Source organism: Microbispora sp. NPDC088329 (assembly GCF_040685655.1).
GTDB lineage: Bacteria > Actinomycetota > Actinomycetes > Streptosporangiales > Streptosporangiaceae > Microbispora.
The window spans coordinates 55,757-109,781 of record NZ_JBFBIP010000019.1 but is presented as its reverse complement, the minus strand read 5'-3'; the positions used below and the strand labels follow the sequence as shown (position 1 = coordinate 109,781).

Sequence of the window (54,025 nt, the reverse complement as noted above, 5' to 3'; positions counted from 1 at the left end):
GCGGGAGCACGGATACCGGCGGCGCGACAGCGAGCCCGCGGCGATCATCGAGCTCGTCTTCCACGCCCTGGAGAGCCTGTGGGCCCTGGAGATCATCCAGGGCGTCGAGCAGGTCGCGCGGGAGAGCGGGCTGGCCGTGGTGCTGACCGAGATGCAGGGCCGTCTCACGCCGGGCAGGGCCTGGACCGAGCAGGTGCTCGCCCGCCGTCCCACCGGTGTCGTGGCGGTCTTCTCCGAACTCACCGTGCAGCAGCAGTCGCAGCTCGCCACCCGCTCGATCCCCCTGGTCGTGCTCGACCCGACCGGCGAGCCGCTGCACGAGACCCCGTCGGTCGGCGCCACCAACTGGAGCGGCGGGATGGCCGCGACCCGCCACCTGCTCGATCTCGGTCATCGCCGCATCGCGATGCTGAGCGGGCCGACGCAGTGGCCGTGCTGCCGGGCACGGCTCGACGGCTACCGCGCGGCGATGGACGCGGCGGGCGTGCCCGTGGACCCCGAGCTCGTGCGCGTCAGCACCCTGTACGTGGAGGGCGGCCTGCGCGACGGGACCGAACTGCTGCGTCTGCCCGATCCCCCGACCGCCGTCTTCACCGCCAACGACCTGCAGGCACTCGGCGTGTACGAGGCCGCCAGGCGGGCCGGGGTGCGCATCCCCGAGGACCTGAGCGTCGTCGGGTTCGACGATCTTTCGTTCACCCGGTGGGCCGGGCCGCCCATGACGACCGTACGGCAGCCGCTCGTGCAGATGGGCGCCGCCGCCGCGCGGATGGTTCTGGCGTTGGCGGACGGCGAGCGGCTCGAACAGCACCGGGTCGAGCTCGCGACCACCCTCGTCGTACGGGAGAGCACCGCGCCGCCGCGTCAAGTCTCCTGAGGGCGCCGGGCCCAGGTGGCCCACCGCCACAGCCACTCCAGAGGGCCGTACCGGTGCCGCCGCAGCCAGAGCGCGGACCACAGCCACTGGACGGCGAGGATGGCGGCCGAGGTCAGGGCCACTCGCCCCGAGGACCAGGTCTCCGCCGAGCCACCGGACGCGCGGGCGACCAGCAGGACGAGGACCGTCGCGGTCAGGTAGTTGGTCAGCGCCATCCGCCCCAGCGGCGCGAACAGGGCCGCGAGCACCGGCCGCAACGGCGTCCCGAGGAGCACCGGCAGGGCGCAGACGTACGCCCCGGCGACCAGCAGCCCGCCCAGCGCCAGTGCGCGGCCGAAGCCGGGGTCGTCGGCGTCCAGCCCGGCCTGCCACCACAGGACGGGTGCGGCGAGCGCGGCGAAGGTCAGGCAGAGGGCGGCCGGGGCGCGGACGGACCTCTCGATCCGGGCGGTCACGCCGTACCGGGTCAGCGCGGAACCCAGCAGGAACAGCCCGGCGACCAGCAGGAACCTCTCGCCGTCGAGGATCAGCGACGCCATGACGAACGCGGGGGCGAGCGCGGCGACGGCCAGGCGTGGCAGCCAGGTCGAGGGCAGCAGCACCAGCAGCCCCACGACGGCGTACGTGCTGAGGATGTCGCCGGGCCACAGCAGGAGGAAGTGCGCCAGCCCGGCCGCGAGCAGCACGAGCAGCCGGCGTGCCAGGATCAGCCGCGGCCGGGCGGCCTGGGCCGCGGCCGATTCCACCAGCAGCGAGAACCCGGCCCCGAACAGCAGGGAGAAGATCGGGAAGATGCGCTGCTCGACGAACAGCCCCATCCAGGCGTCGTCCGGGGTCACGGGCCGGCCCGGCGCCGTGAGGTCGCCGACATGGGCGATCGGTTTGACGTTGGCCAGCAGGATCCCGCACAGCGCGACCCCGCGGATCACGTCGAGCGCGGTGATCCGTTCACGTTTCATGAGGCCCAATGCTGTGCGGGGCCGCGTGGCCCCGGCATCGGCCGGAAGGGGGGATCGGGCCGCCACGACCATACTTTCGGCCGGTTCTGCGTGAACGGCCGATCTCATAGCCTCGGCATCGTGCGAGTGCGGAGATGGGCGGCCGACATCGGGCTGGGTGTCGTGTTCGCGGTGGTGCTGGCCTTCTGGGCCTCCCGGCTCGCCGACAGCTGGGGCGGCGGCTACTGGCGGTTCGGCTGCGCCGCGGGTGCGGCGGTGTGCGCGATCGCGCTGGCCCGCCGGCTCGATCGGGCGCGGGCGGCCGCCGCGGGCCTGGCCGTGGCGGGGACCGCCGTAATGGCCGCCGGGTTCGCCGGGTTGCCGGGCGAACCCGGCCCCGGGACGGCGCTCGGCCTGGCCGTGCTGGTCGGTTCGGCGGTCCGATCGCTGCCGCTCCGGCCGGCCTGCGCCGTGGCGGCCGGCGGGTTCGCCGTCGCCGCCGGCAGTCTGTTCACCGCGCACAGCCTCGCCGCGGGCGTGCCGGCCGTGACCGTGATGAACATGCTGGCGTGGCTGGCCGCCGTCGTGGCCGGGCTGTGCCCGCGACTGCTCGACGCCCGCAGGCGGGCCGTCGCCGAGAGGGTGCGCCGCGCCGAACGGCTGACCCTGGCCAGGGAGCTGCACGACGTCGTCGCCCACCACGTCACCGGCATCGTGGTGCAGGCCCAGGCCGCCCGGCTCGTGGCACGCAGGAGCCCCGAGAAGGCGGGCGACGCCCTGGCCGCGATCGAGGCCGCCGGCTCCGACGCGATGGCCGCGATGCGCCGCGTCGTCGGCCTGCTGCGCGACGGAGACGACGCGGGCGGCCCCGCCGCCACGGAACCCGGCCCGCTCCGCGACCTGGTCGGCCGGTTCGAGGCCGAAGGACGCGAGGGGCCTGAGGGGCGGCAGGAGCGCGAGGGCCGGCAGGTGCGCCTGCGGCTGCCGGACGAGGAGGAGACGGCGGTGTGGCCGCCCGAGGTGACCTCAACGGTCTATCGGGTGGTGCAGGAGTCGCTGACCAACATCACGCGTCACGCCCCGCGCGCCCGCGGCGTCACGGTCAGCGTCGAGCGGGACCGGGATGCCGTCACCGTCGAGGTCGCCGACGACTCGCCGGCCGGCCCGGCCCGGCACGTCCCTCGCGGCGGGTACGGCCTGCTCGGGATGCGCGAGCGGGTCCAGGCCCTCGGCGGCACGCTGCGTGCCGGGCCGCGCCCCGGAGGCGGCTGGTCGGTCCTCGCCACCCTGCCTCTTTCCGGACCTCTTTCCGGGCCTCTCACCGGGCGTGACCGCCGATGACGATCAGCGTCCTGGTGGCCGACGACCAGGCGATGGTCCGCGGCGGCCTGCGGCTGATCCTGGAGGACCAGCCCGACATCCAGGTGGTCGCCGAGGCGTCGGACGGCGCCGAGGCCGTCGAGCTGGCCCGCCGGCTGCGGCCGGACGTGTGCCTGGTGGACGTGCGCATGCCCCGGCTCGACGGCATCGAGGTCACCCGCGCCCTGGCCGGCCCGGCGGTCGCCGACCCGCTCCGGGTGGTCGTGGTCACCACCTTCGATCTGGACGAATACGTGTACGGCGCGCTTCGAGCGGGCGCGGTGGGCTTCGTCCTGAAGGACTGCGGCCCCGCCCTGCTGGTGGAGGCCGTGCGGGCGGCGAACCACGGGGACGCCCTGGTCTCGCCGTCGGTCACCCTGCGGCTGCTCCGCCACCTGACGGCTCATCTGCCCGCCTCCGGCAGGGCGAGCCATCCCCTCTCGAACCGCGAACTCGAGGTCGTCCGTGCCGTGGCCAGGGGCCGCACCAACCAGGAGATCGCCGCCGAGCTGTTCATCTCGCTGAGCACGGTCAAGAGCCACGTGGCGGCCGTACAGGCCAAGCTCGGCCTGCGCAACCGGGTCGAGGTCGCCGCCTGGGCCTGGGAGAACCGCATCGCAGCCAGTGCCTGACTTATCACTTTTGTCATGTTTTGCCCTGTTTCGTCCGGGCAGAAGGCAGGCAGCCGGACACAAGGAGCGTGGCAGCATGGCAGTCAGCGGCATCATCTCCGCCATCATCATCGGACTCATCATCGGCGCTCTCGGCCGTCTGGTCGTTCCCGGACGACAGGCCATTCCGATCTGGCTGACCGTGGTCATCGGCATCATCGCCGCCCTCATCGGCACGGCGATCGCCGGGGCCCTCGGGGTCGCCACGACCCGCGGCATCGACTGGCTGGAACTGATCATCCAGGTGGCACTCGCCGCCCTCGGTGTCATCGCCGCCGTGGCGCTCTTCCGCCGCAAGAGCGTCGGATAGACCCTCGCGGCAATCGATGGCCCCGGCTCGGCCGGGGCCATCGGCGTGTCGCCGTCTGTAGCGGTCTTTACGCAATCACCGACATCTGTTGATTCCTCCCGTCACGGCTCGGCGTACGGTCGTTAACCAGAGGAAAGGGGCTGAACTTGGACGGTGATCTCCACCTCGACCGCTCGGTGTGCGTGAGGGCGGCGGCACGGTGACCGCGCCGTTGGAGGCGGCCCGCCGCGTCGCGGACGCCGTGCTGTACGAGGGCTACCCGCTCCACCCCTATCGCGCGACGGCGGGCGAGAACCGCTCGCGCTGGCAGTTCGGCGTGCTCGTGCCGCCGAGCTGTCCCGGCGAACCGTCGGCCAGTGTGACCGAGTGCCTGCTGGAGGAGTGCGTCGAGGAGGGCCTCAAGGAGGGCGGGGACGTCACGCTCGACCTGCGGCTGCGGTTCCTGCACGTCAGGGGCAGGACGGTCGAGCGTGTCGAGGACGACGGCTACTGGCCCGTGCCGAAGCTGACCATCGGCGGGCACGACTACCTCAGCTCCGAGGAGGCCACAGAACGGGAGGCGCGGGCCGTGCTGTCCCTCGCGCAGGTGATGGGCGGGCAGCGCGTCGTCGATGTCCACGTGCCCTGCGACCGGATCATCGAGCCCATCGCCGGCCCCGGCGACGAGCGGACGGGCCGCATCGTCTGCGAGCATCAGCCGCTCGACGCGGAGATGCGCATCTCCGCCGAACGGCTGCCCGGGCCGTACGGGCTGGTCCGGCTGCGGGTCGAGGTGGAGAACACGGCAGCCTGGGAGGGGGCGGACGCGCCGCGGGAGGAGGCCCTGCGCCGCTCGCTGGTCGCCGCGCACCTGCTGATCGGGGTGAGTGGAGGGGCCTTCGTCTCGCTGCTCGACCCGCCGCTGTGGGCCGAGACGGCGGCGCGACGATGCCACAACGAGAACACCTGGCCGGTGCTGGTGGGCGAGCCCGGCCGCCGCGACGTCGTGCTGTCCTCACCGATCATCCTGTACGACCACCCGGCCGTCGCACTGCCCGCGCTGACGATGACAGAGCAGCCCGCGGAGACCGCCCGGCGTCACCTGCGGGTCAGAAGGACGTGACGCCGATGCACGAGTTCGGGATCGCCGAGGCCGTGGTCGACGCCGTCGAGCGCCGGGCCGACGGCAGGCGGGTGCGCCGGGCCCGGGTTCGGGCGGGCGCCCTGCTGCGCATCACCCCGCAGGCCCTGGACCAGGCATTCTGCCTGGCCGCCACGGGTACGGTCGCCGAGGGCGCGGCGCTCGACCTGGTCATCGAGCCCGTCCGGCTCGTCTGCCGGGGCTGCGGGCACTCCGCGCAGTGCGCCGACCCGCTCGCGATCTGCGGGTTGTGCGGGGGCATCGACATCGACCTTGAGGGCGGCGACAGCCTCGTCCTCGAGTCCATCCAGCTCGAACCGGCGGAGGCGTCCCACCTGCCGGGCCATCCCCCGTCCGGCCCGTTAACCGGGTGAATGGGCACCGGGTGAATGGGCACCGGGCAGCTCGAGTACGTCGTCGAGCGCGACGACCTCGAACAGGTGGCGCAGGTAGGGCGTGAGGGCGACGATCCGGAAGGCGGTCCCGCGCTCCCCCGCCCCCACGTAGGCGTTCATCAGGACGGCCATGCCCGAGGAGTCGATGAATCCCAGCCCGGACAGGTCGAGCTCGAGCAGGCGGGCTTCTTCGGCGAGCGCCTTGTCCACCGCGGCGGACGCCTCACCCGCGGTGTCGAAGTCGAGCTCGCCGGTCATCACCAGACGAACGGCACCCGGCTCGGGATCGAGCGACTCGACGTGGAACGTAGGGGTGTCCTGCATCAGACGCTCGTCTCTGTTTGTAGATCGGCGGTCCGGGTGATCGGCTGGGTTCCGTTGATCGGCTGACAGCACGCCCGTGCCGCGGCGACGCCCTCGGCCAGCAGTTCGCGGGCGCGAGGGCAGTCCGTAAGTACATCACGGAAAACACGCAGCCCGAGCACGACGGACTCCGCCGGCACATTCCGGGCCACCAGCACCCGGCAGGTCCAGGTGACGAAGTCGGTGAACAGCGAGGCGTCGTCGACGTACATCGCGGCGATCAGGAAATCGGCGATGTGCTCGAGGTCTTCCGAGGTGTGCTCCAGTTGCCGCTCGCTGTAACCGCCCATAGGGGCGTGCGCCTCCCTGAGCGTGTCCATGACACGGGACAGAACGACACGGGACAGCAGGTCGGCGCGGTGCCGGGTCAGGTACGCGTACTCCTCGCCGCCGACTCGGGCCCCGCCGTCGCCCGCACCGTCGCCCGCGCCGCCGTCCGGGGCGCCTTCGTGGGTGGCGGGGAAGAACGGCAGCCCTGCGGCGAGCCGGTCGGCCGCCACGTCGGCGGCGGGCGCCCAGGCGTCCGCGCCGAGCAGGCGGGCGTAGCGGCCGTCGGCGCCGAACCCGGCCCCACCGGCCAGCACGGGGATCCCCACGGCCTGGCAGGCGGCGATCGTGGCGTGCGCGCGGGGCAGCCGGGTCGCCAGCGTGCAGCCGAGCGCGACCACGTCGGGACCGGTCTGGTGCAGGTGCGTGATCAGGTGCGGGCCGGGCACGCTGGCGCCCAGGAAGTCGACGTGCCACCCCCGCAGCCGCAGCACCTCCGCCATGATCCGGGTGGGCAGCGCGTGATACTCGCCGTCGGCGCAGGCCACGGCCACCCGGCCGTGGGCGGGCGTGGGCCGGACCCGCCCGCCGACGGCGGCCACCGCCCGCTCGCTGACCGCGGTCGCGGCGTGCTCGCGCGCCACCGACCACTCGTTGGACGCCCACAGCTCGCCCACCCGGCGCTGGCCCGGGGCGATCACCTTCAGCAGCACGTCCTCTGCGGGGACGCCCTCGTCGATCAGCCCCACGGCCAGGTCGACCGCGCCGTACTCGTCGCCCCGGCCGATCAGCTCCAGATAGCGCCCGGTGGCGTCCCCCAGGTCCCGCGTCACGGGGACGTCTCCGTCCGGCCAGTCTGCGTCGGGCCGGTCTCCGTCCGGCCCGTCCCCGCCCGTACGGCGAGCAGGGCGCGGTCGTCCCGCTGCCCGCCGCCGAGGACGCCGCCCAGGCCGTCGCCCAGACCGCCGCACAGCCACTCACTGCTGAGCTGTTCCAGCCGCTCCACCAGGGCGTCGGCCGGCATGCCGGCGCAGCTCGCCAGCGCCTCCTTCAACCGCTCCTCGCCGAACATCTCCCGGCCGCGCGGGCCGCCGAACGCCTCGGTGATGCCGTCGCTGTAGAGCAGGCACACCTCGCCGGGCGCCAGATCGAGCGTGACGGGCCACAGGCTGATCCTCTTCAGCGCGCCGAGAATGGAACCGCGGACGTCGACCTCCTCCACCGTGCCGTCCCGGCGCAGGACCAGCGGCGGCGGATGCCCGGCCACGGCCAGGTCCAGCAGCACGTGGCCCCCGGGAGCGACCCGCAGCGCCGCGAGGACCAGCGTGACATAGGAGTTGGGAGACGGGGACGCGAGCAGCGACCGGTTGAGCAGTTCGAGCAGCCGGTCGGGACGGCTTTCCAGCAGCAGCAGCGTACGCAGGCTGTGCCGGACCTGACCGGCCAGGACCGCGGCGCGGGCGCCCTTGCCGCAGACGTCGCCCAAAATGATCAGCGGCGGCCGTTCCACGATCCCGGTCTCGGGCGCCGCCTCCGGCAGGTAGACGTCGTAGAAGTCCCCGCCGATGGCGCCCGCCTGCTGCGAGGCCCGTAGCCGGCCGGCCAGCCGCATGCCCTCGATCTCCGGCAGCTCGGGCGGCAGCAGGTCGCCGATCAGGATGGCGTTGATCGTGCTCTGCTCCCGGAACAGGGAGGCCGCCGAGATCGCGGCGCCGGCTCGGGTCGCGAGGTCGCGCGCCATCACCTGGTCGTCGTCGTCGAACGGCGGCCGCCCGGCCCGGCGGGCGAGCACGATCGCCCCGGCGGGCACGCCGTTGCCGGGCAGCGGGAGCACCACCAGGTGGCCGACTGGGCCGAACCCCTCCGGCACCAGCCAGTCCGGCGTGCCGCCCGGGTCCTGCCGTCCCCCGGCGCCGTTGTGGAGTCCCGTGAGCGCGTCGGTCAGGCCGGGCACCTCCGCCGCCGCGGCGGCCGGCAGGACGCCCTCGTCCGGGCCGCCTCGGCCGGAGACGGCGCGCACCCACTCCATCCGGCGGCGGGAGGCGGGCGGCAGCAGCACGATCGCCGCGTCGGACAGGAAGGCGACGCCCAGCTCCGTCGCCGCACGCGCGCACCGGTGCGGGTTGAGCGAGGCGGACAGGCGGTGGGCCGCCTCAAGCAGGAACTCGGTGCGCTGTGTCTTCTCGGTGCGCTGTGTCTCGGTGCGCTGTGTCTTCTGCGTTCGCCGGGGCGTTTCCTCGCTCAGGTACCAGGCGGCCCGGCCCTCCCCCATCTCCTCCACACGAACCCGGATCACCCGGCCGTCGTGCGTCACGCTCCGGCCTTCGGCCGTCGATGCGGGTGTGACAGATGCGGGTGTGACAGATCCGGGTGTGGCGGGCGGGACGAGCGGCGTGGGCGCGGGCAGGCCCACCTCGATCTGCGGCACGAGGCGGACCGCCGCCGGATTGGCCATGGTCACGAGGCCGTCCGCGTCGCACAGCACGACGCCCTCGGCGGCACGTTCGAGCAGCGCCGCCATGAGGTCGAGGGACGGCCGCGCCGCCCTGTGCCGCGGGTCCGCGGACCCGGTGGCGCCTTTCACCCGCGCGTTCCCGCCATGGCCGCGTCCCCCGATCGATTCGTTCCTCCACAGTACCTTTGCCCCGGTGATGGAAACATCGCACTGATCACGTCAATTCGGCAGGACGAGGGCGGCGGCGCCGAACAGCCCGGCGTCGCGGCCCAGGGAGGTCGGGTCCACCCGCAGGCGCCGCAGGAAGCCGAGCCCGGCGTTCCTCTCGATCGCCCGCCTCAGCGGGTCGAACAGGATCGGCCCCGCCGCGGCCACGCCGCCTCCGATGACGACGTGGTCGAGGTCGAGCAGGGCGGACGCCGTGAGCACGGCGATGGCCAGCGCGTCGGCCGCGCGCCGGAAGGCGAGTGTGGCGGTGGGGTGCCCGGCCCGGGCGTCGGCGGCCAGCGCCCGCGCGTCCGCGCCGGTCCAGCCGTTCGCGGCGGCCCACCGGACCATGCCGGGCCCGCTCGCGATGGTCTCGACGCAGCCGGCGCCGCCGCAGGGGCACGGCTCGCCGCCCGGGTCGACCGTGATGTGCCCGATATGCCCGGCGTTGCCGGTCGGGCCGACGTACGGCACGCCGTCGAGCACGAAGCCGCCGCCGACGCCGGTGGAGACCACCATGCCGAGCATGGCCCGGCTCCGCGCCGCCGGGTCCTCGCTCAGGCCGCGCCACCACTCCCCGAGCGCCATGCACTGGGCGTCGCCCGCGAGCCGTACGGGCCGGCCGGGCAGCACTTCGCCGAGCGCGTCCACCAGCGGGAAGTCGCGCCAGGAGGGGATGTTCACCGGGCTGACGGTGCCCCTGCGCGGGTCGAGCGGCCCCGCGGAGCCGATCCCGACCCCGACCAGGCGTGCGGGCGCGACGCACTCGGTGATCTTTCCGACGACCTCCGACAGTGCCCGGTCGGCCGAGTCGGCGCCGTGCAGCGGCACCTCCGCACGGGCCAGCATCTCGCCGTCGGGCGCGACGGCCGCGGCGGCGAACTTCGTGCCGCCGATGTCCACCGCGAGGACGGTCATCGCCGCATCCCCGGCCTCTCGACCACGCCGGCACCCGCCTTCTGTCCGTATAACTCGCCACTTAACCGGATAAGGTCCGGCCACGGTATTCCGCGGGCGACCACCACGTCAACGGGTGATCACCGGCGGGACCCTTCCCCGCCCTCCGGCGTCTCCCGACGGGGGACGAAAGCCCAGAAAGGAAGGGAGATCAGCATAGGGCGGCACATCCCACCCGGGATCGAGCGAACCGGTTAAGCCGGAAAGGATCACACCGGCCGTCACCAAAAAAGGGGGGTATCCATAATTCCGATGGGTTAGGTAGGGTTAAGGAGTGGATTTCGACTACACCATGGCGATCGGCTCGTTTCTGGTCGCGGTCGTCGTCGGCCTGACCGGAATGGGCGGCGGCGCCCTGATGACGCCCATGCTCGTGACGTTCTTCGGCGTGCCGCCCCTCGCCGCCGTCTCCAGCGACCTCGTCGCCGCCGCCGTGATGAAGCCGGTGGGCAGTTTCGTGCACCTGCGCCGTGGCACGGTGAACCTGAGGCTCGTCGCCTGGCTGTGCGCGGGCTCGGTCCCCGCGGCGTTCTGCGGCGTGCTCATCGCCCGCGCGCTGGGCACGGGCGAGGGCGTACAACAGGTGATCCAGAAGGGCCTCGGCGTCGCACTGCTGATCGCGGCGGCGGGCCTGGCCGTGCGCGGCTATCTCGCGATGCGCGACCGCGCCGAGGGCCGCACCCCCGAGACCGGCCGCCGTACCGCCGCCCCCGGCGAACCGGCCGCCACCGAGATGCCCTCCGTCACCGTACGGCCGCTGCCGACCGCACTGGTGGGGGCCGTCGGCGGACTGGTGGTCGGCATCACCTCGGTCGGATCCGGCTCACTGATCATCGTGGCTCTGCTCGCGCTCTATCCCGCGTTGAAGGCCAACCAGCTCGTCGGGACCGACCTGGTCCAGGCCGTGCCGCTCGTCATGTCGGCCGCGCTCGGTCACCTGCTGTTCGGCGAGTTCACGCTGTCGGTCACCCTCGCACTGCTGGTGGGCTCCATCCCGGGCGTCTACCTCGGCTCGCGGATCTCCTCGCGCGCCCCGGGCGGACTGATCCGCCGGGCCCTGGCGTTCGTGCTGCTCGCCTCGGCGCTGAAGATGTTCGGTGTCCCCAACACCGGCACCGTCTGGACGCTGCTCGCCGTGCTGCTGCTCGCCCCCGCCTTCTGGATGGTCCTGCGCGTGCGGTGCGGCCTGCCCGCGCTCCCCTGGAGCCGGGAGACTCAGGCCGCCGGGAGGTGACGGCGCAGGAAGTCCATGGCCAGCGCCCACGCCGTACGCCCCGCCTCCGGGTTGTGGAACATCGGCGCGTAGTAGTTGTGGAAGGCGTGGCCGGCCTCCTCCTGCACGTGGACCTCCGCGTTCGGCCGCCGGGCCGCCGCCTCCTCCACGACGGCCACCCGGTCGCGGGGGATGTAGGGGTCCCGTCCGCCGAAGTGGAACTGGATCGGGCAGCGGATGCCGTCCAACAGTTGCGGCGCGTCCGGCACGGCCGAGCCGTAGAAGGACACCACGGCCGACAGGCCGCTCCCGTCGCCGCGGGCCGCCACGGCGTAGGCCAGCGAGCCGCCGAGGCAGAAGCCGAGCGCGCCGACCCCGCCCGTCACCTCGGGCCGCGCGGCGAGCGCGGCCACCGCGGCGGCGCAGTCGTCCGCGGCCTTCTCGGCGTCGAGGTTCGCCGACAGCTCCAGCGAGGCGCGCAGCCCCTCCTCGTCGTGCGCGGCCGCCCAGCCGGGCCGAAGCCGCCAGAAAAGGTCCGGCACGCCCACGACATAGCCGAGCCCGGCGAGGTCGGCGGCGACCGCCCTGATGTAGTCGCTCACGCCCCAGATCTCCGGGATCAGCAGCAGCCCCGGGCCGGTCCCCCGCTGCGGAATCCACAGGCGCAGGTCGAACCCGCCGTCCGTGACCGTCACCGTCTGCGTGCGCTCGGGCATCCGTTCCTCCCAACCCCGATCCCGATCGAGATCTTCTCACGCATCGCTACCGTGTGACCGTGACGCCCTCCCCCGTTCCCCGCATCGAGATCGACGGCCGCCCTCCCACGGTCGAGCAGTTGAGCCACCCCGCCCTCGTCAACTACGGGCACTTCACCGCCATGCAGGTGAGAGGCTTCGCCACCCGCGGTCTCGCCCTCCATCTGGACCGGCTCGACGCCGCCACTCGAGAGCTGTTCGGCACGGGCCTCGACGGCGACCTGGTCCGTCGCCGCATCCGGCACGCGCTGGGCGACGACACCCCCGACGCGTCGGTCCGGGTCGTCGTCCATCGTCCCGACGCCGGCGCCGCCCCGTCCGTCATGGTGGTCGTACGGCCGCCGGTCCCCGCGCCCGAGGGACCGGTCCGCCTGAAGTCCGCGCACTACCAGCGGCCGGTCGCGCACATCAAGCACGTCGGGGCCTTCGGGCAGATCCACCACCGCGAGCTGGCCGCGCGCGAGGGGTTCGACGACGCGCTGCTCACGGGCCCCGGGGGCGCGATCTCCGAGTCCGGCATCGCCAACGTCGCCTTCTTCGACGGGTCTCGGGTGATCTGGCCGGACGCGCCCTGCCTGCATGGCATCACGATGCGGCTGCTGGAGCCCCTGCTGCCCGCCGCGGGGTTCCCCTCCCATCGGGCGCCGGTGCGGCTGGCCGACCTGCCGTCCTTCCGGACGGTGCTGGTGACCAACTCCCACGGGGTGGCGCCCGTCGACAGGGTGGACGGCCTCGCTCTGCCCATCGACGCCGCGTTCGCCACGGCCGTGACGGAGATCTACGAGTCCGTTCCCCGGGACCCGATCTGAACCACGCCTCCGCCCGCACGTCGCGTCCGGGGCGGTGGCCGACTTGAGCAGCAGCCCGAGCAGGCCGCCCCGATCGCCGAGGCCGGTGCGGATCACCCCGGAATGGACGGCGTCCGATTCGGTGTGTGCGACTTCCGGCGTACGCGGCGTGGGCGGCCATACGGACGGCGTAGCGGCGGTCCCGCCGCGTGGACGATCCCCGGGGCCGCCGGAACCGGGATGATCGGGAAATGTGACCAAAGCGATGGCCGCCCTGCTCACCGCGGCCGCCCTCCTCGCCGCCCTGCAGGGCTGCGCCTCCCCGCCCCGCCCGCATCCGGCCTCCGACTGCGGTCCCGGCGCGACCTGCGGCGCCGTACGGGTGCCGCTGGACCGCAGCGACCCGTCGGCGGGCACGGTCGGGATCGGATACACGCTGGTGCGGCACCTCGACGACTCCCGGCCGGCGCAGGGGACGATCGTGCCCGATCCCGGCGGCCCCGGTGCCTCGGTGACCGCCGCGCTCACCATGTACGCCACCGGATACCGGGACCTGCTCCGCACCCACGACCTGCTGCTCGTCGACCCGCGCGGCACCGGCGTGTCCGGGCCGCTGCGCTGCCGCGCGGTGTCCGGCACGACCACGGCGAGCCCCAAGGCCGAGATCGTGAGGGCGATCGGCGCCTGCGGCCGGGAGCTCGGCGACCGTAGCCGTCACCACACCACCGAGGCCGCCGCCGACGACATCGACGCCGTCCGCGCCCACCTGGGCATCGACCGGCTCGACCTGCTCGGCCAGTCGTACGGCACCTATCTCATGACGGTCTACGCGCAGCGGCATCCCGAGCACGTCCGCTCGATCGTGTTGTCCGGGGCGTACCCGCTCCGGCCGGATCCCTGGGGCAGGCCGGGCGTGCAGGCGCTGCGCCGCGCGGTGGAGGCGCTGTGCGACCGCTCGCGCGGCGCGTGCGAGGGGCGTGCCGTGCTGGCCGATCTCGCGACGGTCGCCGCGCGGCTGCGGTCTCGTCCGGTCGCCCTGGACGGCGGCGGCGCGCTCGACGAGGCGGCCCTCGCCCGGCTGGTCTACACGGTCGCGTCGGACGACCCCGAGCTGTTCGGGCGGCTGCCCGCGATGCTGCACCGGGCCGCCGCGGGCGAGACCGGGCCGCTCGCGGCGCTGGCCGCCCGGACACGCGAGGAGGGGGTGCGGGACGGCGAGGAGTTCAGTGTCGCCCTGTTCGCCTCCGTCGTCTGTCACGACTACCCCACGCCGTGGAAGGCGGGCACGCCGATCCGGGAAAGGGCCGCGCGGTACAAGGCCCTGCTGGCGGGACTCGACCCGGCCGATTTCCGGCCCTTCAGCCCGCGGGCGTGGGCGAGCGCCGTTCCGGACCGGGGTGACGTCTGCGCGGACTGGCCGGGCGACGCGCGGACTCCGTCCGCCCGGCGGCTCCCCGATGTCCCCGTGCTGGTCGTCTCCGGCGAGTTCGACCTCAACACCCCGGTCGAGGAGGGCCGGTCGGCGGCGCGGCGATATCCCACCGCCGAGGTCGTCACGGTGCCCAACAGCGGGCACGTCCCGGAGAGCGGCGGGAGCGCGGCCTCCTGCGTGATCGCGCTTCAGGCCCGCTTCATCCGCACCGGGCGGCTCACCGGCGCCGCGTGCCTCGGAGCGGTGCCCGCCGTCCCGGTGGAGCGGCTCTAAATGGCGCGGAGCGCGGGGAGGAGCTCCTTCTCCGACCACTCGAAGAACTCCCGCTGGTGCTCCCGCCCGACCTGCACGAGCGCGAGATGGGTGAATCCGGCCTCGGTGTACTGCCGCACGGCCTCGACCACGGCGCCGACGTCCGCCCCGCAGGGCACCTTCTCCGCCACGTCCTCCGGCCGTACGGTCTCGGTCGCGGCGGCGAAGTTGACCGGCGCGGGCAGCTCCGACATGACCTTCCAGCCGGTCACCGACCAGCGCCACAGGCGGTGCGCCCGCTCGATCGCGGCGTCCTTGTCGGGGTCGTAGCAGACGGCGAGCTGGCCGTAGACCGGCTTGCCCTCGCCGCCGGACGCGGCGAACTTCTCCACCAGCGACCCGTCCGGGTCGGTCGCCACGAGGCCGTCGCCGAGCTCGGCGGCGATGTCCACCGACTGGTCGCCGGACGCGGCGACCGCGATGGGCACCGGCCGCTCGGGCAGGTCGAACAGCCGGGCCGAGTCGATGTCGAAGTACTCGCCACGGTAGTTGCGGTAGCCGCCCTGGAAGAGCTCCTTGACGACCTCGATGGCCTCGCGGAACATCTCGTGCCGGGTGTTGACCGGCGGCCAGCCGTGGCCGACCACGTGCTCGTTCAGGTTCTCGCCCGCGCCCAAGCCGAGGGTGAACCGGCCGTCGCTGAGCACTCCCACCGTGGCCGCCTTCTGCGCCACCACCGCGGGGTGGTAGCGCATGATCGGGCACGTCACGTAGGTCATCAGCGGCAGTCGCTCGGTGGCCTGCGCCACCGCGCCCAGCACCGACCAGGCGTACGGGGAGTGGCCCATCTCCTCCAGCCACGGGAAGTAGTGGTCGGAGATGACCGCGTAGTCGAAGCCCACGCGCTCGGCGGTGACCGCGTCCTCCACCAGTTCCTTCGCGGGCGTCTGCTCGCACATCAGGGTGAAACCGATCTCTGCCATACGGCCACCCCTACCCACGTCCGGGCGTTCAGACCGCGCGGTGGTACTGGTCGGGCCAGCGTCCGCCCACACCGAGCTCCCGTGCCGCGTTGTTCGGCCAGTAGGGGTCGCGCAGCAGCTCACGGCCGAGCATCACCGCGTCGGCCCGCCCCGAGGCGACGACCTCCTCGGCCTGCCGCGGCTCGGTGATGAGGCCCACGGCCGACGTGGGCAGGTCGGTCTCCGCCTTCACCCGGGCCGCGAACGGCACCTGGTATCCCGGCTCCACGGGGATCCGGGCCTTCGGCGCGTTGCCGCCCGTCGACACGTCGAGCAGGTCCACTCCGCGCGCGAGCAGCTCCTTGGCCAGCCGCACGGTGTCGTCCGCCGTCCAGCCCTCGCGGGGGTCCTCGGGGTTCTCACTGAGCCAGTCGGTGGCCGAGACGCGGAAGAACACCGGCAGCTCGTCCGGCCACTCGGCGCGCACCGCGTCGACCACCTCCAGGGCGAAGCGCGCGCGGTTCTCGAACGGGCCGCCGTACGCGTCGGTGCGCCGGTTGCTGAACGGCGAGAGGAACTCGTGGATCAGGTAACCGTGGGCGCCGTGGATCTCCACCACCTTGAAGCCCGCGGCGAGCGCGCGGCGCGCGGCCGCCGCGAAGGCGTCCACCAGCCGCCTGATGGCCGCCTCGCTCAGCTCGTCCGGCACCGGGTGGCCCTCGGCGAACGGGATCGGGCTGGGCGCGACCGGCTGCCAGCCGTGGTCCTCCGGGCCGACCGGCGCGCCGCCCCGCCACGGGCGGTCGGTGGACGCCTTGCGCCCGGCGTGCGCGAGCTGGACGCCGGGCACCGCGCCCTGGTCGGCGAGGAACCGGGCGAGGCGGCCGAACTGTGCTTGCTGGCGCTCGTTCCACAGCCCGAGGTCGGCGGGGCTGATCCGGCCCTCGGGGGACACGGCGGTGGCCTCGACCATGATCAGGCCGGCCCCGCCCACCGCCCGGGACCCGAGATGAGTCAGATGCCAGTCGGTGGGGACCCCCTGCTCCGGGCCCTCGACGGCCGCGCAGTACTGGCACATCGGCGACATCCAGACGCGGTTGGGGATGGTCAGGTTCCGCAGGGGCAGGGGCTCGAACAACGCGCTCACGCCGCGCTCCTCTCGTCGTCGGGACTCTTGTACGATAGCTCTCGTAGTACGCCATCTGTCAAACTACGAAGACCTTCGTACAAAGGAGAGCCGATGACCCCTCGGACGCTCGACCATCCGGACCGGTCCGAGATCCGGCTCGAGGACGTGCTGCACGCGCTGTCCGATCCCGCACGCCTCCAGGTGGTGTGCTATCTCGCCGGCAGCGGCGAGTCGTCCTGTTCGGCGATCGACCTCGCGGTCAGCAAGTCGACGAGCACCCACCACTTCCGGGTGCTCCGCGAGGCGGGCGTGATCAGGCAGGTCTACCGGGGGACCGCGAAGATGAGCTCCCTGCGCCGCGAGGATCTCGACGCCCTTTTCCCCGGCCTGCTCGACACCGTGATCCGGGCGTACGACACACAGCGGGCGGCGACTCTGTAACTGTCCAAATTGCCTTGACCAGTTACCGCCTTTGCTCTACCTTTGTAACTGCCTAAGAAAATTAAGACAGTTACGACGGCGACCTGGACGGTAATGATGTTCTACGACTACTCCCTGGCCACCGAGCGCATGACCGAGTTGCACCGCGAGGCCGACAACGCGCGCGTCGCCAGCCGCCTGGTCGCGGCCCGGCGCTGGTCGCGTCTCGCGTCCTGGGCCCAGCGTCAGGCCCGGCGGGCGAGCCACGACCTGGGCTGACCGGCTCGTCACCGCGTCGGCCCGGAAGGAAGGGCCGATGCGTACGACACGCGACACCCGCACGGCGGTGGTGAAGCCGGCCGTCGCCGCCCTCATGGAGGACGCGGGCACCGGCCTCGACTACGGCACCCGGCCCGACCGCCTGCCGGGCCTGCTCAGTCCCATCGACCGCTTCTTCGTCCGCAACCACGCCCCCACCCCCCGCCTCGACGCGAGAGCCTGGACGCTGCGCGTCGATGGCGGCGGCGTGCGCCGGACCGTCTGCTACACCTACGACGACCTGTGGCGCCGGTTCCCGCTCGTGTCCGTCGTCCGCACGCTGGAGTGCGCGGGCAACCGGCGCGCCCTCTTCGGCGCCGAGCACGGACACCGCTTCGGCGGGGTGCAGTGGGGCCGGGGCGCCGTCGGCACCGCCGAGTGGACCGGAATCCCGCTGCGCTATCTGCTCGAACCGGCGGACCTCACGGACGCCGCCGTCGAGGTGATGCCGGAGGGCCTCGACGAGGCGCGCGGGCGCCGCCCGATGCCCCTCGCCAAGGCCCTCGCCCCCGACACCCTGCTCGCGCTCGCCATGAACGGCGAGATCCTGCCGCCCGACCACGGCTTCCCCGCCCGCGTGGTGGTCTCCGGCTGGCTCGGCGCGGCGAGCATCAAATGGGTGGGCCGGATCGAGGTGTCCGACCGGCCGCTCCACGTGCCGTGGAACACCGAGGACTACGTGATCGTCGCCCCCGGCCGGCCCGCCGTGCCGATCACCTCCACGCCGGTCGCGAGCCTGGTCGAGCTGCCCTGGCCCGCGCGGCTGCACCCCGGCCCGCAGACCATCCGCGGCCGGGCGTACGCCGGGGAGGACCGCGTGGCCGCCGTCGACTACCGGATCGACGACGGCCCCTGGCGGCCGGCCGCCCTCGACGGGCCGGACCTCGCGGGCGTCTGGACCCGCTGGCGGTTCCCCTGGGATCCCACCCCAGGCGCGCACGTGGTGCGGGTGCGGGCCACCGACGAGCGCGGCCGATCCCAGCCCGAGGTCACCCCCTGGAACGACCTCGGCTACTGCCACACCTCGGTGCTCCCCCACCCCGTCCTGGTGGCCTAGGGCCCGTGGTTCAGGGGACGAGCACGACCTTGCCCGTGGTCGCGCGGGTCTCCAGCGCGGCGTGCGCGGCGGCGGCGTCCTTGAGCGGGAAGCTCTGCACCAGCGGGACCAGCGCGCCCGACCCCGCGGCCGCCAGGGCCCGCTCCTCCAGGCCCCGCAGGCCGCCCGGCCGCTTCAGCACCCGCGGGCCGACCGCCACCGCAGCGGTGATGCCGCGCGCGTACAGGTCCTCCGTGGTCAGCGCCGTCGGGCCGCCCTGCGCATCCGCCCAGCCGAACAGCACGATCCTGCCGCCGACGCCGAGCAGCTCCAGGGTCTTCCGCCCGAGGTTTCCGCCGACGCCGTCGAGCGCCAGCGTGACCTCCCGGTCGCCGAGGAGCGCCCTCACCTCGTCGGGCCAGCTCGCCGAGGTGTAGTCCACGGCGTGGTGTGCGCCCAGCGCCAGCACCCGGCGGGTCTTCTCCTCGCCGCCGGCGAGCCCGACGACCGTGGCGCCGGCCCGCACCGCCGCCTGCACGAGCAGGTTGCCCACGCCGCCGGCCGCCGCCGTCACCAGGGCGACGTCGTCCGCGCGGATCCCCGCGACGTCGAGGATGCCCATCGTGGTCCGGCCGGTGCCGATCATCGCCACCGCCTCGCCGTAGCCCAGGCCGTCCGGGATCTCGTGGATCGCCGAGGCGTCCCGTACGGCCAGTTCGGCGTAGCCGCCGGGAGCCATGCCGAGATGGGTCACCACCCGCCTGCCGACCAGGCCCGGGTCGGTCCCTGGGCCGACGGCGTCGACGACTCCGGCGACCTCCCGGCCGGGAATCGTGGGCAGATCGGGCACGGGAATCGGGCCGCCGACGTATTTCCCGGCCCGCAACGTGGTGTCGACGAGGTGCACCCCCGCCGCCCGTACGGCCACGCGGACCTGGCCGGGCCCCGGCTCGGGATCCTCGACCTCCTCGTAGACGAGGTTCTCTGCGGGACCAAAGGCATGCAATCTGACGGCGTACATACGCCTGTTATAGATCTGCACCGATCACCTGCGACATCGGACGATAGTCCTAGGTCGTTGTGTGGATATCTGGCCGTGACCCAGCTCATCGCGCAAAGGTGGGGCAGATGGGGTCACAGAGTTATGGCGTTCTTCGTTGGGTTTCTCCCGGGCGGCCCTTATGCTCGCAGCAAGTCCTCTTTACTGCTGTGAGTGAGGAGATGTTGCGTGGCCGATGACGCGCCGCCACCCGGTATAGACGCTCGCGTCCCCAATCCCGCGCGCATGTACAACTACTTCCTGGGCGGAAAGGACAACTTCGCGGCCGACCGGGAGGCCGCGGAGCGGGTTCTGCAGGTCGCGCCCGAGGCCCCCTCGCTGGCCCGCCGCAACCGGGCCTTCCTGCGCCGGGCCGTACGCCACCTGGTGGCCGAGGCCGGGATCCGGCAGTTCGTGGACATCGGCACCGGACTGCCGACCGCGGGCAGCGTGCACGAGGTGGCGCACGAACTCGACCCCGGCGTGCGGGTGGCGTACGTGGACAACGACCCGGTCGTGCTCGCGCACTCCCGGGCCCTGCTGTCGGGGTCCGCCGCCGCCACCGTGACCGTGCAGGGGGATCTGCGGCGGCCCGAGGAGATCCTGGCCGACCCGGAGCTGCGGGCGCTGATCGACCTCTCCGAGCCGGTCGCGGTCCTGCTCGTGGCCGTGCTGCACTTCCTTCCCGACGACGACAAGCCGGCCGAGCTCGTGGCCCGCATCAGGGAGTCCGTCGCCCCCGGGAGTCACCTCGTGCTGTCCCACGTCACCGACGAGGAACGGGCCGGCGACGCCCGCGAGGGGGCGGCCGTCTACCGGCAGGCCAGCAGCGGCATCACCCTGCGCGGCCGCGAGCAGATCCACGAGCTGTTCGGCGGCTTCGAGCTCATCGAACCGGGCCTGGTCCCGCTCGACGACTGGCGGCCCGACGACGAGAACCTGCTCGCCCGGCAGGCCCGCCGTCACCTGCCCACCTGGTTCCTCTGTGGGGTCGGGCACGCGCCCTGAAAAGGCCGTGAATATTGTGTTACGTCCTACGTGTACTGGTTTCTTCCTTTAGGCGCCATACGCCAGGCTATGCGGCATGCTCAAGCGCACCAGGCTGTTCGGGCAGAAGACCCGAGTCACCTTCACCCTGCCCGTTGACGAGCCCTCGGGGACGGTCAGCGTGGTGGGCGATTTCAACGACTGGCTGCCCGGCCGTCACGAACTGCTGCGGCGCAGGAACGGCACCCGCACCGTTTCGGTGATCCTCCCGCCGGGCGCGCACCGGTTCCGCTACCTCGCGACGGGCGGGGTGTGGTTCGACGACGACGGCGCCGACCAGGTGGACGAGCAGGGCAGCGTGCTGCACCTCTGACCGAAAGGGAACCGTTTCTCCCGCCAGGAGTAGGGCATACGGGAACGATCGCGACACCCCGGCCCTTCTGGAGGGGGAATCATGAAGGCACTTACCTGGCACGGCAAGCGCGACGTACGGGTGGAGGACGTCCCCGACCCGGCCATCAAGGAACCCACCGACGCGATCATCCGGGTGACCACGACCGCGATCTGCGGCTCCGACCTGCACCTGTACGAGGTGCTCGGCCCGTTCATCGGCGAGGGCGACATCCTCGGCCACGAGCCGATGGGCATCGTCGATGAGGTCGGCGCGGAGGTCACCCACATCCGCCCCGGCGACCGCGTCGTGATCCCGTTCAACATCTCGTGCGGCCACTGCCACATGTGCGACCGCGCGTTGTTCGCCCAGTGTGAGACCACCCAGGTCCGTGAGTACGACACCGGCGCCGCGCTCTTCGGCTACACGAAGCTGTACGGCGAGGTGCCCGGCGGCCAGGCGGAATACCTGCGCGTCCCGCAGGCGCAGTTCGGGCCGATCAAGGTGCCGGAGGGACCGCCGGACGAGCGGTTCGTCTACCTCTCCGACGTGCTGCCCACCTCCTGGCAGGCCGTCGAGTGGGCCGAGGTGCCGGACGGCGGCAGCGTCACCGTCTTCGGCCTCGGCCCGATCGGGCAGATGTCGGCCCGCATCGCCCGCCACCGCGGCTATCGCGTGATCGGCGTGGACATCGTCCCCGAACGTCTGGAGATGGCCCGGCGGCACGGCATCGAGGTGGTCGACGGGAACGACGCCGACGACGTGCCCGAGGCGATCCGGTCGATGACCGGGGGCCGGGGCACCGACTCGGTCATCGACGCCGTCGGCATGGAGGCGCACGGCTACACCGTGGGCAAGTTCGCGCAGACGGTCACCGGCATGCTGCCCGACAAGGCCGCCGCCGCCATGATGACCCGCGCCGGGCTCGACCGGCTCGCCGCGCTGCAGGACGCCATCGAGACGGTGCGGCGCGGCGGCACGATCTCGATCAGCGGCGTGTACGGCGGGATGACCGACCCCATGCCGATGCTGCGAATGTTCGACAAGGGCATCACGCTGAGGATGGGCCAGGCCCACGTCAAGCGGTGGGTGGACGACCTCATGCCGCTCCTGACCGGCGACGGCGACCCCCTGGGGGTCGAGGACCTGGCGACCCACCGCCTGCCGCTCGACCAGGCCCCGCACGGCTACGAGATCTTCCAGAAGAAGGAGGACGGCGCGATCAAGGTGTTGCTCACGCCCTGACGGCCACTCTCCTCGCCACGGCCCGCCTGACCCGGCCGCGTACGGCGGTGCCGAGGAAGACCGCCCCGAAGACCAGTCCCACGAACAGGGCGATGGAGGCCCCGGTCGCGACGTTCCACCGTGTGGAGACCCACACGCCCGCCAGCGCGCAGCCGACCCCGATCGCGGCGGCGATCGGGAACAGCGGCGCGAGCCTGTCGGTGAGCAGGCGGGCCGTCGCGGCCGGGCCCACGATCAGCGCCACGGCGAGGATCGTCCCCAGCGCGGGCACGGTGGCGACGACGGTCACCTCGACGACCGCGAGCAGCGCGAAGTCCAGCAGCACGGTGGGCAGCCCGAGGGCCGCCGCCCCCACCGGGTCGAACGCCGCGAGCAGCAGTTCCTTGCCCACCAGGGCGAGCAGGAGCAGCACTCCCACGGCGACGGCGGCGGTCGCCACCAGGTCGCCCGTGCCGACGGCGAGGACGTCGCCCACCGTGTAGGCCGCCAGGTCCTTGGTGAAGCCGTCCTGCGCCGACACCAGCACCACACCGAGCGCGAAGCCGCCCGACAGCGCGATGCCGGTGGCCGTGCTGAAGTCCTGCCCGCGGCCCCGGCCGAACGCGAGAACGGCGGCGACCACCAGCAGCCCGAACAGCCCGCCGCCGAGGTAGAGGTTCACCCCGAGCAGGGCGGCGATCACGATGCCGGGGAACGTCGCGTGCGTGAGGGCCATCGTGAAGAACGGCAGCCGCCGCGCGACCACGAACACCCCGACGACGCCGCCGAGCGCGCCGACCAGCACGGCCTCGACGAGAGCCCGGTGCACCGTGGAGTCCAGCCAGCTCATGCCACCCCCCCGCCTGACGGCTCGGGGTTGCATTCGCAAAGAGCGCTGTGTTTATCGATTCGCTCGCTCCGCTCGCTCATGCCGCACTCTCCACTATCGCGCTGCGGGCGCGGCTCAGGCCGACCTTTCTGCGGACGAACCCGGCGACGTGGGCCAGGCCGTACATCGCGACCAGGACCAGCACCACGGTCGCGCCGGAGGCGAGCCTGACGCCGTATCCGACCGACGCCTCGTAGCTCACGACGAGCCCGAGCCACCCGGCGGACGCGCCGACCAGACAGGCCAGCGGCACGATGACCACGAGCCGGTCCGACAGGCCACGCGCCGCCGCGGCCGGCACGACGAGCAGCGCGATGACGAGGATCGTGCCGACCGCCTTCACGGCGGCCACGACGACCAGCGCGACCGCGACGTTCAGCACGAGATCGAGCAGGCCGACACGCACCCCGGCCGCGCGGGCGCCCTCCGGGTCGAAGGCCCGCAGCAGCAGCGGCCGACGCAGCACCGCCAGCAGCGCCACGACCACGACCGTCACGACGGCGGTCTGCGCGAGCTGCGTCTCGGTGACCGTCAGCACCCGCCCGAACAGGAACGCGGTGAGATCGGAGGTGAAGCCCGTCTGCCGCGACACCACCACGACGCCGACCGCGAACAACGTGGTCAGCAGCATGGCGAGCGCGGCGTCCTCGCTCACCCTGCGGCGGTGAGTGAGCAGCGTGAGCAGGACGGCTGTGACGACCCCGGCGGCCAGCGCTCCCCAGAAGATGCCGCCGTCCCCGGCCATGAGGTGGCCGATGACCACCCCGGGGAAGACGGTGTGCGTCAGGGTGTCGCTGACGAAGGCGAGCCGGCGCAGCAGCACCAGCACGCCGACCGTGCCCGCGAGTGCGCCGAGCAGGACCAGTTCGACCAGCGCGCGCGCCATGAAGGGCAGCTGGAACGGCTCGAAGAACATCATGTCTGGGTCACGATCACACGGTCGCCGCGCAGTTCGAGCGCGTGCCCGCCGTACGTCGCGCGCAGCCGCTCGGGCGTCAGCACGTCGCCGGTCGGGCCGAAGCCGAACTGGTGGTGGTTGAGCAGGCACACCTCGTCGCAGGCCAGGTGCGCGATGGCGAGGTCGTGGGTGCTGACGACGACGGAGGCGCCCTGCTCCTTCAGCGAGCCGATCGCCTCCAGCAGCGCGTGCTGGCTGACCGCGTCGACGCCGTTGAACGGCTCGTCGAGCAGCAGCATCCGCGGCTTGGCGGCGATGGCGCGGGCCAGCAGCACCCGCTGGCGCTGCCCGCCCGACAGCGTGCCGAACCGGTCGCGGGCCCGCCCGGCCAGCCCGACCCGCTCCAGGGCGTCGGCCACCTCGGCCCGGTCGCCGGCGGAGGCGCGGCGCAGCCAGCCGATCCGCCGGTAGCGGCCCATCATCACCACCTGCTCGACCGACACCGGAAAGTCGGGGTCGAGCGTGTCGGCCTGCGGCACGTAGGCGACGTCGCGGCGGGCCTGCGCCGGGGGCCCGCCCAGCACCTCGATCCGGCCGCGCACGACCGGCACCAGGCCGAGCAACGCCTTGATGAACGTCGACTTGCCGGCGCCGTTGGGGCCGATGAGTGCCACGGCCTCGCCCTCGTGGACGACGCCGTCCAGCTCCTCCAGGACCGGGATGTCGCCGTAGGCCACGCTCGCCCGGTCGAGCACCAGGGTCGGCGCGCGCTCACTCATACCGCGGTCCCTCTCAACGCGTTGACGATGGTGTCGGTATTGTGCTCCTCCATCTGCAGGTAGGTCGCACCGGCCGACCCTTCGGGGCCGAGCGAGTCGCCGAACAACGCGTCCTCGCCGGCCACGACCGTCACCCCGGCCTCGCGTCCGATCGCCTCGGCCGTCTTCGGCGGCAGCGACGCCTCCGAGAAGATCGCGGCCACTCCCGTCGCCTTGATCTTGGCGACGAGGCCGGACACCTGCTTGGCGGACAGCTCGGCCGAGGTGTCGAAGCTCGGGATGATCGATCCGACGAACGTCAGCTTGTATCGATCGAGGTAGTAACCGAAGGCATCGTGGTTGGTCACCAGCTTGCGCCGATCCGCGGGAACCGACTCGATCCTCTTCGCGATCTCGGTGTCGAGCGCGTCCAGCTTCGCGTCGTACGCCGCCCGGTTGGCCTGGTAGGCCGCGGAGTCGCCCGGATCGGCGGCGGCGAATCCCCGCTCGATCGTGGCGACCATCGTCTTTGCGTTGAGCGGGTTGTGCCAGATGTGCGGATCGCCGTCGCGGATCCGTACGCCCGTGGAGGCGTCGACCACCGGCCCGTCGAACCCGGCGGCCGAGATGGTCTCCTCCAGCCACTTCTCCAGGCCCACGCCGTTCTTGACGAGCACGTCGGCCTCCGCGATGGCCCGCATGTCGGCCGGGGACGGCTCGTAGTCGTGGGGATCGACGTTCGGCCTGAGCAACTGGTGGACGCGCACCCGGTCGCCGCCGATGTTACGGGCGAAGTCGGCCACCTGCGTGGTGGTCGCCACCACCTTCAGCGGCTGAGCGGGATCGGCAGGTGTGGAAGGTTGGTCCGAACCGCCACATCCCGCGGCGAACAGGACGAGCAGCGCGGCGGACGACAGCGTACGGGCGAGCGGCGAGAGCACGACGAATCCTCAGGTCGGCGTATCGGAGTCCACGTATCGGCGGACCATCCCTGTCAAATGTCTCGCAAATGAAAATCATTGTCAACTTGGGGCACTTCGCCGCCGGGCACTTGGGCGCCGGGGACTTGGGCGCCGGGCCCGCCCGGCCAGCACGGCCCGGGCCATGCCGGGGTTGTCGGCGAAGACCCCGTCCACGCCGAGGTCGTACAGCATCGTCAGCCAGCCCGTCACGTTCCCGGTCGCGCGCGCGTACGCCGGGCTCGCCGGGTCGCCGAGCCGGAAGTCGGCCGGGAGGTGGGCGTTCTCGTCGCGGACGGTCCACACGTGCACGACGAGCCCGGCCCGGTGGGCGTCGCGCACCAGCGTCGTGGGGGTGAGGAGGCGGCCGCCGGGGCCCGCCGGGACGACCCGCGAGGTCGCCACGCCGATGCCGTCCGCGTACGACGCGATCTCCTCGAGCCCCTCGGGCGTGACCATCCGGTCGTACGCCGCGCCGGAACCGCCGATCAGCTGGATCAGCGGCAGCGGGGTCCTCCTCCGCAGCTCGCGGAGGTTGGCCGCCTCGAACGACTGGATGAAGACCGGGTCGTGCCGGCCCAGCACCTCGAGCAGCGGCTCCTCCAGCGGCAGGCCGATGGAGGAGAAGTAGGTGGGGTGCTTGGTCTCCGGATACACGCCTACGCCGTGCCGCCGTGCCAGCTCCACGACCTCGTCGAACGTCGGGATCGGAGCCAGGCCGTCGAAGGCGGCGTTGCCGGGGCGCAGATCGGGGATGCGCTCGACGGCCCGCAGCGTGCGCAGCTCGGCCAGCGTGAAGTCCTCGGTGAACCAGCCGGTGATCGCCACCCCGTCGATGGTTTTGGTGGTGCGGCGATCGGCGAACTCGGGATGGCTCGCCACGTCGGTGGTCCCCGAGATCTCGTTCTCGTGGCGGGCAACCAGGACGTGGTCCTTCGTGGAGACCAGGTCGGGCTCGATGTAGTCGGCCCCGAGCGCGATCGCCGTCTCGTACGACGGCAGCGTGTGCTCGGGCCGCAGGGCGCCGGCGCCCCGGTGACCGATGACGACGGGTTCCGGCTGGTGTGACACAGCGGCCACCGTACAGCCGCCGCCAACGCGTACGGCTCCCGCGCCGGGACGCGGGAGCCGTACGGGGACGGGGGAACCGTCGGTGCCGTGGGATCAGACCTGGCCGGCCTTCTCCAGGGCGGTGCAGCAGGTGTCGACGATCAGGCGGGTGACGACGTAGGGGTCGACGTTGGCGTTGGGGCGCCGGTCCTCGATGTAGCCCTTCTTGTCCACCTCGACCTGCCACGGGATGCGGATGGAGGCGCCGCGGTCGGAGACGCCGTAGCTGAACTTGTCCCAGCGGGCGGTCTCGTGGTGGCCGGTGAGGCGGTCCTCGATGCCGTGGCCGTAGTTCTTGACGTGCTCCATGGCGTTCTCGCCCAGGGCCTCGCAGGCGGTGATGATCGGCTCGTAGCCCTCGCGCATCGCCTTGGTGGAGAAGTTGGTGTGCGCGCCGGCGCCGTTCCAGTCGCCCTTCACCGGCTTGGGGTCGAGCGTGGCGGCCACGTCGAACTCCTCGGCGGTGCGGTAGAGCAGCCAGCGGGCGACCCACATGTGGTCGGAGACCTCCAGCGGACCGGCGGGACCAACCTGGAACTCCCACTGGCCGGGCATGACCTCGGCGTTGATGCCGGAGATCTTCAGGCCGGCGGCGAGGCAGCGGTCGAGGTGCAGCTCGACGATGTCACGGCCGAAGACCTCGTCGGCGCCGACACCGCAGTAGTAGCCGCCCTGCGGAGCGGGGAAGCCGCCCAGCGGGAAGCCGAGCGGGCGGCTGTCCTTGAAGAAGGTGTACTCCTGCTCGATGCCGAACCACGACTCCTGGTCGGCGAACCGCTCGGCCACCTCCGCGAGCGGGGAGCGGGTGTTGGTGGCGTGCGGCGTCATGTCGGTGTGCAGGACCTCGCACAGGACCAGCACGTTGTCGCCGCCCCGGATCGGGTCGGGGCAGATGAACACCGGCTTGAGCACCAGGTCGGAGGAGTGACCGGTGGCCTGGTTGGTGCTGGACCCGTCGAAGCCCCACAGCGGCGGCTCGGCGCCGTCCGCGAGGACCTTGGTCTTGGAGCGGAGCTTCGCGGTCGGCTCCGTGCCGTCGATCCAGATGTACTCGGCCTTGTAGGTCACGTCGATCCCTTTCGAACGAGGCGGCCTGGCGTTCGTCCGCCACGCCCAACAGTGCCGTTTTGGGATTTCGTGGCTTTTGCCCGTTTGTAACCAGAGTGTTAACGCGCATTCTTTGCCTTGGCGGTGCTGTGACCGGCAGCACATGATTCCCGCTCTCCTGGGCAGTCGGAGGGGGTCAACGAATCGCAACCGCACTGGGAGTGAGGGCAGATGGTCTTACTGGGCCTGCTTCTGGTCCTGATCGCGGCGGCCGCTGTGATCGAGGTGTCGGTGAACGACACCGCGAACACCCTGCCGATCACGGTTCTGGACCGTACGTTCAACCTCAGCCCGTTCGAGCTGTTCATCGCCGGTGCCGTCACCACCGCCGTCTTCGTCGCCGGTCTGCTGCTCATCACCGGCGGCATGCGCCGGACCGCCGTGAAGCGCCGCCGTCTGCGTGAGGCGCGCCTGGCGGAGCGGGATCGCGTCTCCCGCCTGGAGGCCGAGAAGCGCGACCTGGAGCGCCGTCTGGAGACGACCTCGACCGCCTCGACGACCACCTCGACGACCGGCCCGGCCGCCGAGCCCGTCACCAAGCAGTACCCGAAGGTCGACCGGGACCGCGACGGCGTCGACGACCGTGCCCAGGACAGGGCCCAGAACAGGGCCGAAAACAGGGCTGCGGACAGGGCCGGGCGTGACACCGCGCCGCACAACCGCCTCTCCGTACCCGCCCAGCAGTCGTCCCCCGACCAGCTGGTGGCGGGCGGGCGCCACGCGGCCGACGACCGCCGCGCCTGATCCGGATGTCGTCTGATCTCGTAGCCAATTCGCCCGCGGGCCGTTCCGGCGCCCGGCCCGCGGGCGCCGGTCACGACCTGACCGGCTGCGACGGGCGCGCCCCGGCGACCGGCCGTTCGTGTGACCTCTCAAGGGCCTGGACCCTGCCGACGTCCCGCCCCTGCGCGCGCGCCAGCTCCGCGAAGGTGATCGCGTTGCGTACGGCGGCGCCGCCGGGATCGTTGTTGAAGTAGACGTAGGCGTCCGTCGCCTCGCCCAGGCGATCGACCCAGCTGTGCAGCGCGCGCCGGCCGTAGCTGGGCCAGGGCTCGGCCCCTCCCTCGTGGAAGCGCAGGTAAACCCAGCCGGCTGTACGCCACAGGGGCCCGGCCGGCCGGCCGAGCCGGTCCGCCCAGCACAACGCGGCCCCGAACTCGGTCAGCAGGGCGCGGATCTCGTCGGTCCACCACGAGGCGTGCCGCGGCTCGACCGCGACCCGTACGGCACGCGGGAACCGGGCCAGGCAGGCCCGCAGCCGCCCGGCGTCCACCTGCAGGGTCGGCGGCAGCTGCAGCAGGATGGGCCCCAGCTTCGGGCCGAGGCCCTCGGCCACGCCCATCAGCCGCTCGACCGGCTCCTCCGGGTCCTTCAGCCGCTTGATGTGCGTCAGGAAGCGGCTGGCCTTGACCGCCATGACGAAGTCGGGCGGCGTGCGCTCCCGCCACGACTCGAACGTCTCCCGCTTCGGCAGCCGGTAGAAGGCGTTGTTGTTCTCGACCGTCGCGAAGATCTCGCCGTAGCTCTCCAGCCACAGCCTCTGGGGCACGCCGCCGTACACGAGGTCGCGCCAGTCGGCGTACTGCCACCCGGATGTCCCCACCAGCACGGCCATGCCCTTCCCCTACCCAGGAGACGGCATAGATCGCGGCCGGCGGGGCACGCGACGTCAAGAACGAGCAAAAGAGGGGAGCAACGATGATCCAGGGCAAGACGATCGCATTCCTCGTCGCCCCGGAGGGGGTCGAGCAGGTCGAGCTCACCGAGCCGTGGAAGGCCGTCGAGCAGGCGGGCGGTACGCCGAGGCTGGTCTCGGTGGAGCCCGGGGAGATCCAGGCGTTCAACCACCTCGACAAGGCCGGCACCTTCCCGGTGGACGCCGTGGCCGCAGACGTCTCCGCCGCGGACTTCGACGGGCTGGTCCTGCCCGGCGGGGTCGCCAATCCCGACTTCCTGCGGATGCGCCCGGAGGCCGTACGGTTCGTCAAGGAGTTCTTCGACGCGGGCAAGCCGGTCGCGGCGATCTGCCACGCGCCGTGGACCCTCGTGGAGGCCGACGTGGTGCGCGGGCGCACGCTCACCTCGTGGCCCAGCCTCCAGACGGATCTGCGCAACGCGGGAGCGACCTGGGTGGACCAGGAGGTCATGGTCTGCACGGGCGGCCCGAACACGCTGGTGACCAGCCGGAAGCCGGACGACCTCAAGGCTTTCTGCCAGGCCGCCGTGGACGCCTTCGGCGCCTGAGCGGGGCCTTCCCCGGGCGGATCGAGGTCTGTCATGCTTTCCGGGTGCAACCCCGCGGATACACGGCATGACCGAGGTTTTCACGCTCGGAGAGGCATTGGGCGTCGTCTCCGGCGACCGGCTCCGGCATGACGCGACCATCCGCCTCGACGTGGAAGGGCCGGAGCTGACGACGGCGGTCGGCCTGGCCCGGCTCGGCCACACGGTGAGCTGGCTGGGCCGGGTCAGCGCCGACGAGCTGGGCAGCCGCACGCTGACCGTCCTGCGCGGCGAGGGCGTGGACGTCTCCCACGTACGGGTGGACGAGACGGCGGCGACCGGGCTCATCCTGCGTCAGCGGCGCATCGGCCGTTCGTCGCACGCGGTGCACTACCGGGAGGGCTCGGCCGGTTCGCATCTGTCGACCGGCGACGTGCCCGGTGAGGCGGTGCAGTCGGCGCGGATACTGCACGTCACCGGCGTCACCCTCGGTCTGAGCGGCCTCGCGTGGAGCGCCGTCCACCACGCCGTCAAGCTCGCCAGGGACGCCGGGGTGCTCGTCTCGGTGGACGTCAACCACCGCGCGAACCTGTGGGAGAGCGCCGAGGAGGCCCGTCAGGGACTCACCGAACTCGCCGCCTCGGCCGACGTGCTCTTCGCGACGCAGGACGAGCTCATGCTCGTGGAGTCCGTGCTCGCGTCCGGGCCAGAACTGGTGGTGACGCGGGGCGCCAAGGGAGCCAGCGCCACCGTCGACGGCCTGCGCTACGACACCCAGGCCGCCCCGGTGACCGCGGTCGAACCCGCCGAGGTCGGCGGCGCGTTCGTCGCGGGCTATCTCAGCGCGATCCTGGACGGGCTGCACCCGTCGGACCGCCTCAAGCGCGGCATCTCGGTGGCCGCCTTCGCCGTCGCGAGCCACAGCTCCTGGCAAGGCCTCCCCACCCGCGGCGAACTCCCCCCGTGACGCGCGCCTCTGTGGCGCTCCGCCCTGTAACACCGGGCCCGGACAATCGGATCAATGGTCTGAAGGCAGACCAAAAGGAGCCGGGCATGTCAGATCCCGTCGCAGACGCAGTGGATCTCGTCACGGCCCGGGACGGGCGGCCGCTGCCCATCACGACGGACGGCGTCCGGAAACTCCGCACCGGTTAGAGGAGGCCTCAATGGCGCAAGCCCTCGACGACGCTGACCACGACGACGACGCCAAACGACTGGCGGAACTCGGCTACAAGCAGGAACTGGCCCGCACCTGGAGCGGGTTCTCCAACTTCGCGATCTCCTTCTCCATCATCTCGATCCTGGCCGGCTGCTTCACCACGTTCAGCCAGGCGTGGAACAACGGCGGGCCTTTGGCGATCTCCATCGGCTGGCCGCTGATCTCGGCGTTCATTTTGATCATCGGCTTCTGCATGGCGGAGCTGGTCTCCGCGTACCCCACGGCGGGCGGCATCTACTGGTGGGCCGCGAAGCTGGGCGGGCCGGTGCACGGCTGGTTCACCGGCTGGCTCAACCTGATCGGGCTGATCGCGGTGACCGCGTCGGTCGACTACGGCTGCGCCACCTTCCTGAACATCACCATCGGCCGGTTCAGCGACTCCTGGGCGAACGGCAACGCGCTGCGGCAGACCTTCCTGCTGTTCGCGATCGTCCTGGTGCTGCACGCGTTGATCAACATCTTCAGCCACCGCCTGATCTCGCTGCTGCAGAACGTCTCGGTGTGGTGGCACGTGTTCGGCGCGGCGGCCGTCGTGCTGATCCTGATCTTCGGTCCGTCGAAGCACCAGAGCGTGGGCTTCCTGTTCGAGACGTTCAACCACTCCGGTTTCGGCGAGGGCGACTCGGGCCCGGCGTTCTGGCTGTACGTGCTGCCGCTGGGCTTCCTGCTCACGCAGTACACGATCACCGGCTTCGACGCCTGCGCCCACGTGTCGGAGGAGACCCACGGCGCGGCCCGCACCGCGGCCAGGGGCCTGTGGCAGTCGATCTTCTACTCCGCGATCGGCGGCTGGATCCTGCTGCTGTCGTTCCTGTTCGCGGCGACGAACGTGGACGCCGTCAACGCCGAGGGCGGCTTCGTCGGGGCCATCTTCACCTCGTCGCTGTCGTCCTCCCTCGCCACGGTCGTCTTCGGGATCTCCACCATCGGCCAGTTCTTCTGCGGCATGAGCTGCGTGACGTCGATGTCCCGGATGATGTACGCGTTCTCGCGGGACGGCGCGGTGCCGGGCTGGCGACTGTGGTCGAAGGTCGACCGCAACCGCACGCCGGTCAACGCGATCATCGGTGGCTCCGGGGTCGCGCTGCTGATCACGCTGCCCGCGCTCTACGCGCCCGAGGGCACGACGACCCCCGTCGCGTTCCTCGCCGTGGTGTCCATCGCGGTGATCGGGCTCTACCTGGCGTTCCTCATCCCGATCTGGCTGCGGCTGCGGGCCGGAGACTCGTTCCAGCCGGGCCCGTGGACGCTGGGACGCAAATACAAGGCGCTGTCCTGGATCGCGGTGATCGAGATCGCGATCATCTCGATCTACTTCATCCTGCCCATCGCCCCGGCGGGCGTCCCGGGCAACAAGGACTTCGCCTGGACGTCGGTGAACTACGCCCCCATCGCCGTGGGCGCCGTCCTCGTCGGCATCGCCCTGTGGTGGCACCTGTCGGCCAAGCACTGGTTCGCCGGACCCCGCCGCACGGTTGACGACATGGGCGACGACGTCGGCCGGCCCGAGCCCGTGGCCTGATCTGCCCGGAATACGGCCCGCCCCACCCGGGCGGGCCGTACGCTCGTCTGATGATCGACGACACCGGGCGCACGCCGTTCGAGGCACTGAGCCGCGCGGGGCGCACGCGCCGCCTGGCCGCGCTCGCCCGCACGGCCCTGTCGGCCTACGACGTGCCGGTGGCCCGCCTGACCGCGATGGCGAAGGGCTTCAACACCACCTTCCGGGTGGACGGCGCGGACGGCCGGCGTTACGTGCTCCGCGTGCAGCGCCCCGGCGGCCCGAGCCCGGAGATGGTCAGGTCGGAGGCCCTGTGGCTGCGGGCCCTGCGCCGCGACACCGCGCTGGCCGTCCCCGAGCCGGTGCCCACCCGTACGGGTGACCTGCTGACCGTGGCCGAGCACGCGGAGGTGCCGGCGGCACGCAGCTGCGTGCTGTACCACTGGGTGGACGGCCGGTTCCTGGACACCGCGCTCACCACCGCGCACCTGCGCCGGGTGGGCGCCTTCACCGCACACCTGCACCTGCACAGCGCCGGGTGGACGGCGCCGGCCGGTTTCACCCGGGGACGCGTCGACGCCGTCACCGAGCCGGGCCGCCGCACCGCGGCCCCGCCACAGGAGGAGGCCGAGCAGGCGGCACGCCTGGTGGAGCGGGTGCATTCGGCGGCGGGCGCCGAGATCGTGCGGACGGTGACGGACCGCGTCCGGCGCGTCCGGGACGCCCTGGGCCGCGGCCCGGGCGCCTACGGCCTGATCCACGGCGACCTGCACCAGGAGAACTATCTCTTCCACCGCGGCGAGGTCCGCGCCATCGACTTCGACGACTGCGGATACGGCCACTTCGTCTACGACCTGGCCGTGACCGCGGGCGAACTCGCCCACCTGCCCCACGCCGCGGACCTGCGTGCCGCCCTGCTCGCGGGATACCGCGCCGTACGGCCGCTGCCCGCGAGCCACGAGGACGCGATCGGGGACTTCACGGCGTTGCGCCGGCTTCAGCTCACGCTGTGGGTACTGGAGGAACGAGCACAGCCGATGTTCCGCGACGACTGGCGGGAGCGGGTGGCCCGCGGCCTGGAGAGCGCGGCCCGGGCCCTGTGACCGCCGACGTCCCTGATGACCGGCGGCGTCCCTGTGACCGGCGGCGTCAGGAGGCCTCGAACGCCTCCGCGACGACCGGGCGGGTCTCCTCCATGGAGGCCCGTCCGAGCTCGCGGGCGATCGAGGTCATCTCCACGTCGGGCATGCCGCAGGGGATGGCGAGGTTCCACGGCGTGAGGTCGCCGTCGACGTTGAGCGCGAAGCCGTGGCTGGTGACCGACCGGCTCGACCGCATGCCGATCGAGACGATCTTCCGCCCGGTGTCCCGCGTCCACACGCCGGTGAGCAGCTCCGACCCGGGCGGGGTGTCACGCCGCTCGGCCGGGACGCCGATCCGGGCCAGCGCCTCGACCAGCCGCAGCTCGACCTCGCGGATGTAGTCGACCACGCCCTCGCCGTCCCGCAGCTTCACGATGAGATAACCGACGAGCTGCCCGGGCCCGTGATAGGTGAGCTGGCCGCCACGGCCGGTCGGCACCACGGGGATGCCGGCCGACGGGTCGGGCAGGTGGGTCTCCAGCGTCCGCTTGCCGATCGTGAAGACCGGCGGATGGCTGAGCAGCCACAGGGTGTCGGGCCGCGCGTCGTCCTGTCGTTCCTCGACCAGCGCGGCCATGCGCTCCATGGCCTTCTCGTAGTCGACCAGCTCGTCCTGGACCAGCGTCAGGGGCCGTTGCCGCATCATCGCTCACCTCTTCCGATGTGAGCATAAACGCGGCCATGCGCCCGGTGCTTCCTACCTGGGGCCGTACGAGTGCTCGTAGCCGTGGGCGGAAGCGGACGGGGCCTTGGGAAACAGCACCCACATGATGAGGTAGGCCACGAACTGCGGACCCGGCAGGATGCAGGACAGCAGGAACAGCACCCGCACGACCGTCGGCGACATGCCGTATCGGTCCGCGATCCCCCCGCAGACGCCAGCAATGATCTTGTGCTGCCTCGATCGGTACATCGATCGGCTCCTTTCGTTCACCCGGTTCAACGGACCGTCGGGTAATCCACGTTCCGCGAGGAACCCTGAGAAAACCCCGATCCCCTGACCCTGAGGCCACAAGGAGCTATTCGCGTTGCCAGGGCGCGCCCGGCACGACGAGCGGACCGCCCGTCACCGGGTCCGGTACGACGACCGACGTGAGTCCGAAGACCTCGTGGACCAGATCGGCGGTGATGACGTCGCCCGGTGCGCCCTGGGCGACGATGCGTCCCGCCTTCATGGCGATGAGGTGATCCGCGTAGCGGGCGGCCTGGTTGAGGTCGTGCAGGACGACGACCACGGTCCGGCCGCGCTCGCGGTTGAGCTGCCGCACCAGGTCGAGCACCTCGACCTGGTGCGCGATGTCGAGGTAGGTCGTCGGCTCGTCGAGCAGCAGGAGGCCGGTGTCCTGGGCGAGGGCCATCGCGATCCAGGCCCGCTGCCGCTGGCCGCCGGACAGCTCGTCGACCGGCCGCTCCGCGAGATCGCCGGTCGCGGTGCGGTCCATCGCCTCGCTCACGGCCTTCTCGTCCGCCTCCGTCCACTGCTGCCACCACTTGTGGTGTGGCTGCCGGCCGCGGGTGACCAGCTCGGAGACCGTGATCCCCTCCGGCGGCACCGGGGTCTGCGGCAGCAGCCCGATCTCCCGGGCGACCCGTCTGGTGGGGATGCGTGCCAGCTCGGTGCCGTCCAGCAGGACCGCGCCGCGCCGCGGCCTGAGCAGCCGGCCCAACGCGCGCAGCAGCGTGGACTTGCCGCACGCGTTGGGCCCGATGATGACGGTGACCTGCCCGTCCGGGATCTCCAGATCGAGGCCGTCGACGACCGTGCGGTCCTCGTACGTGAGCACGAGCCCTTCGGCCCTCAGGCGGTTTCCGGTCATGCGGTGCCTCCGGAACGGCTGCGAGTGCGGACGATCAGCCACATCAGATACGGGGCGCCCACCGCCGCGGTGAACACGCCGACCGGCAGCTCGATCGGGGAGAACAGTCTGCGGGCCAGCAGATCCGCGGCGGTCACGATCAGGGCGCCGGTCAGCGCGGAGCCGGCCAGGGGGATCTGTGCGGTGCGGGTGAGACGGCGGGCGATCTGCGGGGCGAGCAGCGCGACGAAATCGACCGGGCCCGCCGCGCCCGTCGCCACCGACGCCAGGACGACGCCGAGGACGGTCAGGCCCAGGCGGACCCGGCCGAGCCGTACGCCGAGAGCGGTCGCCGTGTCGTCGTCGAACGACACCGTGCGCTGGGCCCTGGCCGCCCAGAGCAGCGCCGGCGTCAGCACGAGCAGCGTCCAGGCGAGCGGTGCGGCGTGGTCGTAGCCGCGGCCGTTGAGCGATCCGGTGAGCCAGACCTTGGCCTGCTGGGCCACCAGGTAGTCGCCCTTGGTGAGGAACAGCTGTGTCAGGGAGCCGAGGGCCACCGAGATGCCGATGCCGATGAGCACGAAGCGGCCGGCGTGCAGGCCCCTGCGCCAGGCGAAAACGTAGACCAGCGCGGCGGCGGCCAGGCCGCCGAGGATCGAGACGTACGGCAACGCGGTGTGCGCGGTGACGCCGAAGGTCATCGCGGCGACGGTCGCCGCGCCGGCGCCGTGTGTCACACCGATCACGTCCGGACTGGCGAGCGGGTTGCGGGCCACGGCCTGGATGAAGGCTCCGGCGATGCCGAAGGCGGCGCCGGCGAGCAGGCCGGCCACGAGGCGGGGCATCCGCAGGGTGCCGACCACGAACTCGTCGGGGCTCGGTCGCCCCGCAAGCACGCGGACGACCTCCGTGGGGCTGACGAAGGACTCGCCGACGCACAGATAGACGACGGCGGTCACCGCGAGCACCGCGCCGAGCAGGGCGGCGACGAGGGCCGCTCTGCGGTGCAGCAGGAAGCTGCCCCGCCCCGCGCGCAGGACCGAGAAGCCGGTGGGGCGCACGGGGCGGCGCGTGGGGCTATGGGGCATCGTCACGCCGCCACCACCGCCCTCCTGCGTACCAGTGCGATCAGGAACGGCACGCCGAGCAGTGCGGTCATGACGGCCACCGGCACCTCCGAGGCCGGGAAGACGACGCGGCCGAGCACGTCCGCGACCAGGATCATCACGGGACCGAGCAGGGCCGCCGCGGGAAGGACCCAGCGATGGTCCGTGCCGACGAGCGCCCGCGCGATGTGCGGGACGGCCAGACCGGTGAAGGCGATGGGGCCGGCGGCGGCGACCGCGACGCCGGTCAGGACGGTGGCGCCGAGACCTCCGAGGGTCCGCAGCAGGGGGACGTTGTGGCCGAGTCCCTTGGCCACGTCCTCCCCGAGCGCGAGCGCGTCGAGTCCCCGGGCCATCGAGGCGACCAGCAGCAGCCCCGCGAGGAGGAACGGCCAGGTCTGCCCGGCGATCTCGGCGCTCCGCCCGCTGATCGAGCCGACGTGCCAGAACCGGAACTCGTCCAAGGCCTCGGCGTCGGTCGTCGTTATGCCGGAGACGACGGAGGCGAGCAGGGCGTTCATCGCGGTGCCGGCCAGGGCGAGCGTGACCGGGGTGGCGCCGCCGCGTCCGCCGCTGGCGATGATGTAGACCGCGACCGCCGCGATCCCCGCGCCCGCGAAGGCGAACCACACGTAACCGCTCAGTGAGTGCACGCCGAAGAACGCGATCGCGCACACCACGCCCACCGAAGCGCCCTGGCTGACGCCCAGGATGCCGGGCTCGGCGATGGGGTTGCGGGTGATGCCCTGCATGACCGTGCCGGCCACGGCGAGGGCGACGCCGACCATCACCCCGACGAGCGTGCGAGGCACCCGCAACGACCGTACGACGTGGGCGTCGTCGCTGCCGCCGCCGTGAATCAGGGCGTCCACCACCACGCTCGGCGCGATCGGGCGGCTGCCTGCCGCGAGGCTGAGCAGCACGGCGACAACCAGCAGTCCGGCGAGGACCAGCAGGAGTGCGCCCCCGGCCGTCGGGCCGACGCGGCGTCGGGTGGCACTGGGCATTCGTTCGCTTTCTCGGAGCCGGTGAGGGACCGCGTGCGCCTACCCGGCGAGGTACCTGTCCAGATCCCCGACGACCTGCATGGCGGCGGTGACACCGAGACCGAGATACCAGGTCTCGTCCGGGACCTCGTAGGCGTGCCCGGCCTTGACCGCCTTGAGGTTCTTCCACAGCGGATTGCCCTGGACCGCCGACTTGTCGGTGGCCTTCGGATCGCCGTAGACGCCGGTGAAGATGACGTCCGCGTCCGCCTGGTCGATGTTCTCCGCGCTCACCTCGGCGGCGAGGTCGGGGATGTTCTGGTTGTCCGGGCGCGGAATGCCGGCGTCCTGGAGGATGGTGCCGATGAAGGAGGCGTTGGCGTAGAGCCGGATCGCTCCGTCGGGCATGAAGCGCACCATCGAGACGACGGGCTTGTCGTCGCCCAGCTTCGCGCCGAGGTCCTTCACCTTGCGGTCGTACTCCGCGAGTTTCGCCTTGGCCTCCTCGGTCTTGTCGAGGGCGGCCGCGTTGAGGAGGTAGTTCTCCTTCCAGGTGAATCCGGGACGGATGGAGAACACGGTCGGGGCGATCTTCGACAGCTCGTCGTACTGCTCGGCGGCGCGCAACTGGCTGCCGAGGATCAGGTCCGGGTGCAGCCCGGCGATCGCCTCCAGATTGAGGTTGTTGATCGTGCCGACGTTCTTCGGGGTGCCGGCGTCCTGCTTCAGGTAGGACGGCAGTTCGGGCGACCCCTCGCTGGGCGCGAAGCCGACCGGCTTGACGCCCAGGGACACGACGTTGTCGAGCTCCCCGACGTCCAGGACGACGACCCGCTGGGGCGCGGCCTTGATCTCGGTCGTGCCCATGGCGTGGGTGACGGTGCGCGGCCACTCGCCCGGCTTTGCATCGGTGCCCATCGCGGCGGTCTTCTCCGCGGCGGTGCCGAAGTCCGCGCCGCCCTTGGCGACGGCCTTCTTGGCGGCCTCGGCGGCGGGCGTTCCGGCGGCGGCGCCCGAGCCGGAACCGGAGGAGGTGCCGCAGGCGGCCAGCGAGAGGGCGACCGCGACGGCGCCGAGACCGAGACCGAGACCGCGGTGCCGGAGAAACATACAGGACTCCCTGCCGAGACAGTGATTAGGTAAGCCTTACCTTATAGGGATCTTCTCTGGTTTCTACAAGCCCGAAAAGTGTGGTTATGGTCACTGATGTCATCCAACGCGCAGGGTCGCCGATTCGGCGGCATCTCACTGGTGATCTTCTTCGGGAAGAGGGCATATAGGGAGGCAAAGAACCGTCTTTGGAGATTCACATGGACATAGCGGCCCTGCAGGCGCAGACCCGCCTGCACCTGCGGCAGAAGATCACCATGATGGTGAACAGGTACGTCGTCCATGTGGCTCGCCCCGACGGTTCCGAAGGCGAGATCGTGGCCTTCGCGGAGCAGAAGCGGATGGCGCTCAAGGAGCAGGTCACGCTCTACACGGACGAGTCCCGGCAGGAGACGCTGGCCGGCTTCAAGGCCCGCAAGGTCCTCGACCTGGCCGGCGAGTACGACGTGATCGACCACGCGGGGGCCCCGATCGGCACGTTCCGCAAGGACTTCGGCCGGTCGCTGCTCCGCTCGACCTGGCACCTCCAGCAGCCGGGACTGCCGACACTGACCGGACATGAGCGGAACATGGCGGTCGCTCTGCTGCGCCGGTTCTCCGACTCACTGGAATGGCTGCCGTACCACTTCGACTTCAGCATCGGCGCCTCGATCGCGTTCTCGGTCGACCGCAGGTGGGGCCTGCGCGACCGGTACGCCATCGAGATCCGCGACCCACGCCTCGACCGCCGCCTCGTCATCGCCATGGCCGTGGCGCTCGACGCCCTCCAGGCCCGATAGCGGGAGGGAATCACCGAACCAGGTCAGCCTGTTATAGTCAGCGGCAAGCCGTATGGTTCTGGCTCCATCTGTGAGCCCATACGCGCGTCGCACGTGTCCCGCGAGCATCTCTCCGCCACCGGTCCAAGCAGCACGGGCCGCCATGCACCGAGACGCCGCGCCGGGAGGAAACCTCGGTCCTCGCGAAGCCCGCTCCGCCGGGCCTTCGCCGCGGTCCCCGCTCCCTCCCCCTCCGCTCCGGCCGGACCGGCCGTCCCTGATCAGCGTGCACCCACATGTCCCAGACCCAAGGAGTCCCATGACCACCACTCTCAGCGTCCCGAAGCCGCGCAGCGGTTCCCGCACCAGGCCGGCCCGTACGAAGGACACCCGGACCACCGAGGTCACCGGCCTGCTCGACCGGTCGGGCAGGAACACGGTCATCCGTACGAACGGCTACCTGCCCGGCCCGAAGGACGTGACCGTCCCGGCCACGCTCGCGGACGCGCTCGGCCTGCGCCGCGGCGACCACGTCCGCGGCATCGCCCAGAACGGCACGCTCACCGCCGTCACGGTCGTGAACGGCGCGCCCGTGGACACCGCGCGGCCGGATTTCGCCGATCTCGTGCCGATCCACCCCGACGAGCGGCTGCGCCTGGAGACGACGCGGACCATGCCGGCCACGCGGGTCGTCGACCTGTTCGCCCCGATCGGCAAGGGCCAGCGCGGCCTGATCGTCGCCCCGCCGAAGGCCGGCAAGACGATGCTCCTCAAGGCCGTCGCGAACGCGATCACGACCAACCACCCCGAATGCCACCTCATGGTCGTCCTGGTGGACGAGCGGCCCGAGGAGGTCACCGACATGCGCGAGTCGGTCCGGGCCGAGGTCATCGCCTCGACCTTCGACCGCGCGCCGCAGGACCACATCGCCGTGGCGGAACTCGCCGTCGAACGGGCCAAGCGGCTCGTGGAGACGGGCCGCGACGTGGTCGTACTGATGGACTCGATCACCCGCCTCGGCCGGGCGTACAACATGGCCGCGCCGAGCGGCGGGCGCGTGCTGACGGGCGGCATGGACGTCCGCGCCCTGCACCAGCCCAAGAAGGTGCTCGGCGCCGCCCGCAACATCGAGGGCGGCGGCTCGCTCACGATCCTCGCCACCGCGCTGGTCGAGACGGGCTCGAAGATGGACGACATCGTCTTCGAGGAGCTCAAGAGCACCGGCAACATGGAGCTGAAGCTGAGCCGGAGCCTGGCCGACCGCCGCGTCTTCCCCGCCGTCGACGTCGTCGCCTCCGGCACCCGCCGCGAGGAGCTGCTGCTCCACCCCGCCGAGCTGCCGCCGGTGCGGCGACTGCGCCGGGCGATGCAGGACCAGGAGGCGTTCGAACGCTTCCTCACCACGCTGAAGAACACGGGCTCGAACGCCGAACTCCTCCTGGCCCTGGCGAAGGGCTAGGCAGCCACGACCTAAACCCCGATCGGGTGCCAGACGGTCTTGGTCTCCAGGAACGCCGTCATCCGCTCGATGCCGGGGTCGGCGAGCCAGTCCACGGGAGCGGCCGGCGGCCGGAGCACCCGCTTGAGGTTCTCCGCGGCCAGTTCCTCACACGTGACGGCCAGCTCGGCGTCGGCGCCCGTCAGATCGATGCCGTTGACGTCCATGTGGCCCGCGAGCCAGGGGGCGATCTCGGCGGCCGAGCCGGTGAGGATGTTCACCACCCCGCCCGGCAGGTCGGAGGTCGCCAGCACCTCGGCCAGCGTGATCGCCGGCAGCGGCGCGCGCTCGCAGGCCACCACCACACAGGTGTTGCCCGTCACGATCACCGGGGCGATCACGCTGACCAGCCCGAGCAGCGGTCCCTGCGGGGCGACCACGGCCACCACGCCGGTCGGCTCCGGGCTCGACAGGTTGAAGTACGGCCCGGCGACCGGGTTGGCCGACCCGAGGACCGCCCCGATCTTGTCGGACCAGCCCGCGTACCAGACCAGCCGGTCGACCGCCGCGTCCACCATCTCGCCGGCCTGCTTGGCCCCCACGCCGCCCACAGCGGTGATCTCCGCGACGAACTGCGCGCGGCGGCCCTCCAGCATCTCGGCGATCCGGTAGAGGATCTGGCCCCTGTTGTACGCCGTGGCCCCGGACCAGCCCGGGAACGCCTTGCGCGCGGCCGCGACCGCGTCCCTGGCGTCCTTGCGCGAGGCCCTGGCCGCGTTGGCGATGAAGTCGCCCTTGGAGGAGGTCACGGCATACGACCTTCCGCTTTCCGAACGCGGGAACGCGCCGCCGATGAACAGCTTGTACGTCTTGCGCACGCCCAGCCGTTCTGTGCGCTCACTCATCGAAGGTTCCAATCTCCAGTGGACGGGCCGGCCGGTAGGTCTGGCCGCAGCGGCACACGCCGCCGCGGTGCGCGAACCAGCCGTGCCGTACGGCGAAGCGGCCGGAGCGACGGGCCCGGGCGAAGCCTTCGCCGGCTCCCGCGCGGGCCCGCCTTACCAGCCGGCGGCGCTGCCCGTCGCCGCACCTGCCACACGGGCGGCCGGAGGGGTGATCACACCGCAAGGTATGCCTCCAGACCCTGGCGCCCGCCTTCGCGGCCGTAGCCCGACTCCTTGTAGCCGCCGAACGGCGAGGTGGGATCGAACCGGTTGAACGTGTTGGACCAGACGACGCCGGCCCGCAGCCGGGCCGCCGTCCACAGCATCAGCGAGCCCTTCTCGGTCCACACGCCCGCCGACAGCCCGTACGGCGTGTTGTTGGCCTTCTCCACGGCCTCGGCCGGGGTGCGGAAGGTCAGCACCGACAGCACCGGGCCGAAGATCTCCTCGCGGGCGATGCGGTGCGACTGGGCCACGCCGGTGAACAGGGTGGGCGGGAACCAGTAGCCGCGGTCGGGGATCGGGCAGGCCGGCGACCACCGCTCGGCGCCCTCGGCCTCCCCTGCCTCCGACAGCTCGCGGATCTTGGCGAGCTGCTCGGCCGAGTTGATCGCGCCGATGTCGGTGTTCTTGTCCAGCGGATCGCCGAGCCGCAGCGTGCCGAGGCGCCGCTTGAGCGCCTCCAGCAGATCGGCGGCGACCGACTCCTGCACCAGCAGCCGGGACCCGGCGCAGCAGACGTGGCCCTGGTTGAAGAAGATGCCGTTGACGATGCCCTCGACGGCCTGGTCGAGCGGCGCGTCCTCGAACACGATGTTGGCGGCCTTGCCGCCGAGCTCCAGCGTGAGCTTCTTGCGGGTCCCCGCGAGACTCCTGGCGATGAGGCGGCCGACCTCGGTCGAGCCGGTGAAGGCGACCTTGTCCACGCCGGGGTGGTTCACCAGCGCCGCGCCCGTCCCGCCCGCGCCGGTGACGATGTTGACGACCCCCGGCGGCAGGTCGGCCTGACGGCAGATGTCGGCGAACGCCAGCGCGGTCAGCGGCGTGGTCTCGGCCGGCTTGAGCACGACCGTGTTGCCGCAGGCCAGCGCGGGCGCGATCTTCCAGGCCAGCATGAGCAGCGGGAAGTTCCACGGGATGACCTGCCCGGCCACGCCCAGCGGACGGGGATCAGGACCGAACCCCGCGTAGGAGAGCTTGTCGGCCCAGCCCGCGTAGTAGAAGAAGTGGGCGGCGACCAGCGGGAGGTCCACGTCGCGGGACTCCCGGATCGGCTTGCCGTTGTCGAGCGTCTCCAGCACGGCCAGCTCACGCGCCCGTTCCTGGATGATCCGGGCGATGCGGAACAGGTACTTGGCCCGCTCCGCGCCCGGCATGGCCGACCACACGGGGAACGCCGTGGCCGCGGCCCGAACGGCGCGGTCGACGTCGGCCTCCCCCGCCCACGCGACCTCCGCGAGCACCTCCTCGGTGGCCGGGTTGACGGTCTTGTGGCGCTCCTCGCCCTGCGGCTCGACCCACTCGCCGTTGATGAACAGGCCGTACGACGGCCGGATGTCGACGATGTCCCGCGACTCGGGCGCGGGTGCGTATTCGAACATGCCTCAGTCCAGCCCTCAGTCCAGCGTGAAGTAGTCGGGACCGGCGTACCGGCCGGTGGCCATCTTCTGCCGCTGCATGAGCAGGTCGTTCAGCAGCGAGGAGGCGCCGAGGCGGAACCAGTCGGCGTGCAGCCAGTCGGGCCCGGCGGTCTCGTTGACCAGCACCAGATACTTGATGGCGTCCTTGGTGGTGCGGATGCCGCCCGCGGGCTTCACGCCCACCTTGCGGCCGGTCGCGGCGAGGAAGTCGCGCACGGCCTCCAGCATGACGAGCGTCACCGGGAGCGTCGCTGCCGGCGACACCTTGCCGGTCGAGGTCTTGATGAAGTCCGCCCCGGCGATCATCGCGAGCCAGGAGGCCCGCCGCACGTTGTCGTACGTCGCGAGTTCGCCGGTCTCCAGGATCACCTTCAGATGAGCGTCGGCACAGGCTTCCTTGACGGCGACGATCTCCTCGAACACCTTGAGGTAGTCGCCGGCGAGGAAAGCGCCGCGGTCGATGACCATGTCGATCTCGGCCGCTCCTGCGGCCACGGCGAGGGACGTCTCGGCGACCTTCACCTCCAGCGAGGACCGGCCGCTGGGGAACGACGTGGCGACGGAGGCCACCTTCACGCCCGACCCCGCGAGGGCCTCGACGGCGGTCGCCACCAGGTCGGGGTACACGCAGACGGCGGCGACGGGCGGCACTGAGGAGTCGGCGGGATCGGGCCGCACCGCCTTGGCGCACATCGCCCTGACCTTGCCGGGGGTGTCCGCGCCTTCCAGGGTGGTGAGGTCGACCATCCCGATGGCCATGTCGATGGCCTGTTTCTTGGCGGTCGTCTTGATGGATCGCGTGCCCAGCATCGCGGCCCGTCCGTCCGCCCCGACCCGGTCGACCCCGGGAAGGCCGTGCAGGAACGCCCGCAACGTCGAGGGTGAGGAGGCGACCTCCGCGAGCGGAGTAGTCATAGTTGGCACGGAACCAGCATCCCCGACCACTTGGATTGATTCCAAACCCGGGTTCCTAAGGCATCGCCTTATCCGCCTTAGAAGTCCTACGGCCCCTGACCGTGCCAGAGATAAGGCATCCGCCCGATGTGCCGCCCCGCGCCTTAGACCGAACCTTGAAGAGTACGGAACAGAGGCCCGAAAACGAGGAGACACAGCGATGGGTCCGGAACTGCACTACCAGGTAATGATCAACCGGGCGGCCCAGCTTCAGGAGGAGGCCGCGAGCCACCGGCGCGCCCGCGAGGCGCAGGCGGCGACGAAGGGCCGGCAGCGCGCCGGTCAGCGCCGGCTGCGTGCGGCCTTCGGCAAGCTCCGCACCTCGTGAGACGCGTAAGAAGGCCCGGCCGGATCCTCCCTCCCGGCCGGGCTTGTCAGCCGCCTTGAGCCCCATGGGCCACACAGGTCTGACCAGAAAACCAGGCGAAGCCACGCAAAGGGTCATGACATGCTTTACGACATGACACGCCGGGCTGTTAGCCCCGTCTTCGTCGGGCGGGACGCGGAGCTGGAGACCCTGGGCGAGGCCTACGACCAGGCCCGTAAGCAGGCCACCGCGGCGGTGCTCATCGGCGGCGAGGCGGGCGTGGGGAAGACCCGCCTCGCGGGCCGGTTCGCCGAACAGGCCGCACAGGACGGCGCCCACGTGCTCGTCGGGGGCTGCGTGGAGCTGTCCGCCGAGGGCCTGGCGTACGCGCCGTTCACCGCGGCGCTGCGGCAACTGGTGAGGGAGAGCGGCGCGGCCGAGATCGCCGCCCTGCTGCCCGACGGCGCCGCCCGCGACCTGGCCAGGCTGCTGCCCGAGTTCGGCGAGCCGAGCGGCGACGGGGAGACCGAGTCGGCCCGTGCGCGGTTGTTCGAGCTGATCCTCACCCTGCTGGAACGCCTCGCCGAGCGGCGGCCGGTGGTGCTCGTCATCGAGGACATCCACTGGGCCGACCGCTCCAGCCGCGATCTGATCGCCTTCCTCAGCCGCAACCTCAGGACGGCCCCCGTCCTGATGGTGATGACATACCGCTCGGACGAGTTGCACCGCACCCATCCTCTGCGGCCGGTGCTGGCCGAGCTGGGGCGGGTCGACGGCGTGGTCCGGGCGGAGCTGCCCCGCTTCACCCAGGACGAGGTCGCCGCGCAGATGGCCGGGATCCTCGGGGTGACCCCCGAGTTCGCCAAGGTCGACCGGGTCTTCGAACGCAGCGGCGGCATCCCGCTGTTCGTGGAGGCGCTGCTCGACTGCGGCGACGAGTGCTCGTTCCCCGACTCGCTGCACGACCTGATCATCGGCTCGGTGGAGCGGCTGCCCGAGGAGACGCAGCGGGTGCTCAGGGTCGCCGCCGCCGGGGGCGTACGCGTCGGGCACGACCTGCTCGCGGCGGTCAGCGGGCTGTCCGACGTCGACCTGGAGAACGCGCTGCGGCCAGCCATCGCCGCCAACGTCCTGCAGGTGGCCGACGGCGGGGTGTACGCGTTCCGGCACGCCCTGATCCGCGAGGCGGTCCACGACGAGCTGCTGCCCGGCGAGCACGCGCGGATGCACGCGCGGTACGCCGAGGAGATCGACCGCGACCGCACCCTGGTGCCCCCGGGGCGGGCGGCCATCGAGATCGCCCACCACTGGTACTCCGCGCGCGACGACCTGTGGGCGCTGATCTCGGCCTGGGAGGCGGCAGAGAAGGCGGCCAAGTCGTTCGCCTACACCGAGCAGATCCAGCTGCTCGAACGCGTGCTGACGCTGTGGGACAAGGTGCCCGACGCCGCCGAGCGCATCGGCCACGACCACTGCACGGTGCTGGAACGGGCCTCCGAGGCGGCGTACGTCAGCGGCGAGATGGAGCAGAGCCTCAAGTATGTGCGCGGCGCGCTGGCCGAACTCGACGAGCGGAACGCCCCGGAACGGGTGGCCGAGCTCCTGGTCCGCATGGCGAACGTCAAGTCCCAGAAGGGCAAGCCGGGTGGGCTGGAGGACCTGCGGCGCGCCGAGCGACTGGTCCCGCGGCCGGGAGACATCCGCGCGCTCGTGCTGACCCGGCTGGGTCAGGTGCTGATGTGCAGTGACGGGGTCGTCGAGGGGACCGCGCTCACCGAGGAGGCGCTGCGCATCGCCCGCGAGACCGGCGACGAGGCCCAGGAGGCCGACCTTCTGATCAACCTCGCGCTCGGCCACTCCATCAACGGGGATCTGGAGACCACGTTCGCGCTCAACGACCGCGCGCTGGCGATGGGCACCCGCCTCGACTCGCCCCGGATCATCCTGCGCGCCCTCGGCAACAACGTGGACGCCCTCGACAATCTCGGCCGCTCCCAGGAGGCCGTGGAGCTCGCCCTGGAGGGCGAGAAGCTCGCCCGGCGGTACGGCAGGTTCCGTCACCAGGGGGTGTTCATCGCCAACAACCGGGCGGAGGCGCTGGAGTCGCTCGGCCGGTGGGACGAGGCCGTCGAGGTCATCGAACGGTCCATGACCATGGGCCCCACGATGCGTACCCGCTGGCACATGCTGCGCGTCCGTGCGGACATCGCGATCGGGCGCGGCGAGGAGGAACTGGCACAGGACATCCTCACCGAGGTCGGCGCCTTCTCCCCGCATCGCGACGAGCACACGCAGGAGTGGACGAACAACACCCGTCTGCGCGTCGCGTGGCACCTGCTGCGCGGCGAGCCGCTGCAGGCCCTGGACGTGCTGGAGGCGGCGCTGGACAACCCGCCGCTGGCCCGCAAGGCCATGCTCGCCGGGCGGCTGCTCGCGTCGGTCCGGTACGTCTGCGACGCGGCGGCGCCGGTCGCCCCCGAGCGGGTCGAGCGCGTACGCGCCATGGGCGACCGCCTGGCCGAGAACCTGGGCGACGGGCCGGTGAACGAGGCGTTCGGACTGGTGTACCGGGGTGAGTTCGACGCCGCGGCCGAGGCGTGGCGGCGGCTGGGCCGTCCGTACGTCCGGGCCAAGGCGCTGTTGCACGGCGCCCTGGCCGCCGCCGCGAGCGGCGACCGCGAGGGGGCCTCCGCTCGGCTGCGCGAGGCCTGCCCGCTCGCCGTAGCGCTGCGCGCCACCCCTCTGGCCACCCAGATCGAGACGCTGGCCCGCCGCGTCGGCTCGCCCCTCTCCGACGCCGCGCCGTCCGAGCCCGTACGGCAGGCCGACCTGACCCCGCGCGAGCTGGAGGTGCTGCGCCTGGTGGCGGCCGGGCGCAGCAACCGGGACATCGCGGCCGAGCTGTTCATCTCGGCCAAGACCGTCAGCGTGCACGTGTCGAACATCCTGCCCAAGCTGGGCGTGTCGACCCGGGGAGAGGCCGCCGCCGCGGCCCACCGCCTGTCCCTGCTCGACTCCTAGGCGATCAGGGGCTCGATCAGCAGCAGCACGCCGAAGACGGCGAACGCGGCGGCCGCGCCATACTTGATCCACTTCTCGGGCAGGCGCGTGCCGAGGAACCGGCCGACCAGGATGGCCAGCGCGTCGGCGGCGACCATGCCGACGGTGGAGCCGACCCACGTGCCGAACCAGCCGTGCTGGGTGGCCAGCGTGATGGTGGCGATCATGGTCTTGTCGCCCAGCTCACTGAGGAAGAACGCCACGCCGACGGCGATGAACGCGTTGCGGGTGGTCTTGGCCGCCTTGCCCTCCTCCTCCTCGGTGAGTTCGTCGCCACGCAGCGTCCAGGCGGCGAAGGCGAGGAACGCGATACCGGCGATGATCGAGATTGCGGTGGTGGGGAGTGCGTTACCGACGAGCCGGCCGAGGCCGACGCTGACGAGGTGGACGAGCGCGGTCGCGGCGGTGATGCCGGCCAGCACCGGCCACGTCTTGAACCGGGTCGCGAAGGTCAGAGCCATGAGCTGGCTCTTGTCACCCAGCTCGGCCACGAAGATGACGACGAGGGAGATCCAGAGGGCTTGCACGGGGTCGCCTTCCTAGAGGGGAGGTGCGACCGGGCCGCCGTACGACACCCGAGGAGTGCGGGCACGACTTCGGCCCGGCAGCATGTGTTCATGACTGTCGGGCCGAAGGTCTCGTCCGCCACGAGGGCTCCACGACCGGGCGTGCGAACGCCAGTGTGTCGATCAGTGGATTTCGGACTACTCCCCTTCGGGGTTATCCCAGTTTAACCGAGCTAAAGACTCACTCCCACCAGCACGGGCTCGTTGACGAGCCATACTCCGAACTTCTCGTGCACGCCGTCGCGCACCTCGCGGGCCAGCGCCAGCAGCTCCTCCGCGCCCGCCTCGCCGGTGGGGTTGGTGAGGGCCAGCGTGTGCTTGGTCGAGATGCGGGCCCGGCCCCTCTCGTAGCCCTTGGGGAACCCCGCGTTCTCGATCAGCCACGCCGCCGGGACCTTGACCGTGCCGTCGGGCATGTCCCAGCGGGGATGTCCGGGCGCCCGCAGCGCCAGGGCCGCCGCCTCATCCGGGCCGAGCACGGGGTTGGTGAAGAACGACCCCGCGCTGCGCGTGTCCGGGTCGCCGGGATCGAGGACCATGCCCTTGCCCCGCCGCAGCTCCAGCACGGCCTCCCGCGCGTCGGCCAGCGGCACCCGCGCACCGATCTCCACCCCGAGGCGGACGGCCAGCTCCTTGTAGGCCACGGGCCCCGACAGCGGTGAGCGCTCCAGGGCGTAGGTGACGGCCAGCACCAGGTGCCGGCCGGGGTCGTGCTTGAACGCGCTGTGCCGGTAGGCGAAGCCGCACTCGGCCGCCGTGAGGTCTGCCACCTCGCCGGTCATCCGGTCGTACACGCGGACGCCCTCGACGGTCTGCGAGACGTCCTGCCCGTACGCGCCGACGTTCTGGATAGGGGTGGAGCCCACCAGCCCGGGAACCCCCGACAGGCACTCGACGCCCGACCAGCCCTCGGCCACGCAGCGGGCGACCAGGGCGTCCCAGTCCTCCCCCGCCTGCACGGTGACGCGCACACGGCCGTCCTCGGCCATGACGTCGACGCCTTGGGTGGCGACGCGCACCACGAGCCCGTCGAACCCGTCGTCGGACACCACGAGGTTGCTGCCGCCGCCGAGCACCAGCACGGACTCGCCCTCGCGGTCGGCCTCCGCCACGGTCGCGACCAGCTCGTTCTGCGTCTCCACCTGCGTGAACGCCCGGGCGGGCCCGCCCGTACGCAACGTGATGTACGGGGCGAGCGGCACCCCTGCCAACCGGTCAGCCATCGGTCTCCTCACGCATCCCCCGGGCTGTGTGAACGACCAGGATAGCCACCCTCCCCCCGCCCCTCTGTCCCTGCGATCTTGTGGTTCGTCGCAGAACACGCGGTATCGCGAAGTGGCATCAGTGCGAGATCACGGCTGGGGGTGGTCCTCGGGGTCGTCGGCGGGGGCGTTGGCGGCTATCGACTCGTCGACCCTCGAGGTGGCCGAGCTGCCGTCCCACAGGAGCTGGGAGGCGACCACCGACGCCTCCCCCGAGGGCGTCAGCGCGGTCTCGATCGTCCCGCCGGGGGCGACGTCCCGCTTGGCCTCGGCGATCTCTTCCGGGCCCGCGGCCCCGGCGGCCTGCCTGGCGTTCCGCGCCCGCGGCGACGGCATCGCGCCGCCGTGGGCGTCGCCGGCCTCGCCGGGGTCCTGGGTCTCCGCGGCGACGCCGGCGACGTCACCGCTCTCCCGCTGGGTGGTGACCGGCTCGTTCTTGGCTTCGATGTCTCGCTCGCTCACGATCCGACCGCTACCCAGCACCGCCACGGCCAATCGACCGGTCGGAAGATGCCGGTCAGGAGAGCTGAACCACCGCGCGGGCCTTGGACAGGACGCGGGCGTCGCCGGACCTCGCGGTCAGCGCGACGACGACGCGCTTGTCCTCGCGCTTGTCCTCGATGATCCCGCTGATCGTGATCGTGGCGCCGTTGTCGTCGTCGGGCACCACGACCATGGACGAGAAGCGCACGCCGTAGTCCACCACCGCGCCGGGGTCGCCCGCCCAGTCCGTGACGAACCGGCCGCCCTGCGCCATCGTGTACATGCCGTGCGCGATGACGTCGGGTAGTCCGACCGCCTTCGCGTGCCGCTCGTTCCAGTGGATGGGGTTGAAGTCGCCCGAAGCCCCGGCGTACCTCACCAGGTCCACCCGGCGGACCCGATACTCGACGGCCGGGATCTCCTGGCCGGTCTCCACCTCGTCGTACTTGACCGTCGCCGCCATGATCAGGCCGCCCCTCCCCGCTCCACGATGGTGTTGTACGTCCGGCAGACCAGTTCGCCGGAGGTGGTCGAGACGTCGCTGCGCAGGGTCAGGAACTCGTTGCGGCCGACGCTGCGGATCTCCGCGATGGTCGAGGTGCACACCAGCTCGTCGCCCGCGTGAATGGGCCGCTCGTACTCGAACCTCTGCTCACCGTGCACGACCATCGCGAAGTTGAGCCCGAGGCCGGGGTCGGCGAGGGCGTCGCCGGTCCCGAGAAGGCTGAACACGATGGGGAACGTCGGCGGCGCGACGACGTCCGGGTGCCCGGCCGCCGTGGCGGCCCGCCTGTCGTGGTAGATCGGGTTGGAGTCGCCGATCGCCGTGGCGAACTCACTGATCTTCACGCGGCTGACCTCGTAGGGCGCGGACGACTCGTACGTCCGTCCGACGAAATCGCGGTTCAAAGGCATCGGGCCGGGCTCCTTCGGATGAGCTGGGTAGGCCGTACCGTAACAAAACGATCCCCGGTAGGCGGGCACCGCCACCGGAGATCAACGCTACCGAAGCACCGCGGCCCGGCGCCCTCCGGACACAGCGAATCCGGACACGACAAACCGGCGCCCCCGAAGGGGAACGCCGGTGTCGGAAGTGCGGTGGGGTCCTGAAGTGGTGCCTACGGAACCGCGCTTGAAGTGGTGCCTACGGAACCATGCTGAATGGTCCTACGGAACCGCGCTTGAAGTGGTGCCTACGGAACCATGCTGAATGGTCCTACGGAACCGTGCCTGAAGTGGTGCCTACGAGACCGTGCGCCGGAACTAGCGGGTCTCGCGGTGCGCCCGGTGCGTCTTGCAGTTGGGGCAGTACTTCTTCAGCTCAAGCCGATCCGGGTCGTTGCGCCGGTTCTTCCGCGTGATGTAGTTGCGGTGCTTGCACTCCTGGCAGGCCAGCGTGATCTTCGGCCTAACGTCTGTGGCAGCCACGTGGGAGTGCCTTTCTGCGTTCGGGACTACTGGACAACCCGCACCGGGGCCGCCTTGTCCAGGTGACCCGGGGAGGGTAGTAGCGGAGGCCGGACTTGAACCGGCGACACAGCGATTATGAGCCGCTTGCTCTGCCTGACTGAGCTACTCCGCCTTGACCGGAATGCATCCGGCCACGCAAGGATACCCGACCTGTACGGCTATTCGCGCATCGGGATCAGCCATGATCGAGGTCGGTCTTCCGGCGGGGACAAGATATCCCCACCAAGCCGAAAGCCCCACCCCGCAGCGCTCAGTCAGAAACACTGCTTGGATAGGACTTCTCGACTAGAGCCCCCAAACGGAATCGAACCGTTGACCTTCTCCTTACCATGGAGACGCTCTGCCGACTGAGCTATAGGGGCGGGCCCGCTTGTCGCTCTCGCGCTGCGGACAGGTGTAACCATACACGGCCACGGCGGCGTACGCGAATTCGAATCACCCCCGGGCCAGGGCGCTCAGGGCGTCGGCAGCACTCCGGACAGATCGGCCTCCGGACGGTGCCGGACCGGCACGTCGGCCGTGATCGCGTACCGGCTGAAGTAGCCCTTGCCCTTGACCGGGACCACGCTGCTCAGCGTCACCGTGGCGTCGTACGGCGCGTCCGCGCACTCGGGCAGGCACCAGGTGCCGCTGAGCTTGCCCGCGCCGGTCGCCCGGGTCGGCCCCCAGGTCCGCCAGGTGACCGCGCTCAGCGCGCTGAACTCCGAGAGCACGAGGTTCGCCGGCCGCTGGTCGGCCCTGCCCCGTTCGGCGTTCTGGAAGTTGAGCACGTACACCGGCGTCTCCGCCGCGGATTGCGTGAGCGCCGATCCGCAGCCGCCGACGGCGGCGCCGAGCGCGGCCGATCCCAGGACGGCCGCGGCGAGCGCGGAGACGGTGCCAGGCAGTCTGGCGGGCGGTCTGGCAGGCAGCCCGGACGGCGGCCCGGAAGGCAGGCGCATCGTTTCCCCCTCGGCACTCTGAGTGCCCAGGGCAGACGGCTGTTACGCCTGTGACCCGGCTACTTGACGGCCGTACGGGCGGCTGCGTCCCGGGTGGGCAGCGGGATCACCTCACACAGGTCGGCGAGGTCGACATATCGGGCGACCTCCTCGACCGACGAGCAGTCGGCCACCACACGGCCGTTGCGCCGCACCCGCAGCACCTGGCGGTCGCGGCGGTACGCGGGAACGATCTCGTATCCGTCCGGTCCCACCCATCGGCTGTCCATAGGGGAACAAAGCTATCGGGTTTTCCCCAGGCCTATCTCCCGTCCCACCAGAATCGCCTTAAGTAGGGTCTTAATCGACCCCAAGTGCCGGGCCGCACAGTGAGCGTGACACACCACAGACCCCGCGTTCACGAAGGGCCCCGCGATGTCCGACACCCCCAACCTCCTGGGCTTCCGCATCACGCATCGGGCGATGCGCACCGACTCCCGCCGCCTCGCCGACGTCACCGCCGAGATCGCCGCGGGCCGGCAGCCGTGCGGCCGGGAGCGCGCCGCCGCCATCCGCGAGTACGTCACCAAGCTGTGCCGCGGCATCCATCACCATCACAAGGCGGAGGACGATCGCCTGTGGCCCCTGCTCGTCCGTTCCGCGGGCGCCGAGATCGACCTGAGCGAGCTGAGCGAGGACCACTCGGAGCTCGACCCGCTGCTGGAGGAGATCCAGACGGCCGCGGGTGATCCGGCCGAGCTGGCCAAGCCGCTGCGCCGTCTGGCCGACCTGCTCGACGAGCACATCGAGGAGGAGGAGCGCACGATCTTCCCGATCATCATGCGGCACGTCTCAGGCAAGGACTGGGAGGAGCTGGAGCAGTATGTCCGCAAGGGCGGAGACGTGCGCTTCGAGCTGCCCAGGATCGAGCAGCACGCGCGGCCGGAGGAGATGGCGGAGCTGCGCAAGCTGGCCGGACCCGCCCTGGTGGTCATGCTGGCGCTGCTGCGCCGCGCCCACCGCCGCCGCGAGCGCCTCATCTTCGGCGCGACCTGAGCGCTGCGTCGTCAAGCCCTCGGCGGGCGGCCTCCTCCCAGTGCGGAGAGCCGACCTGCCCGGCCACCTCGGCGGCCCGCAGGTAGTGGGCCTCGGCGTCGCCGGGCCGCCCCAGGAACACCGCCAGATCGCCGAGCGAGTGCGCGACCGGCCCGAGCGTGACCGAGCCCGAGTGCAGGCCCGCCAGCTCCCCGTCGTACGGCAGGAGCAGCCGGTAGCACTCCCCGGCCACCTCGCGGTCGCCGAGCGTGATCGCGTTGTCCGACCGCAGGGACATCAGCACCAGCCAGTAGTAGTCCCGCCGCGGCCGACGCGCGGCCCGCCACACCGTGCGCGCCTCGTCCGTACGGCCGGCCGCGACGAGCGCGCGGGTGTAGAACTCGTCGAAGTCCCCGGGCAGGCGCTCCCACCGCGCGGCGATGTCCGCGACCGCCTCCTCGGCGCGCCCCGCCGCGAGCAGAACCACGTACCGGCCGACCACCCCCACCATCGCGCCGT

58 protein-coding genes, 2 tRNA genes and 1 pseudogene (2 of these 61 cut by a window edge) are annotated in these 54,025 nt (G+C 71.8%); 25 read left to right on the top strand and 36 right to left on the bottom strand.

The genetic code is table 11. The features are described 5' to 3' along the window. Positions 1-877, top strand: partial view of a LacI family DNA-binding transcriptional regulator gene (locus AB0O28_RS29680; protein ID WP_363645835.1) — the 3' portion only. The gene continues 164 nt to the left of window position 1, outside the view; 877 of the gene's 1,041 nt are visible here — the last part of the coding sequence; the start codon falls outside the window, past its left edge; it ends in the stop codon at positions 875-877. Here AB0O28_RS29680 and AB0O28_RS29675 read toward each other — a convergent pair. Continuing rightward, positions 865-1,836, bottom strand: a complete 972-nt coding sequence (locus AB0O28_RS29675) for a DUF418 domain-containing protein (protein WP_363645833.1) — start codon at positions 1,834-1,836, stop codon at positions 865-867. The genes AB0O28_RS29680 and AB0O28_RS29675 overlap by 13 nt on opposite strands. 120 nt (positions 1,837-1,956) lie before the next feature. Between AB0O28_RS29675 and AB0O28_RS29670 the strand changes: the two genes are divergently transcribed. From AB0O28_RS29670 to AB0O28_RS29650, 5 genes are all read left to right on the top strand, one after another. Continuing rightward, positions 1,957-3,156 carry a histidine kinase gene (locus tag AB0O28_RS29670; protein ID WP_363645831.1) on the top strand — a complete coding sequence of 400 codons (1,200 nt, stop codon included), beginning with the start codon at positions 1,957-1,959 and terminating at the stop codon, positions 3,154-3,156. After that, the gene (locus tag AB0O28_RS29665) at positions 3,153-3,806 is read left to right on the top strand and encodes a response regulator transcription factor (protein ID WP_363645829.1); all 654 of its coding nucleotides are present in this window, start codon (positions 3,153-3,155) and stop codon (positions 3,804-3,806) included. The genes AB0O28_RS29670 and AB0O28_RS29665 overlap by 4 nt, the downstream gene beginning before the upstream one ends. Before the next feature lie 76 nt (positions 3,807-3,882). After that, entirely contained in the window at positions 3,883-4,155 is a 273-nt protein-coding gene (locus AB0O28_RS29660) for a GlsB/YeaQ/YmgE family stress response membrane protein (RefSeq protein ID WP_363645827.1), read from the top strand. A 199-nt stretch (positions 4,156-4,354) separates the two neighbouring features. Continuing rightward, positions 4,355-5,257 (top strand): hypothetical protein, encoded by a 903-nt coding sequence (locus tag AB0O28_RS29655; protein ID WP_363645825.1) that lies wholly within the window; start codon positions 4,355-4,357, stop codon positions 5,255-5,257. 5 nt (positions 5,258-5,262) lie between these two features. Beyond that, on the top strand, positions 5,263-5,649 hold the full coding sequence (locus AB0O28_RS29650; RefSeq protein WP_363645823.1) for a hydrogenase maturation nickel metallochaperone HypA: 387 nt from the start codon (positions 5,263-5,265) through the stop codon (positions 5,647-5,649). Here the strand turns inward: AB0O28_RS29650 and AB0O28_RS29645 are convergent. From AB0O28_RS29645 to AB0O28_RS29630, 4 genes are all read right to left on the bottom strand, one after another. Then, positions 5,638-5,994 (bottom strand): STAS domain-containing protein, encoded by a 357-nt coding sequence (locus tag AB0O28_RS29645; RefSeq protein ID WP_363645821.1) that lies wholly within the window; start codon positions 5,992-5,994, stop codon positions 5,638-5,640. The genes AB0O28_RS29650 and AB0O28_RS29645 overlap by 12 nt on opposite strands. Continuing rightward, entirely contained in the window at positions 5,994-7,133 is a 1,140-nt protein-coding gene (locus AB0O28_RS29640) for a B12-binding domain-containing protein (RefSeq protein WP_363645819.1), read from the bottom strand. Before AB0O28_RS29640 ends, AB0O28_RS29645 begins: the two co-directional genes overlap by 1 nt. Continuing rightward, entirely contained in the window at positions 7,130-8,884 is a 1,755-nt protein-coding gene (locus tag AB0O28_RS29635; protein WP_363645817.1) for a SpoIIE family protein phosphatase, read from the bottom strand. Before AB0O28_RS29635 ends, AB0O28_RS29640 begins: the two co-directional genes overlap by 4 nt. A gap of 90 nt (positions 8,885-8,974) precedes the next feature. After that, positions 8,975-9,880: an ROK family protein gene (locus tag AB0O28_RS29630; RefSeq protein WP_363645815.1), complete on the bottom strand. Its 906-nt coding sequence runs from the start codon at positions 9,878-9,880 to the stop codon at positions 8,975-8,977. Between the two features lie 313 nt (positions 9,881-10,193). Here AB0O28_RS29630 and AB0O28_RS29625 point away from each other — a divergent pair, with 313 nt between their 5' ends. Then, the gene (locus tag AB0O28_RS29625; protein WP_363645813.1) at positions 10,194-11,153 is read left to right on the top strand and encodes a sulfite exporter TauE/SafE family protein; all 960 of its coding nucleotides are present in this window, start codon (positions 10,194-10,196) and stop codon (positions 11,151-11,153) included. Here the strand turns inward: AB0O28_RS29625 and AB0O28_RS29620 are convergent. Then, positions 11,135-11,848 carry a dienelactone hydrolase family protein gene (locus tag AB0O28_RS29620; protein ID WP_363645811.1) on the bottom strand — a complete coding sequence of 238 codons (714 nt, stop codon included), beginning with the start codon at positions 11,846-11,848 and terminating at the stop codon, positions 11,135-11,137. The two genes, AB0O28_RS29625 and AB0O28_RS29620, sit on opposite strands and share 19 nt — an antisense overlap. 59 nt (positions 11,849-11,907) lie before the next feature. Between AB0O28_RS29620 and AB0O28_RS29615 the strand changes: the two genes are divergently transcribed. After that, positions 11,908-12,696 (top strand): aminotransferase class IV, encoded by a 789-nt coding sequence (locus AB0O28_RS29615; protein ID WP_363645809.1) that lies wholly within the window; start codon positions 11,908-11,910, stop codon positions 12,694-12,696. A gap of 232 nt (positions 12,697-12,928) precedes the next feature. After that, positions 12,929-14,380 (top strand): alpha/beta fold hydrolase, encoded by a 1,452-nt coding sequence (locus tag AB0O28_RS29610; protein WP_363645807.1) that lies wholly within the window; start codon positions 12,929-12,931, stop codon positions 14,378-14,380. Here AB0O28_RS29610 and AB0O28_RS29605 read toward each other — a convergent pair. Further along, positions 14,377-15,342: an LLM class F420-dependent oxidoreductase gene (locus AB0O28_RS29605; protein ID WP_363645805.1), complete on the bottom strand. Its 966-nt coding sequence runs from the start codon at positions 15,340-15,342 to the stop codon at positions 14,377-14,379. The two genes, AB0O28_RS29610 and AB0O28_RS29605, sit on opposite strands and share 4 nt — an antisense overlap. A 28-nt stretch (positions 15,343-15,370) precedes the next feature. Then, on the bottom strand, positions 15,371-16,468 hold the full coding sequence (locus AB0O28_RS29600; protein WP_363645803.1) for an NADH:flavin oxidoreductase/NADH oxidase: 1,098 nt from the start codon (positions 16,466-16,468) through the stop codon (positions 15,371-15,373). Positions 16,469-16,561: 93 nt separating this feature from the next. On the opposite strand from AB0O28_RS29600, the gene AB0O28_RS29595 reads away from it, so the two are divergent. From AB0O28_RS29595 to AB0O28_RS29585, 3 genes are all read left to right on the top strand, one after another. Beyond that, the gene (locus AB0O28_RS29595; RefSeq protein WP_363645801.1) at positions 16,562-16,891 is read left to right on the top strand and encodes a helix-turn-helix domain-containing protein; all 330 of its coding nucleotides are present in this window, start codon (positions 16,562-16,564) and stop codon (positions 16,889-16,891) included. Between the two features lie 93 nt (positions 16,892-16,984). Further along, complete coding sequence (locus tag AB0O28_RS29590) at positions 16,985-17,149, top strand: hypothetical protein (protein ID WP_363462590.1); 165 nt, start codon at positions 16,985-16,987, stop codon at positions 17,147-17,149. 37 nt (positions 17,150-17,186) lie between these two features. Next, positions 17,187-18,245 (top strand): sulfite oxidase, encoded by a 1,059-nt coding sequence (locus AB0O28_RS29585; RefSeq protein WP_363645799.1) that lies wholly within the window; start codon positions 17,187-17,189, stop codon positions 18,243-18,245. A gap of 10 nt (positions 18,246-18,255) precedes the next feature. On the opposite strand, the gene AB0O28_RS29580 is transcribed toward AB0O28_RS29585, so the two are convergent. After that, complete coding sequence (locus AB0O28_RS29580) at positions 18,256-19,245, bottom strand: zinc-binding dehydrogenase (protein ID WP_363645797.1); 990 nt, start codon at positions 19,243-19,245, stop codon at positions 18,256-18,258. A gap of 207 nt (positions 19,246-19,452) precedes the next feature. Between AB0O28_RS29580 and AB0O28_RS29575 the strand changes: the two genes are divergently transcribed. From AB0O28_RS29575 to AB0O28_RS29565, 3 genes are all read left to right on the top strand, one after another. Continuing rightward, on the top strand, positions 19,453-20,271 hold the full coding sequence (locus AB0O28_RS29575) for an SAM-dependent methyltransferase (protein ID WP_363645795.1): 819 nt from the start codon (positions 19,453-19,455) through the stop codon (positions 20,269-20,271). 76 nt (positions 20,272-20,347) lie between these two features. Further along, a complete protein-coding gene (locus AB0O28_RS29570; protein ID WP_363645793.1) occupies positions 20,348-20,623 on the top strand; it encodes an isoamylase early set domain-containing protein in 276 nt (91 codons plus the stop codon). Between the two features lie 81 nt (positions 20,624-20,704). Next, complete coding sequence (locus AB0O28_RS29565) at positions 20,705-21,886, top strand: zinc-dependent alcohol dehydrogenase (protein WP_363645791.1); 1,182 nt, start codon at positions 20,705-20,707, stop codon at positions 21,884-21,886. On the opposite strand, the gene AB0O28_RS29560 is transcribed toward AB0O28_RS29565, so the two are convergent. From AB0O28_RS29560 to glnII, 6 genes are all read right to left on the bottom strand, one after another. Then, complete coding sequence (locus AB0O28_RS29560) at positions 21,876-22,715, bottom strand: metal ABC transporter permease (RefSeq protein WP_363645789.1); 840 nt, start codon at positions 22,713-22,715, stop codon at positions 21,876-21,878. The genes AB0O28_RS29565 and AB0O28_RS29560 overlap by 11 nt on opposite strands. Before the next feature lie 76 nt (positions 22,716-22,791). Next, positions 22,792-23,673, bottom strand: a complete 882-nt coding sequence (locus AB0O28_RS29555) for a metal ABC transporter permease (protein ID WP_363645787.1) — start codon at positions 23,671-23,673, stop codon at positions 22,792-22,794. Then, positions 23,670-24,431, bottom strand: coding sequence for a metal ABC transporter ATP-binding protein (locus tag AB0O28_RS29550; RefSeq protein WP_363645785.1), 762 nt, complete (start codon positions 24,429-24,431; stop codon positions 23,670-23,672). The genes AB0O28_RS29555 and AB0O28_RS29550 overlap by 4 nt, the downstream gene beginning before the upstream one ends. After that, a complete protein-coding gene (locus AB0O28_RS29545) occupies positions 24,428-25,351 on the bottom strand; it encodes a metal ABC transporter substrate-binding protein (RefSeq protein WP_363645783.1) in 924 nt (307 codons plus the stop codon). Before AB0O28_RS29545 ends, AB0O28_RS29550 begins: the two co-directional genes overlap by 4 nt. Positions 25,352-25,432: 81 nt before the next feature. Further along, positions 25,433-26,440, bottom strand: coding sequence for a glycerophosphodiester phosphodiesterase (locus AB0O28_RS29540; protein ID WP_363645781.1), 1,008 nt, complete (start codon positions 26,438-26,440; stop codon positions 25,433-25,435). A gap of 93 nt (positions 26,441-26,533) precedes the next feature. Then, a complete protein-coding gene (gene glnII, locus AB0O28_RS29535; RefSeq protein WP_363645779.1) occupies positions 26,534-27,547 on the bottom strand; it encodes a glutamine synthetase in 1,014 nt (337 codons plus the stop codon). Positions 27,548-27,757: 210 nt separating this feature from the next. Between glnII and AB0O28_RS29530 the strand changes: the two genes are divergently transcribed. Further along, positions 27,758-28,330: a hypothetical protein gene (locus tag AB0O28_RS29530; protein WP_363645777.1), complete on the top strand. Its 573-nt coding sequence runs from the start codon at positions 27,758-27,760 to the stop codon at positions 28,328-28,330. A gap of 70 nt (positions 28,331-28,400) precedes the next feature. Here the strand turns inward: AB0O28_RS29530 and AB0O28_RS29525 are convergent, their stop codons facing one another. Beyond that, a complete protein-coding gene (locus AB0O28_RS29525; RefSeq protein WP_363645775.1) occupies positions 28,401-29,201 on the bottom strand; it encodes a DUF72 domain-containing protein in 801 nt (266 codons plus the stop codon). Positions 29,202-29,284: 83 nt separating this feature from the next. Here AB0O28_RS29525 and AB0O28_RS29520 point away from each other — a divergent pair, with 83 nt between their 5' ends. The 4 genes from AB0O28_RS29520 to AB0O28_RS29505 all read left to right on the top strand — a co-directional run bounded on the left by AB0O28_RS29520 (position 29,285) and on the right by AB0O28_RS29505 (position 33,632). Beyond that, positions 29,285-29,830, top strand: coding sequence for a type 1 glutamine amidotransferase domain-containing protein (locus tag AB0O28_RS29520; protein ID WP_363645773.1), 546 nt, complete (start codon positions 29,285-29,287; stop codon positions 29,828-29,830). Positions 29,831-29,897: 67 nt separating this feature from the next. After that, positions 29,898-30,776 carry a sugar kinase gene (locus tag AB0O28_RS29515; protein ID WP_363645771.1) on the top strand — a complete coding sequence of 293 codons (879 nt, stop codon included), beginning with the start codon at positions 29,898-29,900 and terminating at the stop codon, positions 30,774-30,776. Between the two features lie 199 nt (positions 30,777-30,975). Further along, positions 30,976-32,550 carry an amino acid permease gene (locus AB0O28_RS29510; protein ID WP_363645769.1) on the top strand — a complete coding sequence of 525 codons (1,575 nt, stop codon included), beginning with the start codon at positions 30,976-30,978 and terminating at the stop codon, positions 32,548-32,550. A gap of 50 nt (positions 32,551-32,600) precedes the next feature. Then, positions 32,601-33,632 (top strand): phosphotransferase, encoded by a 1,032-nt coding sequence (locus tag AB0O28_RS29505; RefSeq protein ID WP_363645767.1) that lies wholly within the window; start codon positions 32,601-32,603, stop codon positions 33,630-33,632. A 46-nt stretch (positions 33,633-33,678) separates the two neighbouring features. Here the strand turns inward: AB0O28_RS29505 and lipB are convergent, their stop codons facing one another. The 6 genes from lipB to AB0O28_RS29475 all read right to left on the bottom strand — a co-directional run bounded on the left by lipB (position 33,679) and on the right by AB0O28_RS29475 (position 38,669). Further along, on the bottom strand, positions 33,679-34,317 hold the full coding sequence (gene lipB, locus AB0O28_RS29500; protein WP_363645765.1) for a lipoyl(octanoyl) transferase LipB: 639 nt from the start codon (positions 34,315-34,317) through the stop codon (positions 33,679-33,681). 51 nt (positions 34,318-34,368) lie between these two features. Beyond that, complete coding sequence (locus AB0O28_RS29495; protein WP_363645763.1) at positions 34,369-34,584, bottom strand: PspC domain-containing protein; 216 nt, start codon at positions 34,582-34,584, stop codon at positions 34,369-34,371. A 106-nt stretch (positions 34,585-34,690) separates the two neighbouring features. Continuing rightward, positions 34,691-35,488, bottom strand: coding sequence for an ABC transporter ATP-binding protein (locus tag AB0O28_RS29490; protein WP_363645761.1), 798 nt, complete (start codon positions 35,486-35,488; stop codon positions 34,691-34,693). Further along, on the bottom strand, positions 35,485-36,555 hold the full coding sequence (locus AB0O28_RS29485; RefSeq protein ID WP_363645889.1) for an iron chelate uptake ABC transporter family permease subunit: 1,071 nt from the start codon (positions 36,553-36,555) through the stop codon (positions 35,485-35,487). The genes AB0O28_RS29490 and AB0O28_RS29485 overlap by 4 nt, the downstream gene beginning before the upstream one ends. 2 nt (positions 36,556-36,557) lie before the next feature. Beyond that, on the bottom strand, positions 36,558-37,580 hold the full coding sequence (locus AB0O28_RS29480) for an iron ABC transporter permease (protein ID WP_363645759.1): 1,023 nt from the start codon (positions 37,578-37,580) through the stop codon (positions 36,558-36,560). 39 nt (positions 37,581-37,619) lie between these two features. Further along, positions 37,620-38,669 carry an iron-siderophore ABC transporter substrate-binding protein gene (locus tag AB0O28_RS29475; protein ID WP_363645757.1) on the bottom strand — a complete coding sequence of 350 codons (1,050 nt, stop codon included), beginning with the start codon at positions 38,667-38,669 and terminating at the stop codon, positions 37,620-37,622. 200 nt (positions 38,670-38,869) lie between these two features. Here AB0O28_RS29475 and AB0O28_RS29470 point away from each other — a divergent pair, with 200 nt between their 5' ends. Together AB0O28_RS29470 and rho are read left to right on the top strand one after the other, a co-directional pair. After that, the gene (locus AB0O28_RS29470) at positions 38,870-39,448 is read left to right on the top strand and encodes a hypothetical protein (RefSeq protein ID WP_363645755.1); all 579 of its coding nucleotides are present in this window, start codon (positions 38,870-38,872) and stop codon (positions 39,446-39,448) included. Between the two features lie 421 nt (positions 39,449-39,869). Next, positions 39,870-40,886 (top strand): annotated as a pseudogene (rho, locus tag AB0O28_RS29465) (transcription termination factor Rho); the annotation flags it as partial. Positions 40,887-40,897: 11 nt separating this feature from the next. Here the strand turns inward: rho and AB0O28_RS29460 are convergent. From AB0O28_RS29460 to deoC, 3 genes are all read right to left on the bottom strand, one after another. Continuing rightward, entirely contained in the window at positions 40,898-41,770 is an 873-nt protein-coding gene (locus AB0O28_RS29460) for an aldehyde dehydrogenase family protein (protein WP_363645753.1), read from the bottom strand. A 212-nt stretch (positions 41,771-41,982) separates the two neighbouring features. Beyond that, positions 41,983-43,410, bottom strand: coding sequence for an aldehyde dehydrogenase family protein (locus tag AB0O28_RS29455; protein WP_363645751.1), 1,428 nt, complete (start codon positions 43,408-43,410; stop codon positions 41,983-41,985). 15 nt (positions 43,411-43,425) lie between these two features. Further along, positions 43,426-44,364: a deoxyribose-phosphate aldolase gene (gene deoC / locus AB0O28_RS29450; protein ID WP_363645748.1), complete on the bottom strand. Its 939-nt coding sequence runs from the start codon at positions 44,362-44,364 to the stop codon at positions 43,426-43,428. 199 nt (positions 44,365-44,563) lie between these two features. On the opposite strand from deoC, the gene AB0O28_RS29445 reads away from it, so the two are divergent. Next, positions 44,564-44,731 carry a hypothetical protein gene (locus tag AB0O28_RS29445; RefSeq protein WP_363645746.1) on the top strand — a complete coding sequence of 56 codons (168 nt, stop codon included), beginning with the start codon at positions 44,564-44,566 and terminating at the stop codon, positions 44,729-44,731. Between the two features lie 132 nt (positions 44,732-44,863). After that, positions 44,864-47,731, top strand: coding sequence for an AAA family ATPase (locus tag AB0O28_RS29440; RefSeq protein WP_363645744.1), 2,868 nt, complete (start codon positions 44,864-44,866; stop codon positions 47,729-47,731). Here AB0O28_RS29440 and AB0O28_RS29435 read toward each other — a convergent pair. The 10 genes from AB0O28_RS29435 to AB0O28_RS29390 form a co-directional block, all read right to left on the bottom strand. Further along, on the bottom strand, positions 47,728-48,297 hold the full coding sequence (locus tag AB0O28_RS29435) for a TMEM165/GDT1 family protein (protein WP_363645742.1): 570 nt from the start codon (positions 48,295-48,297) through the stop codon (positions 47,728-47,730). The genes AB0O28_RS29440 and AB0O28_RS29435 overlap by 4 nt on opposite strands. 212 nt (positions 48,298-48,509) lie before the next feature. Continuing rightward, positions 48,510-49,559: a UDP-N-acetylmuramate dehydrogenase gene (locus AB0O28_RS29430; protein ID WP_363645740.1), complete on the bottom strand. Its 1,050-nt coding sequence runs from the start codon at positions 49,557-49,559 to the stop codon at positions 48,510-48,512. 129 nt (positions 49,560-49,688) lie between these two features. After that, complete coding sequence (locus AB0O28_RS29425; RefSeq protein ID WP_363645738.1) at positions 49,689-50,060, bottom strand: hypothetical protein; 372 nt, start codon at positions 50,058-50,060, stop codon at positions 49,689-49,691. Between the two features lie 55 nt (positions 50,061-50,115). Continuing rightward, positions 50,116-50,544 carry a MaoC family dehydratase gene (locus tag AB0O28_RS29420; RefSeq protein ID WP_363645737.1) on the bottom strand — a complete coding sequence of 143 codons (429 nt, stop codon included), beginning with the start codon at positions 50,542-50,544 and terminating at the stop codon, positions 50,116-50,118. A 2-nt stretch (positions 50,545-50,546) separates the two neighbouring features. Beyond that, positions 50,547-50,996: a MaoC family dehydratase N-terminal domain-containing protein gene (locus AB0O28_RS29415; protein WP_363645735.1), complete on the bottom strand. Its 450-nt coding sequence runs from the start codon at positions 50,994-50,996 to the stop codon at positions 50,547-50,549. Positions 50,997-51,344: 348 nt separating this feature from the next. Then, entirely contained in the window at positions 51,345-51,509 is a 165-nt protein-coding gene (rpmG, locus tag AB0O28_RS29410; protein WP_036325591.1) for a 50S ribosomal protein L33, read from the bottom strand. An 80-nt stretch (positions 51,510-51,589) separates the two neighbouring features. After that, a tRNA-Met gene (locus tag AB0O28_RS29405) sits at positions 51,590-51,663 on the bottom strand. 177 nt (positions 51,664-51,840) lie between these two features. Further along, a tRNA-Thr gene (locus AB0O28_RS29400) sits at positions 51,841-51,913 on the bottom strand. 93 nt (positions 51,914-52,006) lie between these two features. Further along, the gene (locus AB0O28_RS29395) at positions 52,007-52,492 is read right to left on the bottom strand and encodes a hypothetical protein (RefSeq protein ID WP_363645733.1); all 486 of its coding nucleotides are present in this window, start codon (positions 52,490-52,492) and stop codon (positions 52,007-52,009) included. Between the two features lie 59 nt (positions 52,493-52,551). After that, positions 52,552-52,761 (bottom strand): transposase, encoded by a 210-nt coding sequence (locus tag AB0O28_RS29390; RefSeq protein WP_363645731.1) that lies wholly within the window; start codon positions 52,759-52,761, stop codon positions 52,552-52,554. A 145-nt stretch (positions 52,762-52,906) separates the two neighbouring features. On the opposite strand from AB0O28_RS29390, the gene AB0O28_RS29385 reads away from it, so the two are divergent. Then, positions 52,907-53,527 (top strand): hemerythrin domain-containing protein, encoded by a 621-nt coding sequence (locus AB0O28_RS29385; protein WP_363645729.1) that lies wholly within the window; start codon positions 52,907-52,909, stop codon positions 53,525-53,527. Here the strand turns inward: AB0O28_RS29385 and AB0O28_RS29380 are convergent. Further along, positions 53,508-54,025, bottom strand: partial view of a BTAD domain-containing putative transcriptional regulator gene (locus AB0O28_RS29380; RefSeq protein WP_363645727.1) — the 3' end only. Its footprint extends 2,842 nt past the window's final position; the window shows 518 of its 3,360 coding nt (coding positions 2,843-3,360); the start codon falls outside the window, past its right edge — the gene reads right to left on this strand; its stop codon occupies positions 53,508-53,510. The genes AB0O28_RS29385 and AB0O28_RS29380 overlap by 20 nt on opposite strands.

Bases quoted from the DNA above. Each gene is read 5' to 3' on its own strand.
- AB0O28_RS29675 (WP_363645833.1), bottom strand. From the start codon at position 1,836: ATGAAACGTGAACGGATCACCGCGCTCGACGTGATCCGCGGGGTCGCG.
- AB0O28_RS29665 (WP_363645829.1), top strand. From the start codon at position 3,153: ATGACGATCAGCGTCCTGGTGGCCGACGACCAGGCGATGGTCCGCGGC.
- AB0O28_RS29660 (WP_363645827.1), top strand. From the start codon at position 3,883: ATGGCAGTCAGCGGCATCATCTCCGCCATCATCATCGGACTCATCATC.
- AB0O28_RS29650 (WP_363645823.1), top strand. From the start codon at position 5,263: ATGCACGAGTTCGGGATCGCCGAGGCCGTGGTCGACGCCGTCGAGCGC.
- AB0O28_RS29645 (WP_363645821.1), bottom strand. From the start codon at position 5,994: ATGCAGGACACCCCTACGTTCCACGTCGAGTCGCTCGATCCCGAGCCG.
- AB0O28_RS29630 (WP_363645815.1), bottom strand. From the start codon at position 9,880: ATGACCGTCCTCGCGGTGGACATCGGCGGCACGAAGTTCGCCGCCGCG.
- AB0O28_RS29620 (WP_363645811.1), bottom strand. From the start codon at position 11,848: ATGCCCGAGCGCACGCAGACGGTGACGGTCACGGACGGCGGGTTCGAC.
- AB0O28_RS29605 (WP_363645805.1), bottom strand. From the start codon at position 15,342: ATGGCAGAGATCGGTTTCACCCTGATGTGCGAGCAGACGCCCGCGAAG.
- AB0O28_RS29595 (WP_363645801.1), top strand. From the start codon at position 16,562: ATGACCCCTCGGACGCTCGACCATCCGGACCGGTCCGAGATCCGGCTC.
- AB0O28_RS29590 (WP_363462590.1), top strand. From the start codon at position 16,985: ATGATGTTCTACGACTACTCCCTGGCCACCGAGCGCATGACCGAGTTG.
- AB0O28_RS29585 (WP_363645799.1), top strand. From the start codon at position 17,187: ATGCGTACGACACGCGACACCCGCACGGCGGTGGTGAAGCCGGCCGTC.
- AB0O28_RS29580 (WP_363645797.1), bottom strand. From the start codon at position 19,245: ATGTACGCCGTCAGATTGCATGCCTTTGGTCCCGCAGAGAACCTCGTC.
- AB0O28_RS29570 (WP_363645793.1), top strand. From the start codon at position 20,348: ATGCTCAAGCGCACCAGGCTGTTCGGGCAGAAGACCCGAGTCACCTTC.
- AB0O28_RS29565 (WP_363645791.1), top strand. From the start codon at position 20,705: ATGAAGGCACTTACCTGGCACGGCAAGCGCGACGTACGGGTGGAGGAC.
- AB0O28_RS29560 (WP_363645789.1), bottom strand. From the start codon at position 22,715: ATGAGCTGGCTGGACTCCACGGTGCACCGGGCTCTCGTCGAGGCCGTG.
- AB0O28_RS29555 (WP_363645787.1), bottom strand. From the start codon at position 23,673: ATGATGTTCTTCGAGCCGTTCCAGCTGCCCTTCATGGCGCGCGCGCTG.
- AB0O28_RS29550 (WP_363645785.1), bottom strand. From the start codon at position 24,431: ATGAGTGAGCGCGCGCCGACCCTGGTGCTCGACCGGGCGAGCGTGGCC.
- AB0O28_RS29530 (WP_363645777.1), top strand. From the start codon at position 27,758: ATGGTCTTACTGGGCCTGCTTCTGGTCCTGATCGCGGCGGCCGCTGTG.
- AB0O28_RS29525 (WP_363645775.1), bottom strand. From the start codon at position 29,201: ATGGCCGTGCTGGTGGGGACATCCGGGTGGCAGTACGCCGACTGGCGC.
- AB0O28_RS29520 (WP_363645773.1), top strand. From the start codon at position 29,285: ATGATCCAGGGCAAGACGATCGCATTCCTCGTCGCCCCGGAGGGGGTC.
- AB0O28_RS29515 (WP_363645771.1), top strand. From the start codon at position 29,898: ATGACCGAGGTTTTCACGCTCGGAGAGGCATTGGGCGTCGTCTCCGGC.
- AB0O28_RS29510 (WP_363645769.1), top strand. From the start codon at position 30,976: ATGGCGCAAGCCCTCGACGACGCTGACCACGACGACGACGCCAAACGA.
- AB0O28_RS29505 (WP_363645767.1), top strand. From the start codon at position 32,601: ATGATCGACGACACCGGGCGCACGCCGTTCGAGGCACTGAGCCGCGCG.
- lipB (WP_363645765.1), bottom strand. From the start codon at position 34,317: ATGATGCGGCAACGGCCCCTGACGCTGGTCCAGGACGAGCTGGTCGAC.
- AB0O28_RS29495 (WP_363645763.1), bottom strand. From the start codon at position 34,584: ATGTACCGATCGAGGCAGCACAAGATCATTGCTGGCGTCTGCGGGGGG.
- AB0O28_RS29490 (WP_363645761.1), bottom strand. From the start codon at position 35,488: ATGACCGGAAACCGCCTGAGGGCCGAAGGGCTCGTGCTCACGTACGAG.
- AB0O28_RS29485 (WP_363645889.1), bottom strand. From the start codon at position 36,555: ATGCCCCATAGCCCCACGCGCCGCCCCGTGCGCCCCACCGGCTTCTCG.
- AB0O28_RS29480 (WP_363645759.1), bottom strand. From the start codon at position 37,580: ATGCCCAGTGCCACCCGACGCCGCGTCGGCCCGACGGCCGGGGGCGCA.
- AB0O28_RS29475 (WP_363645757.1), bottom strand. From the start codon at position 38,669: ATGTTTCTCCGGCACCGCGGTCTCGGTCTCGGTCTCGGCGCCGTCGCG.
- AB0O28_RS29470 (WP_363645755.1), top strand. From the start codon at position 38,870: ATGGACATAGCGGCCCTGCAGGCGCAGACCCGCCTGCACCTGCGGCAG.
- AB0O28_RS29460 (WP_363645753.1), bottom strand. From the start codon at position 41,770: ATGAGTGAGCGCACAGAACGGCTGGGCGTGCGCAAGACGTACAAGCTG.
- AB0O28_RS29455 (WP_363645751.1), bottom strand. From the start codon at position 43,410: ATGTTCGAATACGCACCCGCGCCCGAGTCGCGGGACATCGTCGACATC.
- deoC (WP_363645748.1), bottom strand. From the start codon at position 44,364: ATGACTACTCCGCTCGCGGAGGTCGCCTCCTCACCCTCGACGTTGCGG.
- AB0O28_RS29445 (WP_363645746.1), top strand. From the start codon at position 44,564: ATGGGTCCGGAACTGCACTACCAGGTAATGATCAACCGGGCGGCCCAG.
- AB0O28_RS29440 (WP_363645744.1), top strand. From the start codon at position 44,864: ATGACACGCCGGGCTGTTAGCCCCGTCTTCGTCGGGCGGGACGCGGAG.
- AB0O28_RS29430 (WP_363645740.1), bottom strand. From the start codon at position 49,559: ATGGCTGACCGGTTGGCAGGGGTGCCGCTCGCCCCGTACATCACGTTG.
- AB0O28_RS29420 (WP_363645737.1), bottom strand. From the start codon at position 50,544: ATGGCGGCGACGGTCAAGTACGACGAGGTGGAGACCGGCCAGGAGATC.
- AB0O28_RS29415 (WP_363645735.1), bottom strand. From the start codon at position 50,996: ATGCCTTTGAACCGCGATTTCGTCGGACGGACGTACGAGTCGTCCGCG.
- AB0O28_RS29395 (WP_363645733.1), bottom strand. From the start codon at position 52,492: ATGCGCCTGCCTTCCGGGCCGCCGTCCGGGCTGCCTGCCAGACCGCCC.
- AB0O28_RS29390 (WP_363645731.1), bottom strand. From the start codon at position 52,761: ATGGACAGCCGATGGGTGGGACCGGACGGATACGAGATCGTTCCCGCG.
- AB0O28_RS29385 (WP_363645729.1), top strand. From the start codon at position 52,907: ATGTCCGACACCCCCAACCTCCTGGGCTTCCGCATCACGCATCGGGCG.